The sequence below is a fragment of the Pseudomonas sp. HS-18 genome (assembly GCF_020401845.1).
Classification (GTDB): Bacteria; Pseudomonadota; Gammaproteobacteria; order Pseudomonadales; family Pseudomonadaceae; genus Pseudomonas; species Pseudomonas nitroreducens.
The window spans coordinates 505,472-561,819 of record NZ_CP084413.1 but is presented as its reverse complement, the minus strand read 5'-3'; the positions used below and the strand labels follow the sequence as shown (position 1 = coordinate 561,819).

Here is a 56,348-nt window from a genome sequence, read left to right as displayed (position 1 = left end):
TCCCTGCCTCATATCAACCCCCGCGACGACGCGCCGCGCTCCAATAGCAGCCAGAGTCCCGCTCATGCCGGGCGGGACCCCGGCCACCCGGAGCTCCCACCATGCGCCGCCCGTTACTGCTTCTCGCCCTCCTGTTCCTGCCCTTTGCCAGCCACGCCGGCCCCGACGTGCTGCGTGTTGGCGCCAGTACCGAGCTGATGCCGATACTGGAGCCGCTGGTGGACCAGTACCAGATCCAAACCCGCAACAAGGTCCTGCTGATCGGCGGCAACGAGGATGAACTCGCCGAACAGGCCCGCCAGGGCACCCCCTACGACCTGCTGCTGACGCCGCTGCACAACACGGCCAAGCCGTCCCAAGCAGTCACGTGCAAAGCCCGTTCGATGCAGAAACTCACCCTGGTGAAAGGCGAGCGCCGTGCACTGGCTACGGACTTCGTCGACTACCTGAGCAAGCACTGCGCCGACCACTGAGGCGACTTCCCACCCATTGACGGTGGACTGGGTACACTAGGCAGCTTTACCACTGCCGGATCGTCGCCATGTCTCATCCTTTTTCCGACCTCACGCCCGATCTGGTACTGGATGCCGTGGAAAGCATCGGTTTTCTCAGCGACGCCCGTGTTCTTGCGCTCAACAGCTACGAGAACCGCGTCTACCAGGTGGGCATCGAGGACAGCGAGCCGCTGATCGCCAAGTTCTACCGCCCCGGGCGCTGGACCAGCGAAGCGATCCTCGAGGAGCACACCTTCTCCGCCGAACTGGCCGAGTGCGAAGTCCCGGTAGTGGCGCCGCTGGTGCATGAAGGGCAGACCCTTTTCGAGCACGCCGGCTTCCGCTTCACCCTGTTCCCCCGCCGTGGCGGCCGCGCGCCGGAGCCGGGCAACCTCGATCAGCTCTATCGCCTCGGCCAACTGCTCGGTCGCCTGCACGCCGTAGGTGCCAATCGCCCCTTCGAGCACCGCGAGGCACTCACGCCGCGGAACTTCGGGCACGAGTCCCTGGCCACCCTGCTGGACGGCAACTTCATCCCGAAAAGCCTGCTGCCGGCCTATGAATCCGTGGCCCGCGACCTGCTGAAAAAAGTCGATGACCTGTACGCCCGCGTGAAATACACCCCCATCCGCATGCACGGGGATTGCCACCCCGGCAACCTGCTGTGCCGCGACGACACCTTCCACGTCGTCGACCTCGACGACTGCCGCATGGGCCCGGCCGTGCAGGACCTGTGGATGATGCTCGCCGGCGAGCGCCACGAGCGCCTGGGGCAACTTTCCGAACTGGTCGACGGCTACCAGGAATTCCACGATTTCGACCCGCGCGAGCTGCCGCTGATCGAAGGCCTGCGCTCCCTGCGCCTGATGCACTACAGCGCGTGGCTGGCGCGCCGCTGGGACGACCCGGCGTTCCCGCCGAGCTTCCCCTGGTTCGGCAGCGAGCGTTACTGGGGCGAGCAGGTACTGGTGCTGCGCGAGCAATTGGCAGCGCTGGATGAGGAGCCGTTGTGGTTGTTCTGACTCTTACCGGCCCGGCGGCCGGATCGCGCACAGAGTCCCCTGCTACGCGGCGTCAGGCTTCGTATGAGCGGACTCCGTCCGCGATGGCTTCCCTTCGCACACATCCTCCCCGTAAAACCAACGTTACGCACAATCATCGGCGCCCTCGCCACTTCCACCGCAGCGGCACAGACAAGCCCCGTGGCACGCCCTAGAATTGTGCAGCCACTCATTAGCTGCCTAACCAAGGATGTTCCATGGCCACCGCCAATCCCCGCCGGGGCTACGCCCTGGGCTTGACTGCCTATGTCATCTGGGGGCTCTTCCCGATCTACTTCAAGCTGCTCGAACGCATTCCCGCCCTGGAGATCATTACCCATCGTGCCATCTGGTCGGCGGTGTTCGGCGCGCTACTCCTGCTGGTGTGGAAGCATCCCGGCTGGTGGCGCGAACTGCGCGAGAATCCCAAGCGCATCGCCGTGCTCACCGCCAGCGGGCTGCTCATTGCCAGCAACTGGCTGGTCTACGTCTGGGCGGTGAACAACGGCCACATGATCGAGGCCAGCCTGGGTTACTACATCAACCCGCTGATCAACGTACTGCTGGGCCTGGTTATCCTGCGCGAACGCCTGCGCCCGCTGCAGTGGATCGCGGTCGGCCTCGCCGCGCTGGGTGTGGCCCAACAGCTGTGGCAGCTGGGCAGCCTGCCCTGGGTATCACTCGCGCTGGCGCTGACCTTCGGCTTCTACGGGCTGATCCGCAAGCAGGCGCCGGTGGCCGCGCTGCCGGGGCTGGTGGTGGAGACCTGGATCCTGCTGCCGCTGGCGATCGGCTACCTCGTGCTGTTCGCCGAGGGCCCCAGTGCGCATCTCGATTTCTGGACCACCAAGGACGCCTTCTGGCTCGCCGCCGCCGGCCCGATCACCCTGGTGCCACTGGTGTGCTTCAACGCCGCCGCACGCCACCTGCCCTACGCCACCCTTGGCTTCCTGCAGTACCTGGCGCCGACCCTGGTGCTGCTGCAGGCGATCCTGCTGTTCGGCGAGCACCTGGACACGACGCGCCTGATTTCCTTGTGCTGCATCTGGGCGGGGCTGGTCGTGTACAGCGTGGACATCTGGTATCGCCTCTCCCGCGGTGACTGATCATTAATTGATCCACCGCCTGCAAGCCACACCAGCTGTGGCTTGCAGGAAGTCACCCGCAGATTGTCCACAGCTCTATCCCGCGATTGCGGGGATAACGCTCGTTTCCTCCACAACCTTCCCCGGCCCGCTCCTCTCACTGCCTATTTCCGCGGCAGCAGAATGCCGACCGATCAATATCTGATCAACCCCCTAGAATCCCCGCGTCGTCTGGCCTGCAAGAACATTCCACCGGCTTTTCCACAGGCTGATCCCCGCTTCGTGTGGATGAGCGAACGCCGCCCGATCAGAAAGTGGACAACTCTCTGGACGTCAGAAGCGGCGCTATCTGCAGCGTTCCATGAACGGCTTCTCCACAGACTCTTCCAGTGGATTTGTGCACAGTGTCTGGAAGGTTCGAAGCGCTGCTTCCCCTGAGACGCTGCTGTACAAAAAGCAAGCAGCACCATCAACCCCCCGAAAACAGTGCACCGCAGACAGTTATCAACAGAATGCCCACGGCGCAATCCCCGCGATCTGTGCACAGCTCCAAGGCAGGAAGTGGATAAACAGATTGGCGCCAGGCCCAAATAAAATGGGCCCTCTGTCAATTCATCAACAGAGAGCCCACAGGTTTTTCCACAAGACGGAGGATCGGAGCAGAGCTGTTACTCCCCGCTGTGGAAATTCAGCTCCACCATCAGGTCGTCCGCCAGTTCTTCCAGCTTTCCTTGCAAGGTTTCCAGCGGCAAGGTCAGCGGCACGGCCAGCAAGGCCTCGGCGTGAAACAGCGGTTCGCTGCTCATGGGCGCCGGTAGCACCTCCGTGGTCAGGCTCTCCAGGTTCACGCCGTGTTCGGCCAGCAACTGGGTGATGTCGCGGACGATGCCGGGGCGGTCATTGCCCACCAGGTCGAGGTGGATCGGTTTCCAGTTGCAGGCTGGCTCGATACCGCTCTCCGCCAGCAGCACGCGGATACCGTGCTCGCTGAGCTCCTGCAGGCCTTCGACCAGCTCGTCATAACCCTCGGCGGGCACCGCCACGCGAAGGATTCCGGCGAACTGCCCAGCCATGCGCGACATGCGGCTTTCCAGCCAGTTGCCGCCGTGGGCAGCGATGCATTTGGCCACGCGCTCCACCAGGCCGGGCTGGTCCTGGGCGATGACGGTCAATACGAGGTGGTCCATGAGCAGTCTCCGCGAAGGGCTAGGCCGTGAGGTCCAGCCAATAGGTGTAGAACTTGTCGTCCCGCTTGTAGCCCAGGCGCTCATACAACGACTGGCCCGCGTGGTTGGTCTTCGCCGTCTCCAGCATCAGGCCGCAGGCACCGGTGCTCTCGCCGTGGGCACGGGCGGCGTTCATCAGCGCTTCGCCATAACCGTCGCGACGCGCGGCAGGCAGCACGTAGAGGTCGCTGACCAGCCAGGATGCCTGCAACGCCAGGGAAGCGAAGAAGGGGTACAGCTGCACGAAGCCGACCGCCAGCCCATCGATGCTGCGCGCGATGAAGACCGTGGACTGCCCGCTGCCGATGCGCGCCTCGAGAAACTCGCGAATCTTTGCGTGGGGCGCAGGCACCTCGTAGAAATCGAGGTAGCCGGAAAACAGCAGAACCAGGTCATCCAGATCGGAGGGGGTGGCAAGCGTCACGGACATGCGGGATTCTCCAGAAGGGAAAAAGCAGTATAGGCTCGGCGAGGTTAGCCGGCTGCGACGGGCTGCCACAGGTACCCGAAGATGTTATGCGTGTACAGTTTTAAGATTTATCTGGAACAATCCAGAAGATTTTTGCGAACATATGACCTGCTACGTGACTGATATGCGTACTTTGGTCTAACCGCGACGCTAGCCCACTGATTTTTCCCACGGCATCATGTAGTATTCCGCGGCTCGGACTACAAGGCGTTTTGCCTGTGTCCAGAGCTGGTCCTGAGCAGAGTGAGGCAAGCAATGACTGAACGCGTTCAAGTCGGTGGCCTGCAGGTCGCCAAAGTCCTGTTCGACTTCGTAAACAACGAAGCCATTCCCGGCACCGGCATCGACGCCGGCAAGTTCTGGGCAGGTGTCGAAACCGTAATCAACGACCTGGCCCCCAAGAACAAGGCTCTGCTCGCCAAGCGCGACGAGATCCAGGCGAAGGTCGATGGCTGGCACCAGGCCCGCGCCGGCCAGCCGCATGACGCGGCCGCCTACAAGGCCTTCCTGCAGGAAATCGGTTACCTGCTGCCCGAGCCGGCCGACTTCCAGGCCAGCACCCAGAACGTCGACGAAGAAATCGCCCGCATGGCCGGCCCGCAGCTGGTCGTGCCGGTGATGAACGCGCGCTTCGCCCTGAACGCCGCGAACGCCCGCTGGGGCTCGCTGTACGATGCACTCTACGGCACCGACGCAATCAGCGAAGAGAACGGCGCCGAGAAGGGCAAGGGCTACAACAAGGTCCGTGGTGACAAGGTCATCGCCTTCGCCCGCGCCTTCCTCGACGAAGCCGCCGCGCTGGAATCCGGCTCCCACGTCGACGCCACCGCCTATGTCGTGAAGAACGGCGCACTGGCCGTGACCCTGAAGAATGGCAGCGAGACCGGCCTGAAGAACGCCGCTCAGTTCCTCGCCTTCCAGGGCGAAGCCGCCAAGCCGAAAGCCGTGCTGCTCAAGCACAACGGCCTGCACTTCGAAATCCAGATCGACCCGACCAGCCCGATCGGCCAGACCGATGCCGCTGGCGTGAAGGACGTCCTGATGGAGTCCGCGCTGACCACCATCATGGACTGCGAAGACTCCGTGGCCGCCGTCGATGCCGACGACAAGGTCGTGGTCTACCGCAACTGGCTGGGCCTGATGAAAGGCGACCTCGCCGAGCAGGTCTCCAAGGGCGGCAGCACCTTCACCCGCACCATGAACCCGGACCGCGTCTACACCAAGGCCGATGGTTCCGAGCTGAGCCTGCATGGCCGCTCCCTGCTGTTCGTGCGTAACGTTGGCCACCTGATGACCAACCCGGCGATCCTCGACGCCCAGGGCAACGAAGTGCCCGAAGGCATCCAGGACGGCCTGTTCACCAGCCTGATCGCCATTCACAACCTGAACGGCAGCGCCACCCGCAAGAACAGCCGCACCGGCAGCGTCTACATCGTCAAGCCGAAGATGCATGGCCCGGAAGAAGTCGCCTTCGCCGCCGAGATCTTCAGCCGCGTCGAGGACCTGCTGGGCCTGCCGCGCAACACGCTGAAAGTCGGCATCATGGACGAAGAGCGCCGCACCACCGTCAACCTCAAGGCCTGCATCAAGGCCGCCGCCGAGCGCGTGGTGTTCATCAACACCGGCTTCCTCGATCGCACCGGTGACGAGATCCACACCTCCATGGAAGCCGGCGCCATGGTGCGCAAGGGCGCCATGAAGACCGAAAAGTGGATCGGCTCCTACGAAAACAACAACGTCGACGTCGGCCTGGCTACCGGCCTGCAGGGCAAGGCCCAGATCGGCAAGGGCATGTGGGCCATGCCCGACCTGATGGCCGCCATGCTCGAGCAGAAGATCGCTCACCCGCTGGCTGGCGCCAACACCGCCTGGGTTCCGTCGCCGACCGCCGCCACCCTGCACGCGCTGCACTACCACAAGGTCGACGTGTTCGCCCGTCAGGCCGAGCTGGCCAAGCGCGCACCGGCTTCGGTGGACGACATCCTGACCATTCCGCTCGCCCCGAACACCAACTGGAGCGCGGAAGAGATCAAGAACGAGCTGGACAACAACTCCCAGGGCATCCTCGGCTATGTAGTGCGCTGGATCGACCAGGGCGTTGGCTGCTCCAAAGTGCCGGACATCAACGACGTCGGCCTGATGGAAGACCGCGCCACCCTGCGCATCTCCAGCCAGCTGCTGGCCAACTGGCTGCGCCACGGCGTAGTGACCGAAGAGCAGGTGCTGGAAAGCCTCAAGCGCATGGCCTCGGTAGTGGATCGCCAGAACGCCGGTGACGCCCAGTACCGCCCGATGGCGCCGAACTTCGACGACAACGTGGCCTTCCAGGCCGCACTGGAACTGGTCATCGAAGGCACCCAGCAGCCCAACGGCTACACCGAGCCGGTCCTGCATCGCCGTCGTCGTGAATTCAAAGCGAAGAACGGTCTGTAAGCGCTTCGCCTAGCGTTGAAAGAACCGCCCTCCGGGGCGGTTTTTTTATGGCTATCGGTTGGGATTGGCGCCGCTCCTACCCGATCGCAGACAGCACCCGCTCCTACGCACACGGATAGCTTCCGTGCAGGAGCGGACTCTTTCCGCGACTGTCCCAGGGCCACTTGGGAGCCCATAAGTAACGTCTGTGCACAATTTTTGTGTACAAAATCCCCAATCCACTTGTTTTCCACACAGGCAAGAGCTGACTCTCAAGTCAATGATTGCTATGGAAAATTATTTCACGCCCCCCTGGATACCTGGCAAAGCCGCACCAAACAAGGGCTCTGCTCGATTCGAAAGGAAGTGGAAAATCCACCGGAACTGCAAGGAGAACCGGGCTGGCACGGAATTGGCTTTTGCACACAAACCATAAAAAGCCGTGCATACAAAGCCGAGTAGCCCATGACCCGCAGTCCTACCCACCTGTCCGGCGTTACCCCCCTCCAATCTGTCGATAGCGCGGCCGCCGCCCGGCCGGCCGCGCCAACCCTGAGCCCGCGCCTGTACAGCGCCGACCTGGCACCGACCAAGGCCACCGGCCGCAGCTGGGGGCGCTACAGCCTGTTCGCGCTATGGACCAACGATGTGCACAACATCGCCAACTACTCGTTCGCCATCGGCCTGTTCGCGCTGGGCATGAGCGGCGCGCAGATCCTCGCTGCCTTCGCCCTCGGCGCGCTGGTCATCTACGGGCTGATGAACCTCTCCGGCTACATGGGCCAGAAGACTGGCCTGCCCTACCCGGTGATGTGCCGCATCAGTTTCGGCATCCACGGCGCCCAGGTGCCGGCACTGATCCGCGCAGTGATTGCCATCGCCTGGTTCGGCATCCAGACCTACCTCGCCTCGGTCGTGCTACGGGTGCTGCTCACCGCCATTGCACCGAGTCTTACGGCCTACGACCAGGACTCGATCCTCGGCCTGTCGAGCCTCGGCTGGATCACCTTCCTCGGCATCTGGTGCGTGCAACTGGTGATCTTCGCCTACGGCATGGAGATGGTGCGCCGCTACGAATCCTTCGCCGGCCCGATCATCCTCGTCGCCTTCGCCAGCCTCGCCGGCTGGATGTACTGGCGCGCCGGGCTATCGATTGCCTGGTCCAGCGGCAACCCGCCGACCGGCTCGACCATGTGGCTGAAGGTGTTGGGCGCCGCCGCACTGTGGGTCTCGCTGTACGGCACCATGATCCTCAACTTCTGCGACTTCACCCGCAATTGCCCGGACCGCCGCAGCATCAGCGTCGGCAACTTCTGGGGCCTGCCGGTGAACATGCTGGGCTTCGCGCTGATCGCCGTGGTGCTGGCCGGCGCGCAGTTCAGCATCGACGGCAAGCTGGTGCAGAACCCCACCGAGATCGTCGCCGCCATCCCCAACACCTTCGGCCTCGTGCTGGCCTGCCTGGCCTTCCTGATCGTCACCGTGGCGGTGAACATCATGGCCAACTTCGTCGCCCCCGCGTACGTGCTGACCAACCTCGCGCCGAACCTGCTGAACTTCCGCCGCGCCGGCCTGCTCAGCGCCACCATCGCCGTACTGATCCTGCCGTGGCACCTGTACAACAGCCCGGCAGTGATCGTGTATTTCCTCGGCGGCCTGGGCGCTTTGCTCGGCCCGCTATACGGGATCATGGTCACCGACTACTACCTGGTGCGCCGTGGCCGGGTGAACCTGCCGGAGCTCTACAGCGAAAGCCGCGAGGCGGCCTATCACTTCAGCGGCGGGGTCAACCTGCGCGCAGTGGCGGCCTTCGTCCCCGCTGCGCTGATCGCCATCGTCCTCGCGCTGGTGCCGGCGTTCGAAACGCTGTCGCATTTCTCCTGGTTCTTCGGCGCCGGGCTCGGCGCGCTGATCCACTTCGCCCTCGCCGATCGCAAGCGCAGCCATGTGGACGTCTGCGGCGAATCCATCGCGGTGGACGCTGCGCATCATTGAGGTTGTGGATAAACGACAAGGCCGCCTCCGGGCGGCCTTGTTCATTCAGCGAGCCTGCAGGAAGTCCAGCACCGCGCCTTCGAACTCACGGGGAAACTCGATGTTCGACAAATGCACGGCCGGCAGCCTGAGCAGACGAGCGCCGGGGATCGCTTCGGCGATCAGCTCGCTGTGGCTGGCGGCGGTGACGGTGTCGAACTGGCCAGCGATCACCAGTGTGGGCAGGCGGACGTCCCGCAAGGCGGTGCGCAGATCGGTTTCCTGCACGGCGGCGAAGGAACCGGCCAGCCCGTGTCGGTTGGTCGCCAGCAGCGTCGCGCGGAACGGTTCCACCTCCGGGCGCTCTTGCGCCAACCAGGTCGCCGGGAACCAGTTGCCGAGGAAGGTCGCGGCGGTGCCCCGCATATCGTTCGCCTCCAACACTTCGGCAATGCGCGCATCCCACTGGTCCCGCGGCCCCAGCCAGGCAGAGGTATTCGCCAGCAGCAGTCGCTCGATACGCTGCGGCGCATTCAGCGCCAGCCATTGCCCGACGAAGCCACCGAGCGACAAGCCGAGAAAATGCGCACGTTGCACGCCCAGTGCATCCAGCAATTCGATGACGTCTTCGCCCAGCCGCGCCAGCGAGTACGGCCCCGGCGGCACGCTGGAAGCGCCATGGCCGCGAGCGTCGTAACGCAGCACGCGGAAGTGCTCGCTCAGCGCGGCAATCTGGCCGTCCCACATGTGCAGGTCGGTGCCGATGGAGTTGGACAGAACCAGCAGCGGCAGGCCATCGGCGCCATCCAGGCGGTAGGCGATACGCGCGTTGTCGCGGGTCGTCAGGTAATGCAGCGGACTCATGGGAGCGTCTCCGTCGGTAAAGGTGCAGACGAAGGTAGTTGCCGCGGCATTCCGAAGAAATTACAAAGAGCTGACCAAGACTGTCAGGAAAGCTGACATGCACGATTTCACCCTGCACGACCTGCAATGCTTCGATGCCGTAGCCACGGCGGGCGGCTTCCAGGCGGCAGCACAGCACCTGCACCGCTCGCACCCGGCGGTGTTCGCCGCCGTCGCCCGGCTGGAGCGGCAGCTCGGTCTAACGCTGCTGGATCGCAGCGGCTACCGCGTCACCCTGACCGTCTCCGGCCAATCCTTCCATCGCCGCGCCCAGGGCTTGCTGCGCGAGCTGGGCAGCCTGCGCGACCACGCCACGCACCTGGCCGCCGGAGAGGAAAGCGAACTGCGCGTGGTGCTCGGCGACTTCTGCCCGCGCCCTGCCCTGCTGGAGCGATTGGCGCGTTTCTTCGCCGGTGAACCGCAGACGCGCCTGCAGCTGTACTTCGAAAGCGTCAGCGGCCCGCTGGAGCGGCTACTGGATGATGAAGCGGACCTGATCCTGCACCGCGTCGACAAGGCCGATCCGCGCCTGGAATGGCTGGACCTGGGCGCCGTGGATTTCATCCCGGTCATCGCCCCGGCGCTCCTGCCGGAAATGGCGAGCCCTGGCCCGGAACACCTGCGCCCGCTCACCCAGTGCGTCATGCGCGACAGCGCCCGGCACTCGCCACCAGTGGAGTTCTTCACACTGGATGGCGCGCCGCAATGCAGCGTGCCGGACCAGGCGATGAAGAAAGAGCTGGTGCTGTACGGCCTGGCCTGGGGGCACCTGCCGCGTCACCTGATAGAAGAGGAGCTAGCCGACGGCCGCCTGCGCGATCTCAGCGGAGCACAGTTGCCCGGCCGCCGCGAGGAACTGGTCGCCGCGCGCCGCCGCGACCGTGCCCACGGCCCGGTCGCGCAACGGCTCTGGAGCTTCCTGCAGGCGAGCTGATCAGCTGCGACTCATCGGCCCGCGCACTGGCTGCTCGCGCAGGTGGCTGACCTCGCTGATCGGCGCGCCCGCTGCGATCAATGCCTCGCGCTGTTGCAGGATCGGCGTGCGGGCAATGGCGCGCTCGAACGGATGGAGCTTTTCGAATGCCGGCAGGGCGAAGGCCGCTTCCAGCATGGCCGCCAGTTTGGGCCAGCACTGGGCGTCGAGCTGATAGCGAGCGAACTGCGCGTTGCGCATGAAGCAGGCAACGCTGATGTCAGCGATGGACAGCTCGCCGAACAGCCAGCCGGTCGCCGGCAACTGTGCTTCCAGGTAGTCGAAGATCGACGGCAGATCCTGCTGAAAGGTCTTTTCCAACACCGCCGCGTCCGGTTCGCGGCCCCAGACGCCACGGCCGATCACCAGTTGGTCGAACAGCTGCCAGATCACCACCTGGCCCATTCGGCTGTCGGCGAACTCCTCGATCCAGCGCGCGCGGGCGCGATCGGCGATATCCGCCGGATACAGCGCGGGCTGTGGATAACGTTCTTCGAGGTACTGGCAGATCACCGAGGAGTCGTTGAGCACCAGCTCGCCATCCACCAGCACCGGCACCTGGCGCAGCGGGCTGAGGCGCTCGAACTCGGCGTTGCCGTAAAAGGGCACGACGGAATCGATGCGGTAGTCCACGCCCTTCATCTCCAGCAGGACCAGCGCTTTGCGCACATAGGGGGACAGGTAGGAGCCGATGATGAGTACGGGGTCGGACATGGCTGTTTTTCTTATAGGAATGGGCGCCCGATTGTAGATGGTGCCGCGAACGGCAGACAAAAGCCGACGGGCGCCAATTGCGCGCGTGACTGCACTTTGCGATCATTTGCGAATAGTTATCGTTTTTGAACTTGATCCCATTCGGGATCATTGGGAGAGTAGCTTGTCGGCCATCCAGATGGGTAGCGGCGAACTCGTTGGCGCCTTGTATCGCGCTCACCGCGACTGGCTGACTGCCTGGCTGAACCGCAGCCTGGGCTGTCCGCAGCGCGCCGAAGACCTGAGCCAGGATACCTTCGTCCGCGTGCTTGGCCGTCGCGAGCTGCCTTCCCTGCGCGAACCGCGCGCCTTCCTGGTCACCGTCGCCAAGGGCCTGCTGGTGGATCACTGGCGCCGCGTGGCGCTGGAACAGGCCTACCTCGAAGAGCTGAAGTTCCTGCCAGAAGCCGTGCAGCCGTCGGCCGAGGAACACTGCCTGATCCTCGCCGACCTGCGCGAGATCGACCGTCTGCTGGGCAAGCTGTCCACCCGCGCGCGCAGCGCCTTCCTGCTCAACCGCCTGGATGGCCTGGGCCACGCCGAGATCGCCGAGCAGTTGGGCGTTTCCGTGCCGCGGGTACGCCAGTACATCGCCCAAGGCCTGCGCCAGTGCTACATCGCCCTGTACGGCGAGCCGACGTGAAGGGACCGGTTTCCCTGCAGGTGCTGGACGAGGCGATCAGCTGGCAGCTGCGCCTGGGCTCCGGTGAATCGCGCCCGGACGATGAGGCCGCCTTCGCTCGCTGGCACTCCGCCCACAGCGAACATGCCCGCGCCTGGAGCCAGTTGGGCATGCTCGACCGCAGCCTTGCCGGCGCCGCCCCCAAGGCCGCACGCAATGCCTTGCTGCGCTCGCCCGGCGAGTCGCGGCGCAAGGCCCGCCGGCTGGCCGGCACCGGGCTGTCGCTGCTGCTGGTCGGCGCGCTCGCGCTGGGCGTCGGCAATCGCTATACGCCGGTACGCTACGTCTTCTCCGACCTGGTAACCGCCACCGGCGAGCAGCGCGAACTGCGCCTGCCAGACAACACCCTGCTCAAGCTCAACAGCCGCACCGCCGTCGACGTGCGCTTCGACGCCCAGCAGCGCCGCATCGTGCTGCTCAGCGGCGAGATCCTGGTAGAGACCGCCCACGGCGACAGCCGCCCCTTCATCGTCGAAACCGACGAGGGCCGCCTGCGTGCCCTCGGCACGCGCTTCCTGGTGGAGCGCGACGAAGGCGACAGCACCTTGCTCAGCGTCCTGCAATCCGCCGTGGCCGCGCGCCCCGAACAACTGCCGGACGAGCGCGTGATCAACCAGGGCCAGCAGGTGCGCTTGCGCGCCGATGGCTTCGGCAGCGTGGAGGCCAACAGCGCCACCGCCGATGCCTGGACCCACGGCATGTTGGTGGTGGACAACGTGCGCCTGGGCGAGCTGATCGACCAACTGGCTCGCTACAGCCCCGGCTACCTGGCGGTGGACCCGGCGCTGGCGGACCTGCGCATCACCGGCAGCTTCCCGCTGAAGAACATCGACCTGGCGCTCGGCTCGCTGGAGCCGACGCTGCCGGTGCGTATCGAGAAGCACGGCCCCTGGTGGTCGCGCGTGGTACCGCGCGGCTGAAGGTTCTTGTGCAGGAGCGGGCTTGCTCGCGAACGGATTCCCCCCGGTTACCACGGCATCAAGGGGTTCGCGAGCAAGCTCGCTCCTGCGAAAAGCCATCCGGAAAAATATTTTTCACCCAGACCTATCACTTTTTGATTCTCGTCCGGCAAGGAGGCATCGAGAAACGTTTTCATTCAGGAGTCGTTTTCAATGCGCCGCCCGTTCGAGCTTTCGCTTCGCCCCTGCCTGCTGGCCACCGCCATTCTGCTGGCTACCTCCTCGGCCCTCGCTGCCGACGCCGTGCGTGATTACCAACTGCCCGCCGGCCCGCTGGCCAGCACCCTCAACCGCATCGCCGCAGAAGGCGGCCTGAGCCTGAGCCTCGACCCGGCGCTGGCCCAGGGCCGCAGCGCGCATGCCGTGCAGGGCCGCTTCGATGCCGCCAGCGCACTGCGCCAGGCGCTGCAGGGCACCGGCCTGGAGCTGGTGGAAAGCGAATCGGGCAGCTACAGCCTGCGCCCGGCGCCGAGCGACACCCTGTCGATGTCCGCCACCACCGTCAGCGGCAACCAGGAAGACCCGGACGGCCCGGCCGTGGGCTACCTGGCCACCCGCACCCGCGCCGGCACCAAGACCGACACCCCGCTGCTGGAAGCCCCGCGCTCCATCTCCGTCGCCACCCGCGAGCAGATGCAGGACCGCAACGTGCAGAGCCTGGATGACGCGGTGCGCTACATGCCCGGCGTGATCGCCAGCAGCTACGGCAACGACACCCGCGCCGAATGGCTGAAGGTACGCGGCTTCGAGCCGACCCAGTTCCTCGACGGCCTGCCGCTGCCCAAGGGCTCCTACGTGATGCCCAAGCTGGAAACCTGGGACCTGGAACGCGTCGCACTGCTACGCGGCCCGGCTTCCTCGCTGTACGGCCAGACCCCGCCCGGCGGCCTGCTGGACATGACCAGCCGCCGTCCGGAAGCTGAAAGCAGCCATGAAGTGCAGTTGCAGGTCGGCAGCTATGAGCACAAGCAGATTTCCTTCGACAGCACCGGCAAGGTCGACGACGCCGGCAACCTGCTGTACCGCGTCAGCGGTGTCGTGCGCGACAGCAACACGCAGATCGAGCACGTCGACAACAAGCGCTACAACATCGCGCCGAGCCTGACCTGGAACTTCGACGAAGACACCAAGCTGACCTTCCTCTCGCAGTTCAACCGCGACGATACCGGCATCACCAGCCAGTTCCTGCCGCTGCAGGGCACCAAGCTGTCCACCCCGGCGGGCGAGGTGAAGTACCACAAGAACCTGGGCGACCCCGAGTGGGAGTTCTACGACAAGACCTACTACGCCCTGGGTTATGCGTTCGAGCACCGCATCAACGACGTCTGGCAGTTCCGCCAGAACCTGCGCTACACCAAGAGCGACCTGTCGTTCCAGGGCATCACCGCTGGCGGCAGCGCAACCTCGGTCAGCGACGACGGCACCCTGGCCCGTGGCGCCAACGTGGTGGATGAAGACATCAGCCAGTTCGCCATCGACAACAACCTGCAGGCGGACTTCTCCACCGGCCCGCTCAAGCACACCCTGCTGCTGGGCCTAGATCACCAGCGCGCCAACACCAACTACAAATGGCTGTATGGCGCGGCGCCGACCAGCAACATCACCAAGCCGATCTATGGCCAGGACTTCAGCAACGTCGCCTTCACCGCGTACAACGATTACAACCAGAAGATGCGCGACACCGGCCTCTACGCGCAGGACCAGATCGCCCTCGACAACTGGCGCCTGACCCTCGGTGGTCGTCAGGACTGGGCCCACACCGGCTCGAAGTTCTACAACGCCGGCGGCGCCACCGATACCCGTCGCGACAGCCAGTTCAGCGGCAACGCGGCGCTCAGCTACGTGTTCGAGAATGGCGTGGCGCCCTACGTGTCCTATGCCGAGTCGTTCCAGACCGAAGCAGGCGGCGCCGCTGGCGCGGCCTTCGAGCCGAGCACCGGCAAGCAGTACGAGCTGGGCGTGAAGTACCAGCCGGTGGGCACCGACCTGATGCTCAGCGCGGCCGTCTACGACCTGACCCGCAAGAACATCGTCCTTACCGGCAGCGACTTCATCAGCCGCCCGGTGGGCGAAGCGCAGGTCCGTGGCTTCGAGCTGGAGGCCGTAGGCAACGTCACCGAGAACCTCAAGGTGACCGCCGCCTACACCTACGCCAACAGCAAGATGACCAAGGTCGCCAACCCGCTGGACAAGAACCGCCCGCTACCGCTCACCCCGGAAAACCAGGCCTCGCTGTGGGCCGACTACACCTGGCATGACGGCCTGCTCGATGGCTTCGGCCTGGGCTTCGGCACCCGCTACGTCGGCGAGACCCATAACATCGCCATCGGCAGCATGGGCTACGTGCGCGACAAGTCGGATGGCGACACTGGTTCCTACACTGTCTACGACGCCGCGGTGCACTACGACCTCGGCCGCCTGGACAACAGCCTCAACGGCCTGAACGTCGCGCTGAATGCCAACAACGTATTCGACAAGGAATACATCTCCACCTGCGACGGCTTCTACTGCTACTACGGCGACCGCCGCAACGTGGTGGCCAGCGTCAACTACAAGTTCTGACGCCTCCACGAAGCCGCGGGCACTCGTAGGGCGCATAACACGCAGCGCTATTTGCCGGGCAAAAGCCGGCGGATAACCTGTTCCAGGTTACTCGCCCTAGGATCCTGCGCACTGAAAGCCCCGCTCCGAAAGAGCGGGGCTTTTTGCTTTCTACGCAATGCCATCCTCGGAATTGTCGGGGCCTCAGCCGCGCACAACTCCCCACACCACACTCGCATCGTCGTGGATCTTCAGGCGTGGATAGTCCAGCGCTTGGCCATCGGCGCTTTCCAGCGCGCGCAATTCGTCGATCAGCACTTCGACGCCACGTTCAGGCAGCGCCGCGAACAGCGAATCCAGGTCGTAGCGACGGAAATCCAGTAACCGGTCGAATCCATCGGTCACCAGCATGAACGCCTTCAATCCTGAAGGATCGAGCACCCGGCGCTGCACATGCGCAATCCAGCGCTCGCTCGGATCGAGACACCAATACCCCTGCGGAGTGTTCGCCAGCGCCCGGTTGCGCCGCACCCACTCGCGGCTGGCCTGCCACAACTGTGCGTGGGACCAATCCGGATTTGCCTCGCGCAGCGCCAGCAGGCGCTGCACCGACTGGCGGTCGATCTCTTCCAGCGGCGTGTCGCCGAAACTCTCGACGTGGCCATCATCCCAGGCCAGGTGAATGCAGGTGTCGCAGAGGTTGAGCAGCTCCAGCGAGCCATCGCCCAGCACCCGCAGCAGGCTCAGGCAAGCGGTGGGCAGGTTCAGATCAAGGCTCACGGCCACGCCGGAATCGCGCTGGAAATCCGCAGCGATGCCCGCCTGCAATTGTGCCAGCAGGTCTTGAGTCGGCCTGTACGGCTGCTCCTCCAGCAGGCGCTGAAGATGAGCATTGGCGCTCTGCGCCAGCCAGCGCGCGTCGCTCTCGCCGCCGACCAGCCCCTGTCCGAGGCTGGTCGCGCCATCCAGCACCCAGGCCGCCTGCGCGGTGTAGCCGATGGCATCGTCGTTCACCGGCGAGCCCTGGCGGCACGCCGCCCCCAATACGGAAATCGTCGTCACAACCGCTCTCCTTCGTTTCGTCGGCCACACTGACCGGCGTACAGTCTCATCACCATCCGGACTCTGCCAAGGAGAGCCCCATGCTTCGCGTTCTGCCGCTGATTCTCGCCGGCCTGTTGCTGGCCAGCGGCGCCCACGCCACGCAAGTGAAGTACTTCGACCTGCCCAAGGGTTCCGGCCCGCACGACGTGGCACCCACCGAGGACGGCAAGGTCTGGTACACCGCGCAGAAGCTCGGCGTGCTCGGCCGGCTCGATCCGCAGACCGGGCAGAGCGAGCAGATCAGCCTCGGCAAGGGCTCCAGCCCCCACGGCGTGATCGCCGACGCCAACGGCGACGCCTGGATCACCGACAGTGGCCTCAACGCCATCGTCCACGTGGACGCACAGCGTCTGGGCGTGGAAGTCATCCCGCTGCCCAAGGAAGCGGCCGACGCCAATCTCAACACTGCGGTATTCGATGACGACGGCGTGCTGTGGTTCACCGGGCAGAATGGCTTCTACGGTCGGCTCGACCCGGACAGCCGCGACCTGAAGGTCTGGCCGGCGCCGCGCGGCAAGGGCCCCTACGGCATCGCCGTGACTCCGGATGGAGGCGTCTGGTACGCGTCCCTCGCGGGCAACTACATCGGCCAGGTCGACGATATCGCCGATAACGCCACCACCTTCGACGCCCCCGGCAACGACAGCGGCCCGCGTCGCCTGTGGGCCGACTCCGTGGGGCGGCTGTGGATCAGCCAGTGGAGCGCCGGAAGCCTGGCGCGCTTCGACCCCAGCGACAACCAGTGGAAAACCTGGAAGCTGCCGGGCGATCATCCGCAGCCCTATGCGGTCTACGTCGATGCCATGGACCAGGTCTGGCTGAGCGATTTCGCCGCCAATGCCCTGCTGCGCTTCGATCCGCAAAGCGAGAAATTCACGGCCTACCCGAGCGACCACGAACACGCCAACGTGCGCCAGCTGCTCGGCCGGCCCGGCGAGGTGTGGGGCGCCGAATCCGGCACCGATCGCCTGGTCGTCCTGCAAGATTGAACCCACCGAGGAGTCGTTGATGAGTACCCGTCCCGTCCTGTTCCACGCCGCCGCTTCGCCCTTCGTGCGCAAGGTCATGGTCCTGCTGCACGAGACCGGCCAGGCCGACTCCGTGGAGCTGTACGCCGCCGCCCACACACCCATCGCGCCGGACGCCGGCGTGCTGCAGGACAATCCCGCCGGGAAGATTCCCGCCCTGCGCCTGGCCGACGGCCAGACCCTGCATGACAGCCGGGTGATCCTCGAATACCTCGACCAGCAGCACGCCGGCGAGCCGCTGATTCCCCGCGACGGCGCGGCACGCTGGCGCCGCCTGACCCTCGCCTCATTGGCCGACGCGGTACTGGATGCCGCCGTGCTGATTCGCTACGAAACCGCCATGCGCCCCCAGGAGAAACACTGGGACAAATGGCTCGACAACCAACAGCTGAAGATCGTCCGCACCCTCGCCTATTTCGACGGCCCGGCCCACCCCGAGCTGGCCGAGCGCTTCGACATTGCCGCGATCGGCGTCGCCTGCGCGCTGGGCTACCTGGACTTCCGCCAGCCGCACTGGGACTGGCGCGCGGCCTATCCGCAATTGGCGACGTGGTTCGCCGAGGTCAGCCAGCGGCCGTCGATGCAGGCGACCGTGCCGGCCTGACTGACGATGGGCATCGCTGCACGCCCCCCATCCTAGGGTGCGCAGCTCAGAGAGCGGGCCGGCATGCTCCAGACCTGCCAGCCCGCACCGCCCAGCCCCCTCTCCCCTCGGGAGAGGGTCGGGGTGAGGGGAAGCCGGCTGCGCCAGGCCTTCATCATCGGCTGGCTGTGCCGCACCACCCGCCGCTGAAAACGCTCATCACGCATCGCCCTCCGCCCCATCCCCTGCTCGAACAACCCGGCGATACGCCGCGCCAGCCGTCGCCCCACCTCGTGCTCCTCGCGCAGCCCGGCCCACGCACTCATGACGGCTGCTCCTGGCGGCCGAAGCGATAGATCGGCAGCGCCAGCAGCAGGCCGAGCTGGGCGACTCCCACACACATCTCCAGGAAGGAGCGCACATGGGGATTGTTCGCCGCATCCTCGACGCCGGTGAGCAACTCCCACCAATCGCCCGGCAGCAGCAGGGCAATGTGGGCCAGCGGTTTGCCGCTGGCCACCAGCAGGGCGATCCAGTCGAAGCGGCCGATGAGCATCAGCACTGGCAGGCACAGACCACTGATCAGCAGGCCGGCGAACAGGCACAGGGAAAAGCGCATCACGTTGGTCATCACGACTCTCCTCAGCGCTGTACGCGCACATCGTCCAGGGAAAATTCCAGGTCATCGCCACGGGGCTTGCCGATGCCATACCAGTCCAGCCGGCGAGTCAGCACCATCACGCCACCGAGCACACCGAACAGCAGCAGCGAGCCCATCAGCAAGGCGTAGTCTTCGGCGCTGAGCAGCGCGTAGAGCATCCCGTAGAGCCCGGCGAGCCCCAGGCTGAAACCGGCGCCGCGCCACAGGCTGTGCAACACGTGGCAGAGGTAGAAACCGATCAGCCCGACACAGGCGCCAGCGGACAACAGGTAGGCCAGCTCGAAGCCGAGATGCTCGGAGAGCGACAGCAGGAGCAGGTAGAACAGCGCCAGCGCCATGCCCACCAGCGCGTACTGGATCGGGTGCACCGACAGGCGCTTGAGTACTTCGAAGAGGAAGAAGCCGGCGAAGGTGAGGACGATGAACAGCAGCGCGTACTTCACCGCGCGGTCGGTCTTCAGGTACTGGTCCACCGGGTCCACCAGCGCCACGCCGAAGCGATGCTCACCGAACTGACTGCACTCGGCGGTGCTGGCGCGGGAGATATCCGGATCGTCCGCACCGACCGCCCGAGCCACGTCGACCTGGGCCGGCGCGGTGCATGCACGCAGTTGATCCTCCAGGTTGGTGGCGAAGAAACTGGTGCGCCAGCGTGCGCTGAAACCCTGGTTGCTGACGCTGCGCTCGGTGGGCAGGAACTCGCCGCCGAAGCTGGGATGCGGCCAGTCCGAGACCAGCTTGACCTGGCTGTCGCGGCCCACCGGGGTGATGTCCAGGCGGCTGCTGCCCAGCAGCGACAGCTCGAAGGAATAGTCGAAGCGCTGCTCGCGGTCGCTGGCCTTGAACGGCAGCACGGCATGCACGCCGTTGCCGAGGAACTGGCTCTGGGTGCCGGGCTGGAAGTCGCGCAGCTCGTCGCCGACCTTCAGCTTCGGCGCGTTCTCGATGCCGCGCACATCGCTGATGCCCACCGCCAGCAACGGGTCGTCGAAACGGTAACTGCCCAGGTCGCTGCTGATGCCGTAGTTGGCCGGCAGGACGAAGCTGCCGCTGACCTGGCTGTCGGCATGGAACAGGCGCGCCTCGTAGATGCCACGATGGCGCAGTTCGGTGCGCATCTGCCCATCGAGGTTGAAGACTTCCGGCAGGAAGTACAGCCGCCCGCGCACCTCGCGCTCCTGCAATACGCGCTGCTGGCTGGCCTTGTCCAGGCGCCAGGCGCGAATGGTGCGGGTGTAGGGCACGACCACCAGCGGGCCGGTGAGCTGCTGGCTGTAGCTGGCGCTGCGGGCGATGTCCTGCAGGACCTCGTCGCGGTAGTTCTGACGCTCGTCGACCAGGCCGTCGATCATCAGCAGGGGTATCAGCAGGAGGACGATCAACAGCGCGATGGCGCCGAGCTTGATGCCGAGTTGGCGGTTCATCGAAGGCTTTCTCCGTGGGTGGACGACGGAGTGAGCTTGGGGTTCGCGCGTGGTGGCGCTCGGGGCGGAATGTGGAGAGTCTGTGGGGATTGTGTGGCTATGGCTTTTCGTAGGAGCGAGCTTGCTCGCGAACCTGCCCCCCACAGCGGAGCATGTTCGCGAGCCAGGACTGGGCGTCCCCCTCAGTCCTACAAGGGCAGGAACAGAGTCGCGCGGACGCCGCCGTCGACGTTCTCCACGCTCAACTCACCGCCATGCAAGGTCGCCACTTCCGCGACGAAGTTGAGCCCCAGCCCGGTGCTCTTGCGGCCACTCGCCGGGCGCGGCAGGGAGTAGAAGCGCTCGGTCAGGCGCGGCAGGGCGAACTCCGGAATGGCTTCGCCCTGGTTGAACAGTTCGACGCGCCAGCCCTCGCCATCGGGCTGCGCATCGAAACGAATGACACCACCCGCCGGCGTGAAATCCAGTGCGTTGTCCAGCAGGTTGCCCAATGCCTGGCGCAGCAGGAAGCGCTCGCCGAGTACCGTCGCCTGCGGCGGGATGGCGTTCTCCAACTGCACGCCCTGCACCCGCGCCATGCGCTCATCGACCAGCTCGCTGGCCAGTTCATGCAAGGCCACCGGCACGCACTCCTCCAGTCCCTGGCGCTGCTCCACCTGGGCCAGATTCAGCAAGCGTTCGATCAGCTGCTGCAGGCGCTCGCTTTCTCCCGCGATGTTGCCGACGAAGCGCGCACGCTGCTCGGCGGGCATCTCGCCTTCGAGCAACTCTGCGGCGCCACGGATCGCCGCCAGCGGGCTCTTCAGTTCATGGGTCAGGGTGTGCACGTAGCGCTCGACGTAATCCTTGCCCTCCAGTTGCACACGCATGCGCTCCACGGCGCCGGCCAGCTGCGCCATCTCGCCCCCGCGATAGCGCGGCAGTTCCGCGCGGCGCCCTTCGCTCACCGCCTGGGCGTAGCGGGTCAGGCGATCCAGCGAGCGGCTCAGCCACCAGGACAGCCCCGCGCCGACCAGCAGGCCGAGCACGATCAGCCCCGCACCGAGCCACGCGAGGCGCCGTTGCGAACGGTCGATATAGGGCTGCAACGTGCGGTTGGGTTTGGAGACCGAAACCACGCCGATGATCTTCTCGCCATCGCGGATCGGCGCGGCGACATACATCACCGAGGATTCCGGGTCGTCCGCCGACTCGCGGCTGGAGCGCGCGCCGTACTGGCCGCGCAGGGTCAGGTAGACGTCGTTCCAGCGCGAGTAGTCCTGGCCCACGGCCTGGCCGAGGGAATCCAGCAGGACGATGCCGCGCGCGTCGGTCACGTAGATGCGGTGGTTCACCGCGGTCTTGTTCACGCCCCAGATGTCCGCCTGCGGGCTGCGCGCGCCATAGGCGCGAAGCATCTCGGGCAGGCGGCTCTGGTCGAGGGTGCCGCGCTTCACGTCGGCCTGCAGAATCTCGGCCAGCAGGTTGGCGGTATCCACCAGGGTCTCTTCGCTGGACTGGCGCACGCCGGGGCGAATCTCGTCCATCACCGTGCGCAATACGAACCAGCCGGTCAGCCCGACGAAGAAGAAGTAGACCAGGAAGATCCGCAGCGACAGGCGCATCAGCTCTTGTCCGGCGCGTAGCTGTAGCCCAGGCCGCGGTGGGTCTGGATCGGTTCGGCGGCGGGGGCGACCTGGCGCAGCTTGGCGCGCAGGCTCTTGATGTGGCTGTCGACGTTGCGCTCGTAGCCGGCGTCGGCAGCGACGCCCAGGGCATCGAGCAACTGTTCGCGGCTGAACACCCGCTCGGGGCGCGCCAGCAGCGTCTGCAGCAGGCGGAATTCGTGGCGGGTCAGGCTCAGCGGCTGGCCGCGGTAGCGGATCTGGAAACGCTCCTCGTCCACCTCGAACGGGCCATTGCCGATCACCGCGGGGGCAGGCGCTTCACGCGGTGCGGTGCGCTTGAGGATGGCCTTCACCCGCGCGGCGACTTCGCGCGGGCTGAAGGGTTTGACGACGTAGTCGTCGGCACCGATTTCCAGGCCGACCACACGGTCGATCTCGGCGTTGCGCGCGGTGAGGAAGATCACCGGCACCTCGGAGAAGCGACGCAGTTGCTTGCAGGCTTCGAAGCCGCTGATATCCGGCAGCCCGACGTCGAGGATGACCAGGTCGAAGGCCTCGCGCTGCAGGCGCTCGAGGGCGGGGCCGGCGAGGTTCAGCCAGGTCGTTTCGAAACCTTCGGCCTGCAGGGCATAGAGCAGCGTGTCGGCGATGGCGGCTTCATCTTCGACGATGAGGATGTGGGGCATGGGATTCCGATTCCCGGGAAGGTCCCGGAAGGGTCCACCAAGCCCCGCGCCGCGTCAATCGAGGATCAGGAGCAGTCCGGCTTGCCGGCGACGAAGCGCTCGCCCGCGTCCACCGCGACGTGGAACTTGCGCAGGCCCTTGGCGCCCATCAGGAAGGGGTAGTTGAAGTGGCTGCGGTCGGTGAGGTTGACCTCGATGGTGCGCTGGTCGCCGCCCAGGCACACCGGCAGTTCGATCACCGGGCGCTGGCTGAGGCCGGGGCTGGACTCTTCCTCTTCATCCTCGCCGGCGCCGTCCGAGCGGTTCTTGATCTTGGAGATGCGCGCCAGCTTGTGTTCGTACACCGAGTCGCCGCCATCCTTGGTGGCCAGTTTGAAGCGCACCCAGTCCTCGCCGTCGCGCTGGAAGATCTGGATATCCTTGGCCGACAGCGAGGAGGTGTAGGCGCCGGTGTCCATCTTGGCCTGCAGGGTCTGATCGAGCTCAGGCAGGCTGACCCACTCGTAGCGGCCGTAGAGTTTGGTCTCGGCGGCCAGGGCGAGGCCGGGCAAGGCAAAAAGGGATAGCAGGGCGAGGGCGCGTTTCACGCGGGAACTCCGGGTTGGGCGGGTGTAGCGCATAGGACTATCACGCCCGCCATAGGTTCGCCAGCACACCCGCTTCACGCGTCGAACAACGAGCCGCGCCGGCGGTCCAGCCCACTCCACAGCGCCTCCAGGTTGCGGAAGCCCCATTTGTCCGGCGACTCGCGGCTGACAATGCGCTCGCGGCCCTTGCACCGCGACAGGTCGAGCACCTCGAAGGGAATCGCCGCACGGGTGCGCGTCGAGTAGAAGACCTTCACCACCGGCAGCAGCAGTTCCGCGCCCTGTTCCACCACCACTGCCAGGCGCTCGCTTTCCAGGCGCACCAGCGCGCCGATGGGGTAGATGCCCAGGCACCGGACGAAGGCGCGGAATACCTGCTGGTCGAGGTGCCCACCGCACCATTGCGACATGCGTTGCAGTGATTCGGCCGGGTCCCAGCCGGCCTTGTAGGGGCGGTCGGAGGTGATCGCATCGTAGATGTCGCAGACCGCGCCCATGCGCGCGAACAGGCTGATCTGCTCGCCGGCGAGGCGGTGCGGGTAGCCGGTGCCGTCGAGTTTCTCGTGGTGGTGCAGGCACACATCCAGCACCAGCGCGCTGACATGGCGGCCCTCGCGGAGAATCTCGCCACCGCGCCAGGGGTGCTCGCGCACACTGGCGAACTCGCTCTCGTCGAGGCGACCAGGCTTGTTCAGCACCGCCATCGGCACCGTCATCTTGCCGATGTCGTGGAGCAGCCCGGCAAGGCCGGCTTCACGCACCAGGTTTTCATCCAGGCCGAGCTCCCGCGCCAGGGCGATCATCAAGGCACAAACGGCGACCGAATGCAGGTAGGTGTACTCGTCGGCGGTTTTCAGCCTTGCAAGGCTGATGACTGCGTCGGGATGTCGTTGCATGGAAGCGGCGATGTCACCCACCAACTGGTGCGCGCCCTCGGCATCGACCACGCGCCCCATGCGGGCATCCTGGAACATGGCCAGGACCATTTCCTTGGAGCGGATGCACAGTTGGCGGGCGACTTGCAGCTCGTCCTCCAGGCTGCGCCGGGCAATCGGCGGGGCGAGGGGCGCGGCCGCTTCCCGCGTCTGCTCGGCGGCTGCCGCGCCAGTCTGCGCAGATGTCGGTGACACCGGCAGACAACCGCGGCGGGGGTCGATCAGCACCTCGCGCACCGCACTGTGCTTCAGGCGTCGCAAATCTTCGGGATCTTCCAGCAGGAAGCGCGCGCGCCAGAACGGATGGTTCACCCACGATCCGCACAGCTCGTGCACATACATCCCTAAAGTGACGGCTTCGACGGGAATGCGCAGGTACGGCGAGTCGGACATGGCAGGCCTCGGAGTATGACCCCCAGAGCATAGTCTTCCGGCCACTGCAGCGGGAGGGGCGCTTGGGAACCCTACGTCGGCTGCGTATCATGCTCCAGCCACCGTCGCAAAAGGAAAGGACCCCATGCAGGCACTGACCGGCGTCTTCGCCAGCCTCCTGTTGCTGCTCAATACCCTGATCCTGATCGGCCCGATGCTGCTGATCGCCCTGCTCAAGCTCATCGTTCCCGGACAAGCAGCGAAGGATGCCTGCTCGCGCGGGGTGATGTGGATCGCCGAGACCTGGGCGGAGATCGACAAGGCCATCTTCGCCCTGCTGACCCCGACCGTGTGGGACATCCGTGGCTCCGCCCAGTTGCGCGGCGACACGTCCTACCTGGTGATCAGCAACCACCAGTCCTGGGTCGACATCCCGGCGCTGGTGCAGGCCTTCAACCGCAAGACGCCCTACTTCAAGTTCTTCCTCAAGAAGGAACTGATCTGGGTGCCCTTCCTCGGCCTGGCCTTCTGGGCGCTCGACTATCCCTTCATGAAGCGCTACAGCAAGGCCTTCCTGGAAAAGCACCCGGAGCTCAAGGGCAAGGACCTGGAGATCACCAAGGCCGCCTGCGAGAAGTTCAAGCGCATGCCGGTGACCGTGGTGAACTACCTCGAAGGCACGCGCTTCACCCCGGCCAAGCAGGCCCAGCAACAATCGCCCTACCAGAACCTGCTGAAGCCCAAAGCCGGCGGCGTGGCCTTCGTGCTGGCAGCCCTGGGCGAGCAGCTCGATACGCTGCTGGACGTCACCCTGGTCTACCCGAAGGGCCCGCGACCGGGCTTCTGGGATCTGCTATGCGGCCGCGTGCCGCGTGTCATCGTCGACATCCAGGCACGCGAGATCGACCCCGCGCTGTGGCAGGGCGATTACGAGAACGATGCGCAATTCCGCCAGTACGTGCAGAACTGGGTGTCGCAGTTGTGGGAACAGAAGGACCAGCGCATCGAGCAGTTGCGCGAGGAGTTCTGAGGCTCCCTACGCACCCCGCCCGGCGACCGGCGTAGCCGGCGTCAGCGGAGTGCCCCAGAGTCCGCCGAGCGTACCGAGCAGTTGGCTGCTGAGGCCCTGTTCGGTGAAGTAGTCGAGGATCACCCCGGCGAAGCGGCCGATCATGGACTGGTCCATGCCCAGCACGCCGAATATCTGGTCGACATCCTGCAGGTTGTTGATTCCACCCAGCAGCGCCGCGGCGTTGCCCAACCCGCCGAAACCACTCAGCGCCCCACCCAGGTCACCCAGCGAACTGTTGCCGGCGAGCTGGTCGAGGTTCGGCAGGGATTTCTGCAATTGCGCCGTGTCGGTTTCCTTCAGGCTGTTCATCGCCAGCCCCAGCAGGGCACCCGTGCCACCAATGGCCTGCTGCTCGCTGACGCCCAGTTGCCGGGTAAGGTTGCCCAGCAGTGCATTGGCGGCCGGCGGCACGCCCTGGGTTTCAGCGGCGGGCTCGCTGGTGTCGGTGAAGGTAGCGGCGAACACAGGGGACGCGACCAGCCAGGCGGCGGCCAGGAAGACGGCGGAACGGGTGGGCATCGACGGCTCCGGAGAACGGCTGTCCGACCCCAGGTCGGGGCCGGATCGTCGATAGGACCGGTGCCCGGCGCGGCGGTTCCGCGCCGGCCGGCGGATATCAGGCGCCGGTGCCCCAGAGACTGCCCAGGGTGCCGAGCAGGTTGCTGTTGGCGCCCTGCTTGCCAAGGTAATCCAGCAGCACGCTGGAGAATTTGCCAGTCATGTCCTGGTCCATGCCCAGCGCACCGAAGGCCTTGCTCACATCGCCCATGCTGCTGACGTTGCCCAACAGGCCGCTGGAAGCGCCGCCGCCAAGATTGCCGAGCTGCCCGCCCAGGCCACCCAGGGCGTTGCTGCCGGTGAGTTTGTCGAGGCCGGGGACGGTCTTCGCCAGCTGCGAATAGTCGGCGGTGCTGAGCTTGTTCTTCGCCAGGCCCAGCAGGGCGCCGGTACCGCCGAGGGCCTGTTCGTCGCTGACGCCGAGCTGGCCGGTCAGGGCGTTGAGCAGGCCGCTGGTCTGCGGGGTGGAGGCGACCCGCGAGGTATCGGCGCCGGTCGCGCCGGATACCGCCTTGGCGGCATCGCCCAGGTTGAAGGCAAATGCCGAGGAAGCCGCCAGCAGGGCGGCCAGTGCGAGGGTAACGCGGGGTTTGACGGACATTGCTGACTCCAAGGGAATACCGGACGCCATATCGACCGGGCGCCGCGGCCGTTGTTCCACCCCGGCCAGCGCGGTCGGGCAATGGCACGGCTCGCTCACAACTTCGCCGACCGCTGCGATTGCAGAGCTGTGGCCGGGAACTTTTTCGCTGTTCACCGATGTCCACGGGCGGCCATTCGTACAATCACTGCGGAGCGATCCGCGCGAACATGGTTGTACCCAGCTCGCGGCAATTTCCCCCGCGACCGCCAAAGATTCCCTAAGCTAGAGCCATTCCCGCCTGACGGACCGACCATGAGCGACCCCTTCATTCTCACGCCCCGCGTGGCTCGCCTGCTGCCCTGGCTGGTGGCCATCGCCTTCTTCATGCAGGCCCTGGACGGCACCATCCTCAACACCGCGCTGCCGAGCATGGCCCGCTCGCTGGACGAGGACCCGCTGCGCATGCAGGGCGTGGTGATCGCCTACCTGCTCACCGTGGCGCTGCTGATCCCCTCTTCCGGCTGGATCTCCGACCGTTTCGGCACCCGTCGGGTGTTCCTCTTCGCGATCTTCCTGTTCAGCTTCGGCTCGCTGCTCTGCGCGCTCTCGCCCAGCCTCGGCACCCTGGTCGGCGCCCGCGTGGTGCAGGGTATCGGCGGCGCGCTGATGATGCCGGTAGGGCGCCTGGTGATCCTGCGCGTGTACCCGCGCACGGAGCTGGTGCGCATCCTCAGCTTCGTCACCATTCCCGGCCTGCTCGGGCCGCTGGCCGGCCCCACGCTGGGTGGCTGGCTGGTGGAGTACGCCAGCTGGCACTGGATCTTCCTGATCAACCTGCCGGTCGGGCTGGTGGGCTTCATCGTCGCCCTGCGCCTGATGCCCGACCTGCACGGTGTTCGCGCGACGCGTTTCGACTCGATCGGTTTCCTGCTGTTCGGTGGCGCCATGGTGCTGATCACCATCGCTCTCGAAGGCCTGGGCGAACTGCACATGCCCCACGTGCGCGTGGTCCTGTTGCTGGTGGGCGGGCTGGTACTGCTGGCGGCTTACTGGCTGCGTGCGCTGCGCATCGAAGCACCGCTGTTCCCACCGTCGCTGTTCGCCACGCGCACCTTCGCCGTGGGCGTACTGGGCAACCTGTTCGCGCGCCTGGGCAGCGGCTCCCTGCCCTTCCTCACCCCGCTGCTGCTGCAGATCGGCCTGGGCTTCTCGCCATCGCGGGCGGGCATGACCATGATCCCGATGGCCCTGGCGGCCATGGTCATCAAGTCGCTGGCGCGACCGCTGCTGGACCTGTTCGGCTATCGCAAATTGCTGGTCAGCAACACGTTGCTGCTGGGCGCGATGATCGCCAGCCTCGGCCTGGTCGACCAGGACACCCCTTACGCGCTGCTGCTGGTGCAGTTGGCAGTGCTGGGCGGGATCAACTCGCTGCAGTTCACTGCGATGAACACCCTGACCCTGATCGATCTGCGCGACGACAACGCCAGCGCCGGCAACAGCCTGCTCTCGGTGGTCATGCAGCTATCCATCGGCATGGGCATCGCCTGTGCGGCAGCGCTGCTGGGCGGGTTCACGGGCGATCAGGAAAGCGTGCAGGGCGATGTGCTGTCGGCCTTCCACGCGACCTACTTCAGCGTCGGCATCCTCTCGATGCTGGCGGCCGCAATCTTCTTCCAGCTCAACGCCGAAGACGGCCGCACCACACCACGCCGGGTCGAACCCGAGCATGGTGTCGACGAGCATTGATCAGGGCTTGCAGGTCGGCGCGGCGGTTTGCGTCTTCGAGGCGTCCACCGGCCCCAGGTGTTCCAGGGTGCGACGCCCCAGCAGCACCGGGTAATCCAGGGTCTGGCGGTCGCGCAGGGTGAACTGCTCACGGTAGACCTTGCCGCCCAGGCAGACGTCCATCAGCACCACCGGAGCGCGCTCGACGCCGCTGGCGGTCTTGAACTTGAGCACGCGCTCGACACGCCGCTCGAAAGGCAGGCGCTCTTCCTTGCCGGTCGCCGGGTCAGTCAGCATCACGTCGTACTGTACCCAGCGCTCGTCGTTCTTCTTGATGCGCGTGATGTTGCGCGCGTCCATCACCGAGGTCTGCGCGCCGGTATCCAGCTTCGCCTTGAGGGGGGCCTGTTCGGGCATCAGCATGAGCGTCTCCACCCACCCCCAGGTGGGCTGGGCGGGCGCGTCGGCGGCAAGGGCGCCGCCCGAAACGAGCAGGCCGGCGAGCAGCAGGCGGAAGGCGGGCGATGGCATGGATGGCAGCTCCGGAAAATCGATGGCAGCACTATAGGCGACAAGGACATAGGCAATAAAAAACCCCGGATGTTTCCACCCGGGGTTCTTTTTCGGCTGACGCCAGGGGATCTTAGATCACCTGCACGCGCTCGGCCTGCATGCCTTTCTGGCCCTGCACGACTTCGAAGCTGACCTTCTGGCCTTCGGCCAGAGTCTTGAAGCCGTTACCTTCGATAGCGCGGAAGTGTACGAACACGTCCGGGCCGCTTTCCGGGGTAATGAAGCCGTAGCCTTTGGTCTCGTTGAACCACTTGACGGTGCCGTTCTGACGATTCGACATGGTGTTCTCCTTGGAACGTATTTTTGAAATTAGCCACGAATGGCCAGGAACTGAGTTGCAAGGAGTTACAAGGAGTCGAGCAGGACGGGGTGGAATAACCGACCGCATCAGGTCACGATCGACGGCGACCCATGCAAACACAGTCCGGAAACTCTACGATAAAAATCTGCGGAAAGCGAATCTCTTGAAAAAACCGTTCATCGCTACTTGGAGAAATTCTGACGAGTGGCCTCAAACCCTTGCCATACAGGCTTCTCAGCCCTTTTGAGGGGCTCTCCTGCTACACTGCGCGGCCATATGGATTCACCCGGGCTCCCTTCGTGACCACCTCTGCATTTTCCACCCTCGCGCTGTCGGCCGACCTGCTGGCCAACCTCGATTCTCTCGGTTATCGCGAGATGACGCCGATCCAGGCCGCCGCCCTGCCGGCGATCCTCAAGGGCCGCGACCTGATCGCCCAGGCCAAGACCGGTAGCGGCAAGACCGCCGCCTTCGGCATCGGCCTGCTCAGCCCGCTGAATCCGCGTTATTTCGGCTGCCAGGCACTGGTGCTGTGCCCGACTCGCGAGCTGGCCGACCAGGTCGCCAAGGAGATCCGCCGCCTCGCCCGCGCCGCCGACAACATCAAGGTGCTGACCCTCTGCGGCGGTACGCCCTTCGGCCCGCAGATCGGATCGCTGGAGCACGGCGCCCACGTGGTGGTCGGTACGCCGGGGCGCATTCAGGAACACCTGCGCCGCGGCACCCTCAAGCTCGACGGCCTGAACACCCTGGTACTGGACGAAGCTGACCGCATGCTCGACATGGGCTTCTACGACAGCATCGCCGACATCATCGACCAGGCTCCGGCGCGCCGGCAGACCCTGCTGTTCTCCGCTACCTACCCCGACGGCATCGGCCAACTGGCGGCGAAGTTCCTGAAGAACCCCGAGCGCGTGGAAGTGGAAGCACTGCACGACGACAGCCAGATCGAACAGCACTTCTACGAGATCGATCCCAAGCAGCGCCTCGATGCCGTCGTGCGCCTGCTCCAGCATTTCCGCCCGCAATCCTGTGTCGCCTTCTGCCATACCCGCCAGCAGTGCATGGAAGTGGTGGAGCAGCTCAACGCACGCAAGATCTCCGCCCTGGCCCTGCACGGTGACCTCGAGCAGCGCGAGCGCGACCAGGTGCTGACCATGTTCGCCAACCGCAGCTGCAGCGTGCTGGTGGCCACCGACGTGGCCGCCCGCGGGCTGGACATCGCCGCGCTGGAAGCGGTGATCAACGTCGAGCTGTCGCGCGATGCGCAGGTCCATGTGCACCGCATCGGGCGCAGCGGCCGCGCCGGCGAGAAGGGCCTGGCGCTGTCGCTGGTGACGCCGGCCGAAGCCAGCCGCGCCCAGGCCATCGAAGACCTGCAGGGTGCGCCACTGAACTGGGAGCGCATCGACTTCCTCAAGGCCAACGACGCCCCGCTGCTGCCGCCGATGACCACCCTGGCCATCGCCGGCGGGCGCAAGGACAAGCTGCGCCCCGGCGATATCCTCGGCGGGCTGACCGGCGACGCGGGACTCAAGGGCACGCAGGTCGGCAAGATCGCCATCTTCGACTTCCAGGCGTTCGTCGCCGTGGAACGTGACGTCGCCAGGCAGGCGCTGAAGCACTTCAACGAAGGCAAGATCAAGGGCCGTTCGTTCAAGGCGCGGATTCTCTAGCTCTGCCTGCTTTCTGTAGGAGCGAGCTTGCTCGCGAACCGTACGGTATCGCCGGCAAACCATTGTTCGCGAGCAAGCTCGCTCCTGCAAAGAGCATCGCGCCACGGTTGGTAAGCAGGCGCAGCAGCGTGTCGCGCTCGCGATAGCAGCGCGGCAGACGTTCCGCTAGTCTGAGCAGCAGACATTCGGAAGTCCGCACGCGCATGCTCTCCTCTCCACTGCTCCAGTCTCTGCAGCGCCTCTGGGCGCTGGACAAGTTCGCCTACAGCCTGCGGGTATTCGTTGCCCTCAGCGGAGTCATGCTCACGTGCTGGCTGCAGGGCCGACCGGAGCTGGTGATCCCGCTGTTCCTCGGGGTCATCGCCAGCGCCCTGGCGGAAACCGACGATCACTGGCTCGGCCGCCTGCAGGCGCTGCTGGTGACGCTGGCCTGTTTCAGCATCGCCTCGCTGGCGGTGGAACTGCTGTTCCCCTACCCGCCCCTTTTTGTCGCCGGGCTGGCGCTCTCGACCTTCGCGATGACGCTGCTCGGAGCCCTGGGCGAGCGCTACGCGGCCATCGCCTCGGCGACCCTGATCCTGTCGATCTACACCATGATCGGCGTCGACCAGCGCGGCGGCACGCCCGCCGACTTCTGGCGCGAGCCCCTGCTGCTGGTGGCCGGCGCCGGCTGGTACGGGCTGCTCTCGGTACTGTGGAACGCGCTGTTCGCCAATCAACCGGTGCAACAGAGCCTGGCGAAGCTGTTCCTCGAACTGGGCGAGTACCTGAAGATAAAGTCGACCCTGCTGGAGCCGCTGCGCCACCTGGATGTCGAGGCCCAGCGCCTGGCCCTGGCGCGGCAGAACGGCCGCGTGGTGGTGGCGCTGAACCAGGCCAAGGAAACCATCCTGGCGCGCCTCTCCCACGGCAGGCCGAGCCCGAAGATCAGCCGCTACCTGAAGCTCTACTTCATCGCCCAGGACGTCCACGAGCGCGCCAGTTCCTCGCACTATCCGTACAACCAGTTGGCCGAGGCGTTCTTCCATAGCGATGTGCTGTTCCGTTGCCAGCGTCTGCTCAACCAGCAGGGCAAGGCGTGCAAGGCACTGGCGAAGGCGATCCAGCTGCGCCAGCCGTTCGACTACAACGACAGCGAACTGGCCCTGGCCGACCTCAACGCCTCGCTGGAACACCTGCGCCAGCAGGGTAACCCGGCCTGGCGCGGCCTGCTGCGCTCCCTCGGCGCCCTGGCGGCCAACCTCACCACGCTGGACCGCAAGCTCAGCGGCGCGAGCAATCCCGATGCGCTGGACGACGAACAGGACAGCACCCTGCTGGACCGCTCGCCGCGCTCGTTCAAGGATGCCCTGGAGCGCATCCGCCTGCAGATTTCGCCGACCTCGCTGCTGTTCCGCCACGCCCTGCGCCTGTCACTGGCGCTGGCTGCCGGCTACGGCGTGCTGCACCTGATCCACCCGACCCAGGGTTACTGGATCATGCTCACCACGGTGTTCGTCTGCCAGCCGAACTACGGCGCCACGCGCATCCGCCTGGTGCAGCGGATACTCGGCACGCTGGTCGGCCTGGTCGCCGGCTGGGCGCTGATCGACCTGTTCCCCAACCCACTGATCCAGTCGCTGCTGGCGGTAGTGGCCGGGGTCGCCTTCTTCGCCACGCGGAGTACCCGCTACACCCTGGCGACGGCGGCGATCACCCTGCTGGTGCTGTTCTGCTTCAACCAGGTGGGTGACGGCTACGGGCTGATCCTGCCGCGCCTGTTCGATACCCTGCTCGGCGCGCTGATCGCCGGCATCGCGGTGTTCCTGGTGCTGCCCGACTGGCACGGGCGCAGCCTGCACCGGCTGGTCGGCGGCACCCTGGCGTGCAACAGCCGCTACCTGCGGGAAATCATGCAGCAGTACGCCAACGGCAAGCGCGACGACCTCGCCTACCGTACTGCCCGGCGCAACGCGCACAACGCCGACGCGACGCTCTCCACCACACTGTCGAACATGCTGCTCGAGCCCGGCCACTTCCGGAAGGACGCGGAAATCGGCTTCCGCTTCCTGGTGCTGTCCCACACCCTGCTCAGCTACCTTTCCGCCCTCGGCGCGCACCGCAACCAGCTGCCGCCGGACGTCAACGACGACCTCATCGCCGAGGCCGCCGAGCGCCTCACCGCCAGCCTCGACGACATCGCCGCGCGCCTCAACGAGCGGCGCCCGGTGGCCATCTACAGCGACGAGGAAGACACGCTGGCCAAGCGCCTGGAAGAGCTGCCCGATGAACAGGATGACGCCCACCGCCTGGTGCAGACCCAACTGGCGCTCATCTGCCGACAGCTCACGCCATTGCGCACTCTGGCGGCGCACCTGCTGAAGAAAGACATCGGCGCGGAGCAGACCGAAGCCGCCTGACGCTTTTGTAGGAGCGAGGGGGACGCCCAGTTCTTGCTCGCGAACGCATTGCACCGGATGGTCAGGCGTGAAACGGGGCTCGTGAGCAAGCTCGCTCCTATAGAGAGCCCCAAGCCCTGTCAGAGACCGTACTCGCGCATCAGTTGGTCGTAGCTGCCATCCGCACGCATCTCGCGGATCGCCTTGTTGAAGGCCTCGATTATCTCGGCATGGTGCGGGTTATGCCGGCCGACAAGAATGTGCAGGCCGTTCTCGGCCAGCGGCACCGGGAGGAACTCCAGCTGCCCCTTGAGTTCGGCGAGGTCGCCGTTGAAATGCACGCGCGCGGTGATCTCGTCTTCCAGCGTCAGGTCCACCCGCCCGGCCTGCAGCATCAGCGCCGCGTTGACGAAGCTGAACACCGGCACCCGCTGCAGTTTCGGGTCGTTGTCGAAGGCCTCGGAGTACGCGTAGCCACGCACCATGGCGATGCGGTACGGATACAGGTCGGCCAGCTTGCCATAGGCAATCGGCGAACCCTGGCGCTTGATCAGGCGCACGCGGTTGACCAGGTAGGGCTCGGAATACACGCCGAAGGACTCCCGCTCCGGCGTATACCAGGCGTCCGCCACCAGGTCGTACTCGCCGTTCGCCACACCGTGCAGCACGCGCGGCCAGGGCACTTCGATGTATTCACTGGCATAGCCGGCGCGCTTGAGCGCCGCCTGTACCAGATGCACCGCCACGCCATTGCCGGGCAACTGGCGGTCCGCATAGGGCGGCCAGCGATCCGCTGCGATGCGCAGCACTTCGTCGGCTTGCGCCGCGCAGGAAACGCACAGGAACAGCAGGGTCAGCAACAGGCGCAGCGGCATCGGGGACGTCGTCCAGGGAGAAGCTCCGGCAAGACTAGACGCTGCCCAGCGCGGCGCGCCAACCTCAGAACAGCATCGCCGCGCGCAGGCTCATGCCACCGCCGGTTTCCGGCACCACCGCCACGTTGTAGCGCTGACTTTCCGGCCCTTCGAGGAACAGGTTGTAGGTGAAGTTGGCGAAGAAGTTGCCCACCGCCATCCCGACCAGAACGTCGGTGGGGTAATGCTTGTCTCCCTCCACACGCGACAGCGCGGTCAGCCCGTCGAGGGTGTAGAGCCCGGCCTTGGCGGTGTAGCGCCAGGTCGGATTCATGTCGATGTAGTCCAGGTTGCGGCGGGTGAAGCTGTTGTGCACGGCCGTCACGGCGGTGTGCTTGGACGGGAAGGAGTCGTCGGGGATTCCGTCCGGCCGCTCGCGCCCGGACCATTCCTTGGCCTCCTCGACGAAACCGGTCACCGCGTAGCGGTCCGCCGCCAGCAAGGTCAGGTTGCGCCCGCGCCAGCTCCATTTCTCCTCGGTACTCACGTCCTTGGGCGACGCCACCAAAGCAGTGACGACGCTCAGGCCGGTGGCGAGGTTGAGCATGCGGTCGGCGGCCTGGTTGGCGTCGCCGCCGAAGAACCAGTCGTGGTTGCTCGCCGATTTCTGCCACTTGTGGTCCCAATTGCCTGCGGCGATCACCGCCGCGCCAGCCACCGGCGCCCAGACGTCGGCGCTGGTGACTGCACGCTGCGCCGAATCCCCCACCCGGTCCCAGCTCATCTGCGGTGCCCCTGCGCAACCGATGAGCGCGGCGCTGGCCGCCAGGGTGGCGACTGCCAGCAAAGTCCGATTCATGATGTTCCCCCATGCGCCCGGCCCGCTCCAGGGCAGCGGACGCGTCAATGCATGAGCAGGGAAGGATAGTCGGGATGATCCTGAAGGCCCCTGCCTTCAGTCATTAATGGGTAACTCTTCGTTTCACTCATCGGAAAAAGAAAAACCCCGCCGAGGCGGGGTTCTCCAGGTCAGACGGAATCAGCCTTTGAAGACGTCTTCCACCGACTGCAGCGGGTAGTGCTTCGGATACGGCAGGGTCGCCACGCCGGTCTCGATGGCGGCCTTGGCCACGGCATCGGAAACGATGGTGATCAGGCGCTTGTCCATCGGCTTCGGAATGATGTACTCGCGGCCGAATTCCAGGGCGGTCACGCCGTAGGCGTCGCACACGTCCTTGGGTACCGGCAGCTTGGCCAGGTCACGCAGGGCCAGGGCAGCAGCGATCTTCATTTCTTCGTTGATGCGAGTGGCGCGCACGTCCAGGGCACCGCGGAAGATGAAGGGGAAGCCGAGCACATTGTTGACCTGGTTCGGATAGTCCGAACGGCCGGTGGCCATGATCACGTCGTTGCGGGTGGCGTGGGCCAGTTCCGGTTTGATCTCCGGGTCCGGGTTCGAGCAGGCGAAGACGATCGGGTTCGGCGCCATGCGCTGGAGGTCTTCGGCGCTGAGCAGGTTGGCGCCGGACAGGCCAACGAACACGTCGGCGCCTTCCAGGGCGTCGGACAGGGTGCGTTTGTCGGTCTCGGTGGCGAACACCGCCTTGTACTGGTTCAGGTCGTTACGGCCGGCGTGGATCACGCCCTGGCGGTCGATCATGTAGATGTTCTCGACCTTGGCGCCCATGCTCACCAGCAGCTTCATGCAGGAGATGGCGGCAGCGCCGGCACCGAGGCAGACGATCTTCGCGGTTTCCAGCTTCTTGCCGGCGATTTCCAGGGCGTTGAGCATGCCGGCGGCGGTCACGATGGCGGTGCCGTGCTGGTCATCGTGGAACACCGGGATGTCGCACTGTTCGATCAGGGCGCGCTCGATCTCGAAGCACTCGGGTGCCTTGATGTCTTCCAGGTTGATGCCGCCGAAGGTGATGGAGATGCGCTTGACGGTATCGATGAAGGCCTGCGGGCTCTCGGCGTCGACTTCGATGTCGAATACGTCGACACCGGCGAAGCGCTTGAACAGGACGCCCTTGCCTTCCATGACCGGCTTGGAGGCCAGCGGGCCGAGGTTGCCCAGGCCGAGGATGGCGGTGCCGTCGGAAATGACCGCGACCAGGTTGCCCTTGCCGGTGTACTTGAAGGCAAGCTCGGGGTCACGCGCGATTTCGCGGACCGGCTCGGCGACACCCGGGCTGTACGCCAGCGACAGGTCGCGGGCGGTCACGGTCGGCTTGGTCAGCTCGACGCTCAGTTTTCCGGGGCGGGGTTGGGCGTGATATTCGAGGGCAGCGGTCTTGAGATCAGACATTTGGGCACTTCCGCTTTTGTTGCTTGTTGGACAGACGGGGGACCGAGCATACGCAGAAAGGCCGCACCTGCCAAGGTAGCCCAGGCCCCAGCTGTCAAGACCTCTAGCGTACGACTTTCAGCCAGTCGCCCGGTTTTGGCTGACCAGTTGGATACAAGTCATTCAATAAACGTATACGATTTATCGAGTCAGATTCCGGACCGGATTCTGCCTTCGCGAACTGCTCGACAGTCTGCCCGGATTTGACCTGAACGACGGCGATCCGGCGCGGTTGCGCGAGTTTCTGCTCGTCGGCACGCATGGGTCGGAAGCTGCGGATGACCTGCATGAAGTGATCGTCCTCGCTCTCCAGCGAGGCGCGACCTTTGACCACACCGATGAACAGGTAGGCGTGGTCCTTCTGGTAGACCACGGCCGCGCGACGGGCCGGATTGCCGGGAACCACGCCAGTGGCAACGTCGAGGCCGTTCTGCTGGAAGCTTTCTTCGTTCGATAACCGCCCGCCAGCCCCCTTGCGCAGGTATTCCGCCGGAGTCAGCTGGCCATCGCGCGGTACCAGCTTCATGCCGATGTAGGCCTGCTGGTCGGCGGTGTAGCCCACCAGCGCGGTCGGCTGGTTGAGGATGCCCCAGCCGGCCGGGTAGGTCAGGGTGAAGTCCAGTTCCGAGTGGTAGAAGCTCTGCCCGCGGCGCACGCCGCTGGCGGCGGAATCGCCGAAGGGCATGCCGTCGATGGCTTTCAGGTAGCGCTCGGCAGCGACTTCGCGCTGGCCACTGCCGGCCAGGGCCTGGGCCGGGCCGAGGACCTGCTTGAGGCGCTCATCGTTGTCCGGGTGGGTGTCGAACAGCCCGTGGTAGCCGACCGGCTGGGCCGCCTGGCCCTTGCGCGCCGCCTCATCGCGGGCGAAGTCTTCCTGGTTCTTCAGCACCCGCACCACCTGGATCATGGCGGTCGGGTCGTAGCCGGCGCGGGCCAGGTACTTGGCGCCCAGGCCGTCGGCCTCCAGCTCCATGTCGCGGCCATAGCCGCGCACGAAGGCGGTGCCGAGCACGTTGGTGAGGTCGGCGGCAGCGCCGACACCGGTGCCAAGGGCCACGGCCTGGCCGAGGATGCTCCAGGCGCTCGACTGGCTCTGCTGCTTGACGCTATGCCGCGCGGTCACGTGGCCGACCTCGTGGCCGAGCACGGCGGCCAGCTCCGCCTCCGAGCCCAGATATGCCATCAGCCCGCGGTGGATATAGATGTAGCCGCCGGGCAGGGCGAAGGCGTTGATGTCGGGGGTGTCGATGACCGTGAAGTGATACTGCAGCTGCGGCCGGTCGCCGGCGCGGGCGACCCGCTCGCCAACCTGCTGGACGTAGGCCTGCAGCTTGGCATCCTCATAGCGCGGGTACTGCTTGGCGATTTCCTGGCTGTACTTCTGGCCCATCTCCAGCTCGCTCTGCTCGCTCATCATCACGAAGTCAGACTTGCCGGTGGCCGGGTTGGTGGCGCAACCGCCGAGGACGCTCAGCAGCGCCAGCAACACCAGGATTCCGAACGAGCGCACGCTCATGGCAATACCTCCATCATCGCCGGGTCGGTTACAGGCAGCATCCAGCGCGCCTGTCCGGTTTTCACTCCACCGCGCTCGGCACGGTCGATGACCCAGCCGCGCGCTTCTATTTGTCGACCCTTCAGCTCACGCAGGGTTGCATCGTCGAACTGCCTCAGGAGTCGGGGCTCAATGCGTAGCACCAACGGGCCGTCGAGATCGATCCACAGACCACCGCGATTGCGTTGTACCTGTTCCACCCGTCCACGCACCACCGCAAAGCCGCTTTCGTGAAGCTGTTCCGCCACCTGCACCGGAGATTTTCTCCACAACCCCCGCTGGGCGCTGCGCGCCTCGCGCTCGGCGGCGCGCTGGCAGGCGGTGAGATCCGTATTGGGGGCGATAGCTACAAGGTAGCCCAGGCCTTCGGCGAGCAGGCGGGATTCGAGGTTGTTGCCGCGGGCGTCATAGGCGTGGGCCAGCGTGCGGCCATACTTGTCCTTGCCCTGCTGGCCGGTAACCAGGCCGACCTCGCCATCATTGGCCGCCACCAGCTCCTGCAGGCGACGCTGGGCGGCAACGGCAAAGGGTTCTTCGGAGCGGCCGTGATGGGCCAGTTCCGGGGCGTTCACACCGATCAGGCGGACGCTGCGGCCGTCGGCCAGCTTCAGCGTGTCACCGTCCACCACCCGTGCCACGCGTACCGTTTCCGCTGACGAAGGCTTCGGGCAGGCGGCGGCGCTGGCGTCCAGGGAAAAAAGGACAGCCATAAAAAAGGCGCCCACGAGGGACGCCTTTTTCGAGATGCCGTAAAAAACCATGAAGGTTCTTTCCGGAAATCGATCTTACTTCTTGCCGCCGAACATGGCGAAGCGCTGGTTGAAGCGATCGATACGGCCGCCGGTGTCCAGGACTTTCTGCTTGCCAGTGTAGAACGGGTGGCATTCGGAGCAGACGTCCAGGTGGATGCCTTTGCACAGGGTCGAACGAGTTTTGATCACGTTGCCGCAGCTGCAGGTGGCTTCGATGTCTTCGTACGCGGGATGGATTTCCGGTTTCATGGTCTCTTCCTCTCAGTGGTGTGCCGCCACCCAGTCTCTGGCAGAAGCCGAGCCACGGTCATCAAGGACCGCGGGCGGGATCTTTTACCGGGCACCGCACGGAAATTAAGGGCGTGGATCATACCAGAGAACGCTTTCAACGCAAGATCAGGCATGACCGACCGTCGCATTGCCCATGCTACCATCCAGCGCTCCCAGCCGCCCCGGAATCCGTCGCGTGCCCACACCCGCCATCCTGCGTCTCGCCCTGCCCTCGCCGCTGCGCCGCCTGTTCGACTACCTGCCTCCGCGCGGGGTCGACGTGACGCGCCTGCAGCCGGGCGTGCGCCTGCGCGTGCCGTTCGGCCGGCGGGAGATGGTCGGTGTGCTGGTGGAGCAGGTGGAAACCTCCGACGTGCCGGCGGACAAGCTGCGCCCGGCCCTGGCGGTGCTCGACCGCGAGCCGCCGATGCCGGCGCACCTGCTGGAGTTGTGCCGCTGGACGGCGCAGTACTACCAGCACAGCCTGGGCGACACCTTCTCCTGGGCGCTGCCCAACCTGCTGCGCCAGGGCGACCCGGCCGAGGCGCGCCAGCAGCGCTTCTGGCACGCCGAACCCGGTGCCCGCGAGGAAGACCCGCGCCTGGCCCGCGCGCCGCGCCAGCGCGAGACGCTGAAGATCCTCAAGCAGCACCCCCATGGTGTCGCCCACGACCTGCTCAGCCAGTTGCAGATCAACAAGGACAGCCTCGACCTGCTGCAGGAAAAAGGCCTGGTCACCCTGGAAGTGCGCGAGCACAGCGTGCCACCGCACCATGGCCCGTGGCTGGCGCAGGCGGAACTGCCACTCAACGCCGAGCAACGTGCCGCCTTCGAAGCCGTGCGCGCCGGCTTCGGCAGCTTCCACAGCTTCCTCCTGGCAGGCGTCACCGGCAGCGGCAAGACCGAGGTCTACCTGCAACTGATCCGCGAAACCCTGGAGGCCGGCAAACAGGCACTGGTGCTGATCCCCGAGATCAACCTCGGCCCGCAGACCCTGAGCCGCTTCGAGCGCCGCTTCAACGCGCGAATCGCCCTGCTGCATTCGGCGCTGACCGACCGGGAGCGGCTGGACGCCTGGCTGGCGGCTCGCGACGGCGAGGCGGACATCATCATCGGCACCCGCTCGGCACTGTTCACCCCGCTGAAGAATCCGGGGCTGATCATCATCGACGAGGAACACGACGCTTCCTATAAACAGCAGGAAGGCCTGCGCTACCACGCCCGCGACCTCGCCGTGGTGCGCGCGCGTCTGGAGAACGTGCCGATACTGCTGGGCTCCGCCACGCCGGCGCTGGAAAGCCTGCACAACGCCCAGAGCGGCCGCTACGGCCTGCTACGCCTGACCCAGCGGGCCGGCGGCGCGCACCAGCCGAAGTTCCACCGCCTGGACGTGAAGAGCCTGCCGCTGGATTCCGGCATCTCCATGCCGTTGCAGCGCTCGATCAAGGAAACCCTGGCCGCCGGCCAGCAGGTGCTGGTCTACCTGAACCGCCGCGGCTTCGCCCCAACCCTGCTGTGCCACGACTGCGGCTGGATCAGCCAGTGCCCGCGCTGCGATGCGCGGATGACCGTGCACCAGGGCAGTGGCGAACTGCGCTGCCACCACTGCGACCACCGCGAGCGGCCGCCGCGCAACTGCCCGAAATGCGGCACCGTGGACCTGCGCCCGGTCGGCGCCGGCACCGAGCGCGCCGAAGAGCGCCTGCGCATTCTCTTCCCGGACTACCCGGTGCTGCGCATCGACCGCGACAGCACCTCGCGCAAGCACGCCATGCGCGACCTGTTCGCCACCATCAACAAGGGCGAGCCGTGCATCCTGGTCGGCACGCAGATGCTCGCCAAGGGGCACCACTTCCCGCGGGTCACCCTGGTGGCGATCCTCGATGCCGATGGCGGGCTGTTCTCCGCCGACTTCCGCGCCAGCGAGCGCATGGCCCAGCAGATCGTCCAGGTCGCCGGCCGCGCCGGGCGCGCCGAGGAGCCGGGCCGCGTGCTGATCCAGACCCATCTGGCCGACCACCCGCTGCTGGTACAACTCACCGAGCAGGGTTACTTCGCCTTCGCCGAGCAGGCCCTCACCGAGCGCCGCTCCGCCGGCCTGCCGCCCTTCTCGCACCTGGCGCTGCTACGCGCCGAGGCGCACAAGCCAGGGCAGGCCGAAGGTTTCCTCGACGAGGCCTGCGCCGAGGCCGAGCGTCTGCAGGCCACCCTGGGCCACGACGTGGAACTCCTCGGCCCGGTGCCGGCGCCCATGGAGCGTCGCGCCGGCCGCTATCGCGCGCAGTTGCTGCTGATGAGCACGGCCCGAGCACCGCTGCACCGTCTTCTCACCCCCTGGCTGCAGACGCTAGAGGGCATGCCCAGCGGGCGCCAGGTACGCTGGTCGCTGGATGTCGACCCGATCGATCTGTTCTGACGGCCCTCTTTTATTCCCAAGAACCCGTCCGCCGTGCCGGAACCGTCCTACATTGACTTCCATCAGCCGCGACGGATGGCACAGCGGCGAGACTGAACTCGGAGCGCTCCGCGGTTGGCAAGCCATGCCCAGCCACGGATAATGCGCGGTTCTGAGCCCGATAACCGGTCGCGCGCGCCGGATGCACGCGAGCACGGAGAAAACCATGAAAGACACGATTCGCCACCTGATCCAGCAAGCCCTTGTCAGCCTCACCGAAGACGGCACCCTGCCGGCCGGCCTGACGCCCGACATCCAGGTGGAGAACACCAAGGACCGAACCCACGGTGACTTCGCCAGCAACATCGCCATGATGCTGGCCAAGCCCGCCGGCATGAAGCCGCGCGACCTGGCCACCAAGCTGGTCGAGGCGCTGCCGCAGAGCCCGGAAGTGGCCAAGGTCGAGATCGCCGGCCCCGGCTTCCTGAACTTCTTCCAGGACCAGGCCTGGCTCGCCGCCAGCCTCGACAAGGCCCTGGCCGACGAACGCATCGGTGTGCGCAAGGCCGGCCCCGCGCAGCGCGTGGTGGTGGACCTGTCCTCGCCGAACCTGGCGAAGGAAATGCACGTCGGCCACCTGCGCTCGACCATCATCGGCGACGGCGTCAGCCGCGTGCTGGAGTTCCTTGGCGACACCGTGATCCGCCAGAACCACGTGGGCGACTGGGGCACCCAGTTCGGCATGCTGCTGGCCTACCTGGAAGAACAACCGGTGGACGCCCAGGCCGAACTGCACGACCTGGAGGTGTTCTACCGCGCGGCCAAGCAACGCTTCGACGAGTCCCCCGAGTTCGCCAACCGCGCCCGCGAGCTGGTGGTGAAACTGCAGGCCAACGATCCCAAATGCATGGCCCTGTGGACCCGCTTCAACGACATTTCCCTGTCGCACTGCCAGAAGGTCTACGACCTGCTGGGCGTGAAGCTGACCATGGCCGACGTGAAGGGCGAAAGCGCCTACAACGACGACCTCGCGCAAGTGGTCGCCGACCTGACCGCCAAGGGCCTGCTGGTCGAGAGCGACGGCGCCCTGTGCGTGTTCCTCGACGAGTTCAAGAACGCCGAAGGCGAGCCGCTGCCGGTGATCGTGCAGAAGGCCGGCGGCGGCTACCTCTATGCCACCACCGACCTCGCCGCCATGCGCTACCGCCACAAGGTGCTGCACGCCGACCGCGTGCTGTACTTCGTCGACCAGCGCCAGGCCCTGCACTTCCAGCAGGTGTTCGAAGTCGCCCGCCGCGCCGGCTTCGTCCCGGCCAGCATGGACCTGGAGCACATGGGTTTCGGTACCATGAACGGCGCCGACGGCAAGCCGTTCAAGACCCGCGACGGCGGCACCGTGAAGCTGATCGACCTGCTGATCGAAGCCGAGGAGCGCGCCTACACCCTGGTTAAGGCCAAGAACCCCGACTTCAGCGAGCAGGACCTGCGCCAGATCGCCCACGCCGTTGGCATCGGCGCGGTGAAATACGCCGACCTGTCCAAGCACCGCACCAGCGACTACAGCTTCAACTTCGACCTGATGCTGAGCTTCGAAGGCAACACCGCGCCGTACCTGCTGTATGCGTACACCCGCGTGGCGAGCATCTTCCGCAAGCTGGGCAAGGGTTATGACGAAGTCGGCGGCAAGATCGTCCTGCAACAACCGCAGGAAATCGCCCTGGCCGCTCAGCTGGCGCAATTCACCGACCTGCTCAACAACGTGGCGATCAAGGGTGTGCCGCACATCCTCTGCGCCTACCTGTACGAGCTGGCCGGCCTGTTCTCCAGCTTCTACGAGCACTGCCCGATCCTCACCGCCGAAGACCCGGCGCAACAGGAAAGCCGCCTGCGCCTTGCCGCGCTGACCGGCCGTACCCTCAAGCAGGGCCTGGAGTTGCTGGGCCTGGAAACCCTGGAGCGCATGTAAGCACCCATGGCGAAGAAGAAACCCGCTCCCAAGCGCGGCGCCAGCCGCTACCAGGCCCCGGCCAAGAAGAGTTCGGTCCCCGGCTGGGTTTGGCTGGTGGCTGGCCTGGCCATCGGCGGCTTCATCATGTTCCTGATGAAGCTGGAGCCGGGTCGCAACGACGTCAAACGCGAGAAGGCGGAGGCGCCCAAGGCCGTAGTCGGCTCCAACAAGCCCTCCGGCACCGTGCAGCCGCAACAGCCGGCCGCGCCCACCGGGGTGAAGCCCAAGTACGACTTCTACACCCTGCTGCCGGGCTCGGAAGTCGCCGTGCCGCCGGAGGCCGTACCGCCGCCCACCCAGCCTGCAAAACCGCAGACGCCGCCGACCGTGGTCGCCACCAAGGAAGAAGCCGAGAAGATCGACACCCAGCGCGCCCTGACCGCCCTGAGCGGCCAGACTCCGCCACCGCCCGCAGTGGTCAAGCCGGCAACGCCCACCACGCCGCCAGCGACCCAGGTCGCGACCGCGCAGAAGCAGGCGCTGCCGCAGGCTCCGGCCAGCGATACCACGCCAGCCAAGCCGACACCGCCGCCGGCCGTAGCGGCCACGCAGTACTACCTGCAGGCCGGCTCGTTCCGTAAGCAGACCGACGCCGACCACCTGCGCGCGCAGATCATCATGATGGGCCAGAACGCCCGCGTGGAGTCCGGCACGGTGCGCGACGAAACCTGGTACCGCGTCATGGTCGGCCCCTACGGCGACCGCGCCAAGGCCTCCGCCGCGCAGAAGCAACTGGCCGGCAACGGCTTCAGCAACCTGCTGTTACAGCAGCGCCAGACCCGCTGATTCCAAGGCCCGCACCGACGAGTGGCGCGTGAAATGCGCACTGCTCGTCCGGTGCAGGACTTGAACCCCGCCGACCGAGTCCCCATCTGACTCTGCATTCGGGCACATCGCCCCGCTAGTGTGGAGTAAGACCCTTGACCACCATCGTATCTGTCCGCCGCAATGGCAAAGTCGTCATGGGCGGCGACGGCCAGGTTTCCCTGGGCAACACCGTGATGAAAGGCAACGCGAAGAAAGTCCGCCGCCTGTACCACGGTGAAGTACTGGCCGGCTTCGCCGGCGCCACCGCCGATGCCTTCACCCTCTTCGAACGCTTCGAGCAACAGCTGGAAAAACACCAGGGCCACCTGGTGCGCGCTGCCGTCGAGCTGGCCAAGGACTGGCGTACCGACCGTTCCCTGAGCCGCCTGGAGGCCATGCTGGCGGTGGCCAACAAGGATGCCTCGCTGATCATCACCGGCAACGGCGACGTGGTCGAACCCGAGCACGGCCTGATCGCCATGGGTTCGGGCGGTGGCTTCGCCCAGGCGGCCGCCATGGCGCTGCTGCAGAAAGCCAACGACGAGATGAGCGCCCGCGAAATCGCCGAGACCGCGCTGAGCATCGCCGGCTCGATCTGCGTGTTCACCAACCAGAACCTGACCATCGAGGAGCTCGACAGCGCCCTCTGAGGCGTTGTCGCTCCGGAGTAACCCGTCAAATGTCCATGACTCCCCGCGAGATCGTCCACGAACTCAACCGCCACATCATCGGCCAGGACGACGCCAAGCGCGCCGTCGCCATCGCCCTGCGCAACCGCTGGCGGCGCATGCAGCTGCCGACCGAACTGCGCGCCGAGGTGACGCCGAAGAACATCCTGATGATCGGCCCGACCGGCGTCGGCAAGACCGAGATCGCCCGTCGCCTGGCCAAGCTGGCCAACGCGCCGTTCATCAAGGTGGAAGCGACCAAGTTCACCGAGGTCGGCTACGTCGGCCGTGACGTCGAGTCGATCATCCGCGACCTCGCCGATGCCGCGATCAAGATGCTCCGCGAGCAGGAAGTGCAGAAGGTCAAGTACCGCGCCGAAGACGCCGCCGAAGAGCGCATCCTCGACGCCCTGCTGCCGCCGGCGCGTACCGCCGGTTTCGGTGACGAGCCGGCCCGCGAGGACTCCAACACCCGCCAGCTGTTCCGCAAGCGCCTGCGCGAAGGCCAGCTGGACGACAAGGAAATCGACATCGAGGTCGCCGACATTCCTTCGGGCGTGGAAATCATGGCCCCGCCCGGCATGGAGGAGATGACCAACCAGCTGCAGAGCCTGTTCTCCAACATGGGCAAGGGCAAGCGCAAGAGCCGCAAGCTGAAGGTCGCCGAGGCCATGAAGCTGATCCGCGACGAGGAAGCGCAGCGCCTGGTCAATGAAGAAGACCTCAAGGCCCGCGCCCTGGAAGCGGTGGAGCAGAACGGCATCGTCTTCATCGACGAGATCGACAAGATCGCCAAGCGCGGCAATGTCGGCGGCGCCGACGTGTCCCGCGAGGGCGTGCAGCGTGACCTGCTGCCGCTGATCGAGGGTTGCACCGTGAACACCAAGCTGGGCATGGTGAAGACCGACCACATCCTGTTCATCGCCTCGGGCGCCTTCCACCTGTCCAAGCCTAGCGACCTGGTGCCGGAACTGCAGGGCCGCCTGCCGATCCGCGTCGAGCTCAAAGCCCTGAGCCCGAGCGACTTCGAGCGTATCCTCAGCGAGCCGCATGCGTCGCTGACCGAGCAGTACACCGCGCTGCTGAAGACCGAAGGGCTGGACATCGAGTTCGCCGCCGACGGCATCAAACGCCTCGCGGAGATCGCCTTCCAGGTCAACGAGAAGACCGAGAATATCGGTGCCCGGCGCCTGCACACCCTGCTCGAGCGCCTGCTCGAAGAGGTGTCGTTCGACGCCGCGGACCTGGCCAGCGAGCACAGCGGCAAGGCCATCGTGATCGACGCGGCCTACGTCAACGGCCACCTGGGCGAACTGGCCCAGGACGAGGACCTGTCGCGCTACATCCTGTAAGCGGATCGACGCCACAGCGACGGGGCGCCTCAGGGCGCCCCGTTTATTTTCAGCCGGCGCTACAATGCCGGGATCGCCGTTCAGGAGCCGTCCATGCGCATTCCTTCCGCCATCAAGCTGCACAAGGCCTCGAAGAAGCTTTCGCTGACCTATGGCGACCAGTCCTACGATCTGCCCGCCGAGTTCCTGCGCGTGCATTCGCCATCGGCGGAAGTCCAGGGCCACGGCAACCCGGTGCTGCAGGTGGGCAAGCTGAATGTCGGCCTGAGCAACCTGGAGCCGGCCGGTCAGTACGCGCTCAAGCTGACTTTCGACGACGGCCACGACAGCGGACTGTTCACCTGGGACTACCTCTATGAGCTGTGCGTGCGCCACGACGAGATGTGGGCCGACTACCTCGCGCAGCTGGAGAAAGCCGGCAAGTCGCGAGACCCGTCGGAGTCCGTGGTCAAGCTGATGCTCTGAGCCTCCCCGCGCCACTGCTCTTCTGCAGGAAGGGGAACGCCCAGTCCTCGTTCGCGAATAGCCCCGCTGCTGAATCGGTTCGCGAGCAAGCTCGCTCCGATAGGTCGTTCGCCCCGCTCCCACTCCATTCTTCGCACCAACCTTCGTCGGGCAATCGCCCAGGGCACGCCATTTGCAACATTCCTCCGGCAGACTGCTGTTCGCGTGGCCGCCGTCAGGGAGTTGGCGAGATGCCCCCGCTCTAGGGCGCGTTTTCTAACTTTTCCCGACATACTCCGAGGAGAAGGCCCACGCTGCACCAGCTTGCGCGGCGAAGGAAACTCGGGTAACCAAGGCAGTGCAATGTACGGAGTTACAGTGCACAGAGCGTGGTCTCCTGAACTTCCAGTGATGCCGCCAAGTAGATGAATCGCGTGGAGCTGTCTCCACGTTCCGCAACCCCGAGCAGTACTTGGCCTCATGTCACGAAGGTGAGCCCCGCCAGTATGCGTCTCAGGACAATGGAGCGTCGCCGATGACCCAGAAGAACAACAGCGATCTACCCCAGCAAGCCGCGGAAAACACACTTGCCCTGAACCCGGTGATCGGGATTCGCGGCAAGGATCTGCTCACCTCTGCCCGCATGGTGCTGCTGCAAGCGATCAAGCAGCCCTTCCACAGCGCCAAGCATGTGACCCACTTCGGCCTCGAGCTGAAGAACGTGCTGCTCGGCAAGTCCGAACTGAAGCCGTCGGACGACGACCGCCGTTTCAACGACCCGGCCTGGAGCCAGAACCCGCTCTATCGCCGCTACCTGCAGACCTACCTGGCCTGGCGCAAGGAGCTGCACACCTGGATGGGCGAGAGCGACCTGTCGCCCCAGGACATCAGCCGCGGCCAGTTCGTCATCAATCTGATGACCGAGGCCATGGCACCGACCAACACGCTGTCCAACCCGGCAGCGGTCAAGCGCTTCTTCGAGACTGGCGGCAAGAGCCTGCTCGACGGTCTCACCCACCTGGCCAAGGACCTGGTGAACAATGGCGGCATGCCCAGCCAGGTGAACATGGACGCCTTCGAGGTCGGCAAGAACCTGGCCGTGACCGAAGGCGCCGTGGTGTTCCGCAACGACGTGCTGGAGCTGATCCAGTACAAGCCGATCACCGAGAGCGTGCACGAGCGCCCCCTGCTGGTAGTGCCGCCGCAGATCAACAAGTTCTACGTCTTCGACCTGTCGCCGGAGAAGAGCCTGGCGCGCTTCAGCCTGCGCAACCAGATCCAGACCTTCATCGTCAGCTGGCGCAACCCGACCAAGGCGCAGCGCGAGTGGGGCCTGACCACCTACATCGAGGCGCTCAAGGAAGCCATCGACGTGGTCCTGAAGATCACCGGCAGCAAGGACCTGAACATGCTCGGGGCCTGCTCCGGCGGCATCACCACCGTCACCCTGCTGGGCCACTACGCGGCGCTGGGCGAGAACAAGGTGCACGCCTTTACCCAGATGGTCAGCGTGCTCGACTTCGAACTGGACACCCAGGTCGCCCTGTTCGCCGACGAGAAGACCCTGGAAGCCGCCAAGCGCCGCTCGTACCAGTCCGGCGTGCTGGAAGGCAAGGACATGGCCAAGGTGTTCGCCTGGATGCGTCCCAACGACCTGATCTGGAACTACTGGGTCAACAACTACCTGCTGGGCAACGAGCCGCCGGCCTTCGACATCCTGTTCTGGAACAACGACACCACGCGCCTGCCGGCCGCGCTGCACGGCGAGCTGGTGGAGATGTTCAAGACCAACCCGCTGACCCGCCCCGGCGCGCTGGAAGTCTCCGGCACGCCGATCGACCTCAAGCAGGTCACCTGCGATTTCTACTGCGTGGCCGGCCTGTCCGACCACATCACGCCGTGGGAAGCCTGCTACCGCTCCGCCCGCCTGCTGGGCGGCAAGTGCGAATTCATCCTGTCCAACAGCGGGCACATCCAGAGCATCCTCAACCCGCCGGGCAACCCCAAGGCACGCTTCATGACCGGCCCCGACCTCTCCGTCGACTCCAAGACCTGGCAGGAAAACTCCAGCAAGCACGCCGACTCCTGGTGGCTGCACTGGCAACAATGGCTGGCCGAGCGCGCAGGCAAGCTGAAAAAGGCACCGACCGTCCTGGGCAACAAGGCCCACCCGGCTGGCGAAGCCTCCCCCGGAACCTACGTACACGAACGATGAAAACAGAACTCCTCCCGCAAGCCGGCGCCGTGGACGACGCCAACTCCCCAGAATCGTCGACGGCCGTGGAAGTGGCCGCGCCGACGAGCCGGCGCGCACGCAGCAAACGCAGCGGCGAGGAGATCCTGCCGAGCAAGGCGCCGGCGGCGCAACCCTTCGAGTTCCGCACCATCGAACTCGACGGGCAGACCATCCGCACCGCCGTGCGCCCGGGCAAGAAGCACATGACGCCGCTGCTGATCTTCAACGGCATCGGCGCCAACCTCGAACTGGTGTTCCCCTTCGTCGCCGCGCTCGACCCGGACCTGGAGGTGATCGCCTTCGACGTTCCCGGCGTCGGCGGCTCGTCCACACCCAGCACGCCGTACCGCTTCCCCGGCCTGGCCAAGCTGGCCGCGCGGATGCTCGATTACCTGGACTACGGCCAGGTGACCGCCATCGGCGTGTCCTGGGGCGGTGCCCTGGCGCAGCAGTTCGCCCATGACTATCCCGAGCGCTGCAAGAAGCTGATCCTCGCCGCCACTGCCGCTGGCGCGGTGATGGTGCCGGGCAAGCCCAAGGTGCTCTGGCGCATGGCCAGCCCGCGGCGCTACATCCAGCCGTCCTACGGTGTGCACATCGCGCCGGACATCTACGGCGGCGCCTTCCGCCGCGATCCCAAGCTGGCCATGGCATTCGCCAGCAAGGTCCGCTCGTCCGGCAAGATGGGCTACTACTGGCAGCTGTTCGCCGGCCTCGGCTGGACCAGCATCCACTGGCTGCACAAGATCCGTCAGCCGACGCTGATCCTCGCCGGCGACGACGACCCGATCATCCCGTTGATCAACATGCGCATGCTGGCCTGGCGCATCCCCAACGCCGAGCTCCACGTGATCGACGACGGCCACCTGTTCCTGGTGACCCGTGCCGAAACCGTGGCGCCGATCATCATGAAGTTCCTCCAGGAGGAACGGCAGCGCGCTGTCATCCACCCCCGGCCATTCACTCCCAAGGCCAGCTGACGGATCACGGCTTCGTCACAGTTCGAGGTCATCCTGCCTTGACCGATCGCTGCGCAGGCACTTTTTTTAAAGAGCCGAACAACAAACAGGCGTGTTCACGGGTATCGACACGTAGCGCCTGAATCGGGACAGCGCTGCGGCCACCCTCACCGGTGTCCGCAGGGCAACCCGGCTGCTGATCCGCTGCCCTGTTTTCGGGCAGTTTCCTCTCGCGTCGATACCCGTGCACATCCCTCGAACCGGCGACAAGCGTCTGGAACGGGCTCCTCGCGAGTCCGGTACAGCCCTTGCTTCGCCTTTGGCAGGTCGGACCCTTTACGGAGTGCTGTTCATGCGAGAGAAAGCTGAGCCTGGTAGCGTCCCCGTTCCCACCCAATACATGAATGCGCAGAGTGCGATAGTCGGCCTGCGCGGCAAGGACATGCTGTCCACCCTGCGCATGCTGGCGCTGCAGGGCGTGCGCCAGCCGATGCATTCGGCGAAGCACCTGGCGGCGTTCGGCAAGCAGGTGGGCAAGGTGCTGATCGGCGACTCGCCGCTGCAACCCAACCCGCAGGACGCGCGCTTCCAGGACCCGTCCTGGCGGCTGAACCCGCTGTACCGGCGTACCGTGCAGGCCTACCTGGCCTGGCAGAAGCAGTTGCTGGCGTGGGTCGACGAGAGCGATCTGAAGCCCGACGACCGCGCCCGCGCGCGGTTCCTGCTGTCGATCCTCTCCGACGCCGCCTCGCCGTCCAACACGCTGCTCAACCCCCTGGCGGTGAAAGAGCTGTTCAATACCGGCGGACAGAGCGTCCTCAAGGGCGTGCAGCATCTGCTCGACGACCTGATGCACAACGGCGGCATGCCCAGCCAGGTCAACCGCAGCGCCTTCGAGATCGGCCAGAACCTGGCCACCACGCACGGTGCCGTGGTGTTCCGCAACGAGGTACTGGAGCTGATCCAGTACAAGCCGATGGGCGAACACCTGCATGCCAAGCCGCTGCTGATCGTCCCGCCGCAGATCAACAAGTTCTACATCTTCGACCTGTCGCCGGAGAAGAGCTTCGTCCAGTACGCCCTGAAGAATAACCTGCAGGTATTCATGGTCAGCTGGCGCAACCCCGACGCGCGTCATCGCGAATGGGGGCTGTCGACCTACGTCACGGCGCTGGATGAAGCCATCGAGGCGTGCCGCTCCATCAGCGGCAGCCGCAGCGTCAACCTGATGGGCGCCTGCTCCGGCGGGCTGACCATCGCAGCCCTGCAGGGCCACCTGCAGGCGCGCCGGCAGCTGCGCAAGATCGCCAGCGCGACCTACCTGGTCAGCCTGCTGGACAGCCAGGTGGAAACTCCCGCCGCGCTGTTCGCCGACGAGCAGACCCTGGAGAGCAGCAAGCGCCGCTCCTACCAGCACGGCGTTCTCGACGGCCGTGACATGGCCAAGGTGTTCGCCTGGATGCGCCCCAACGACCTGATCTGGAACTACTGGGTCAACAACTACCTGCTGGGCAAGCAGCCGCCTGCCTTCGACATCCTCTACTGGAACAACGACAACACCCGCCTGCCCGCCGCGCTGCACGGCGACTTCCTCGACTTCTTCAAGCACAACCCGCTGGCCCGCCCCGGCGCCATGGAGGTCAACGGCAGCGCCATCGACCTGAAGAAGGTGGCCGTGGACAACTTCCACGTCGCCGGCATCACCGACCACATCACCCCGTGGGACGCGGTGTATCGCTCGGCTCAACTGCTGGGTGGCGACAGCCGTTTCGTGCTGTCCAACAGCGGGCATATCCAGAGCATCCTCAACCCGCCGGGCAACCCCAAGGCCTGCTATTTCGAGAACGGCAAGATTAGCTCCGACCCGCGCGCCTGGTATTACGACACCAAACGCCAGGAAGGCAGCTGGTGGCCGCTGTGGCTGGAGTGGATCCAGCAGCGCTCGGGCGAGCGCCGCCCGGTGAGCTTCGAGCTGGGCAACGCCGAGCATCCACCGAAAGAGGCCGCGCCGGGAACGTACGTGCACGTGCGCTGAGCGCGGCAACCCGATACGGGTTGCCCGCCCCACCTCCACAGCTGGCACCGTAAAGGCTCTTGCAGGATGGGGGGACGCAGCGCAAAGAACGCTCCGTGCAGAAGTTTGCCGCGCAGCCATTGGCAGCCACCCTCCCCACGGCTATCGTCGGCTCCACCGCGGCTGGAACAAGAACACGGATGAAAACGCGCGACCGGATTCTCGAATGCGCCCTGCAGCTGTTCAACGAGCAGGGCGAGCCCAACGTTTCAACCCTGGAGATCGCCACCGAACTGGGCATCAGCCCGGGCAATCTCTATTACCACTTCCACGGCAAGGAGCCGCTGGTGCTCGCGCTGTTCGAGCGCTTCCAGGACGAACTCGCGCCACTGCTCGACCCGCCCGAGGACGTGCGGCTGGGCGCCGAAGACTACTGGCTGTTCCTGCACCTGATCGTCGAGCGCCTGGCGCACTACCGCTTCCTCTTCCAGGACCTCTCCAACCTCTCCGGAAAGCTGCCCAAACTGGCCCGCGGCATGCGCGCCTGGCTCAACCAGCTCAAGCGCACGCTGGCCACCCTGCTGGCGCAACTCAAGGCGCAGGACGAACTGCTCAGCGATACCGAGGCCCTCGGCCAACTGGTCGAGCAGATCACCCTGACCCTGCTGTTCTCGCTGGATTACCAGCGCATCCTCGGCCACGAGGGCGACGTCCGCCACGTGGTGTTCCAGGTGATGATGCTGGTGGCGCCGCACCTGCGCCCCGACTCGCAGCTGATCGCCGAGCGCCTCGCCAAGCGCTACCTCGCCCCCTGACTTTTCCCCGCAAGCTTTTCCCTTGGGAGAATGAAAACGCCCGGCACGAGGCCGGGCGTGGGTGTTGCAACAGACCGGTCAGGCCTGGGACGACGGCGTTGCCGGAGCGGCAGCGGACGGCGTCACGGCCGGCGCGGCGGCAGGGGCCGACGGTGCCGGGGTGGCGGCCGGAGCGGTTGCCGGCTTCGGAGCAGCCGGCTTGGCGGCGGCCTTGGGTGCAGCGGGTTTCTTCACGGCGGGCTTCTTCGCCGCGGCCGGCTTGGCTGCAGGTTTCGCAGCGGCAGGCTTGGCGGCAGCAGCCGGTTTCGCCGCAGGCTTGGCTGCCGGCTTCGCAGCGGCTTTCGCAGCAGCGGGCTTGGCGGCCGGTTTGGCAGCAGGCTTGGCCGCGGCCTTGGCAGCCGGTTTCGCGGCAGGCTTGGCAGCAGGTTTCGCAGCAGCCTTGGCAGCCGGCTTCGCAGCGGTTTTCGCGGCGGGCTTGGCAGCCGGTTTGGCAGCAGGCTTCGCAGCGGTCTTGGCCGCCGGCTTGGACGCTGCGGTCTTCACAGCGGGTTTCGCGGCTGCTTTCGCTGCGGGTTTGGCGGCGGCCTTGGCGGCCGGTTTGGCGGTCTTGACGCTGACGCCGGTGAGTTTCTCGATCTGCTTGGTGAGGCTGTCGACCTTGCTGTGCAGATCCTTCACTTCACGGCTGCTCGGTACGCCCAGGCGCGAAATCGCGCTGTTCAGGCGCTTGTCGAAGGCCTCTTCCAGCTCGCCCCACTTGCCGATCGCGGCGCCCTTGACGGCATCGACGCGCGCCTTCGCGGAACGGGTGGAAGTCTTCACCGCACCCTCGACTTCGGTCTTGGCCAGTTTCTCAGCCTTCTCGCCGTCCTTGACCAGGGTCTCGAACACCTTGCTGCCGTCCTTGCTGACCTTCGAGTAGGCCCCCAAGCCAGCCAGCCAGATCTGCCGCGAGTATTTCTCGATCTCGCCGATCCAACTGGACTCTTTTTTATCGGTAGTTTTTTTGCCAGCCATCCTGCTCTCCTTATTGGGTTCTCGCGACACGCTCGAGCACTGCGCTCAGCTCATCCAGCTTAGCAGAGAGCGCCTCCACATCACGCCTGGAGGGAATTCCGATTCGATTGAGGGCGGAGGCGACACGCGCATCGAACGCTTCCTCGATCCTGTCGAAGTTGAGCTTGGCTTTGACGCTGTGCAGGCGACCCTTGACGCTGTCGTTGGCGGCGTCGATCTGGGTGTTCACCAGGTCACGGCCTTTCTTCTCCACGGACTCGCCCGACTTGACCAGTTCCTTGAAGTACTCGCTGCCTTCCTGGCCCACCTTGGCGTAGGTGCCCAGGCCCGCGAGCCAGATCTGCCGCGCGTAGTGCTTGGCATCGGAGTAGAGGGAGGATTCGAGTTCTACGACTTTCTTCTTGCTGACAGCCTTGGCCATGGTGGCACCTCACAGGGTTCTGATTCGATGATGTCGAACAGCTGCCCGCGAAAGGCGGGACTGTGGGCCAAGGTATCGGGGAAAATTAGAAAACACATACCAGGCTTTGTAGGAAAGCCGGCGCCGCCCGAAAGCGGCCTGGCCCCGCAGGGAGCGGGGCCGCAAGGTATCAGGCCAGCGCCTTGTCCAGCGCGCGCTCGATCTCGCCCTTGAGCAGGCCGCCCATGGCCGAGAGCATCAGGCCCAGCTTCACGTCGACCGCGACCTTGTCCGCGCCCACTTCGATGCGCCCGTCCACGCCACTGCGCTTGAACAGCAGGGTGTCGCCCTGCCACTCGCTGCTCACGCCGTGCTCGCGGCCGAGCTTGTCGGCGAGCTTCTCCGCCTTGGCGCGGGCGGCTTCGAGGCCGAGGGAGTGGGAACGTTCGACGTGGATACGGGACATGCTGGAACTCCGCGAGTGACTGACTATCCAGATGATACGCGCCGCGCCGTATCGCCGCACCCCGGCATCCCTCTTGCGGCGGCGAGCGGGGCGGCGTTTTCTTCGCATCCTGTTAGAATGCCCGCCACTGACTTCCAGGGTAGAAACGCCATGAGCGAACCGCGCAAGCCCCAAGCCGGCCAGGACAGCGCCGATCCCACCACGCACTTCGGCTACAAGACCGTGCGCGAGAGCGAGAAGGCCGAGAAGGTCGCCGAGGTGTTCCACTCGGTCGCCGCCAAGTACGACCTGATGAACGACCTGATGTCCGGCGGCGTCCACCGTCTGTGGAAGCGCTTCACCATCGAGCTGTCCGGCGTGCGCGCCGGCAACCGGGTGCTGGACATCGCCGGCGGCACCGGCGACCTGACCCGCCAGTTCTCCCGCCTGGTCGGCCCGACCGGCGAAGTAGTGCTGGCCGACATCAACGCCTCGATGCTCAAGGTCGGCCGCGACAAGCTGCTCGACAGCGGCGTCGCCGGCAACGTCAGCTTCGTTCAGGCCGACGCCGAGAAGCTGCCGTTCCCCGACAATTATTTCGACGCGGTAACCATCGCCTTCGGCCTGCGCAACGTCACCCACAAGGACGAAGCCATCCGCTCCATGCTGCGGGTGCTCAAGCCCGGCGGCCGCCTGCTCGTGCTGGAGTTCTCCAAGCCCACCAGCAGCCTGCTGTCCAAGGCGTACGACGCGTACTCCTTCACCCTGCTGCCGCTGATGGGCAAGCTGGTGACCAACGATGCCGAGAGCTACCGCTACCTGGCCGAATCGATCCGCATGCACCCCGACCAGGAAACGCTGAAGTCGATGATGGTGGAGGCCGGCTTCGACCGCGTCACCTACCACAACATGACCGGCGGCGTGGTCGCCCTGCACCGCGGCATCAAGCCCTGATGACCCTGCTCCTGCAGGCCGCCCTGGCCAGCGCCGAAGCCACCGTCAACCGCGTGCTGCGGCTCGATGGCGTGGCGCTGAAGCGCCTTGGCCGGCTCGCCGGCAAGGTGCTGGAAGTGGACTGCCAGGCGCCCGCGCTCAGGCTGTTCATCCTGCCCGACGCCGACGGCCTGCACCTCGCCGCGCACCACGAGGCGCAGGCCGACTGCACCCTCGTCGCGCCGGCCGGCAGCCTGCTGCAACTGGCGCTGGCCAAGGACAAGACCCGTGTCCTGCACAGCCCTGAAGTGGCCATGGGCGGCGACAGCGCGATGCTGCTGGAGCTGGCCGATATCCTCCAGAGCCTGGAGCTGGACTGGGAGTATGAAGTCTCCCGCTGGCTCGGCCCGGTGCCCGCGCACCTGCTCGGCGCGCGCCTGCGCGGCGGCATGGCCTGGGCCGGCGACAGCCTGGAAAGCCTGCGCCTGAGCCTCGCCGACTACCTCGCCGAGGAGAGCCGCAGCCTGGTCGGCCAGCACGAAGCCGAAGCACGCTTCGCCGAGCTGGACCAGTTGAAGATGTCCCTCGACCGCCTCGACGCGCGGATCACCCGCCTGACCCAGAAGATCAAACCCGACGCATGAAGCTGCTCGCCTTCCGCCGCCTGCTGCGCATCCAGCGCGTAGCCATCCGCTACCGCCTGGACGACA

53 protein-coding genes (1 of these 53 cut by a window edge) are annotated in these 56,348 nt (G+C 65.8%); 28 read left to right on the top strand and 25 right to left on the bottom strand.

Annotated elements, in window-relative coordinates; all coding sequences use genetic code 11:
- The first annotated feature begins 101 nt into the window (after window positions 1-101).
- The 3 genes from LDJ84_RS02625 (at window position 102) to rarD (ending at window position 2,640) form a co-directional block, all read left to right on the top strand.
- Complete coding sequence (locus LDJ84_RS02625; RefSeq protein ID WP_065085681.1) at window positions 102-473, top strand: substrate-binding domain-containing protein; 372 nt, start codon at window positions 102-104, stop codon at window positions 471-473.
- Window positions 474-541: 68 nt separating this feature from the next.
- Window positions 542-1,516, top strand: coding sequence for a serine/threonine protein kinase (locus tag LDJ84_RS02620; RefSeq protein ID WP_226045866.1), 975 nt, complete (start codon window positions 542-544; stop codon window positions 1,514-1,516).
- Between the two features lie 236 nt (window positions 1,517-1,752).
- Complete coding sequence (gene rarD / locus LDJ84_RS02615; protein WP_226045865.1) at window positions 1,753-2,640, top strand: EamA family transporter RarD; 888 nt, start codon at window positions 1,753-1,755, stop codon at window positions 2,638-2,640.
- A gap of 647 nt (window positions 2,641-3,287) precedes the next feature.
- Here rarD and LDJ84_RS02610 read toward each other — a convergent pair.
- On the bottom strand, window positions 3,288-3,806 hold the full coding sequence (locus LDJ84_RS02610; RefSeq protein WP_024763639.1) for a glycine cleavage system protein R: 519 nt from the start codon (window positions 3,804-3,806) through the stop codon (window positions 3,288-3,290).
- 19 nt (window positions 3,807-3,825) lie between these two features.
- A complete protein-coding gene (locus tag LDJ84_RS02605) occupies window positions 3,826-4,275 on the bottom strand; it encodes a GNAT family N-acetyltransferase (RefSeq protein ID WP_038803503.1) in 450 nt (149 codons plus the stop codon).
- A 294-nt stretch (window positions 4,276-4,569) separates the two neighbouring features.
- Between LDJ84_RS02605 and LDJ84_RS02600 the strand changes: the two genes are divergently transcribed.
- Together LDJ84_RS02600 and LDJ84_RS02595 are read left to right on the top strand one after the other, a co-directional pair.
- On the top strand, window positions 4,570-6,747 hold the full coding sequence (locus LDJ84_RS02600; protein ID WP_037015769.1) for a malate synthase G: 2,178 nt from the start codon (window positions 4,570-4,572) through the stop codon (window positions 6,745-6,747).
- Between the two features lie 444 nt (window positions 6,748-7,191).
- A complete protein-coding gene (locus tag LDJ84_RS02595; protein WP_226045864.1) occupies window positions 7,192-8,721 on the top strand; it encodes an NCS1 family nucleobase:cation symporter-1 in 1,530 nt (509 codons plus the stop codon).
- A gap of 45 nt (window positions 8,722-8,766) precedes the next feature.
- Here the strand turns inward: LDJ84_RS02595 and pcaD are convergent, their stop codons facing one another.
- Window positions 8,767-9,564: a 3-oxoadipate enol-lactonase gene (pcaD, locus tag LDJ84_RS02590; RefSeq protein WP_024763642.1), complete on the bottom strand. Its 798-nt coding sequence runs from the start codon at window positions 9,562-9,564 to the stop codon at window positions 8,767-8,769.
- A gap of 97 nt (window positions 9,565-9,661) precedes the next feature.
- Between pcaD and LDJ84_RS02585 the strand changes: the two genes are divergently transcribed.
- A complete protein-coding gene (locus LDJ84_RS02585; protein WP_226045863.1) occupies window positions 9,662-10,537 on the top strand; it encodes a LysR family transcriptional regulator in 876 nt (291 codons plus the stop codon).
- On the opposite strand, the gene LDJ84_RS02580 is transcribed toward LDJ84_RS02585, so the two are convergent.
- Window positions 10,538-11,290, bottom strand: a complete 753-nt coding sequence (locus tag LDJ84_RS02580) for a glutathione S-transferase family protein (protein WP_226045862.1) — start codon at window positions 11,288-11,290, stop codon at window positions 10,538-10,540.
- 178 nt (window positions 11,291-11,468) lie between these two features.
- Here LDJ84_RS02580 and LDJ84_RS02575 point away from each other — a divergent pair, with 178 nt between their 5' ends.
- The 3 genes from LDJ84_RS02575 (at window position 11,469) to LDJ84_RS02565 (ending at window position 15,532) form a co-directional block, all read left to right on the top strand.
- Window positions 11,469-11,972: an RNA polymerase sigma factor gene (locus LDJ84_RS02575; RefSeq protein WP_376784844.1), complete on the top strand. Its 504-nt coding sequence runs from the start codon at window positions 11,469-11,471 to the stop codon at window positions 11,970-11,972.
- Window positions 11,969-12,931, top strand: a complete 963-nt coding sequence (locus tag LDJ84_RS02570) for a FecR domain-containing protein (protein ID WP_170857981.1) — start codon at window positions 11,969-11,971, stop codon at window positions 12,929-12,931. Before LDJ84_RS02575 ends, LDJ84_RS02570 begins: the two co-directional genes overlap by 4 nt.
- A gap of 192 nt (window positions 12,932-13,123) precedes the next feature.
- Window positions 13,124-15,532, top strand: a complete 2,409-nt coding sequence (locus LDJ84_RS02565) for a TonB-dependent siderophore receptor (protein ID WP_226045861.1) — start codon at window positions 13,124-13,126, stop codon at window positions 15,530-15,532.
- 183 nt (window positions 15,533-15,715) lie between these two features.
- Here the strand turns inward: LDJ84_RS02565 and LDJ84_RS02560 are convergent, their stop codons facing one another.
- The gene (locus LDJ84_RS02560; protein ID WP_169889993.1) at window positions 15,716-16,573 is read right to left on the bottom strand and encodes a protein phosphatase 2C domain-containing protein; all 858 of its coding nucleotides are present in this window, start codon (window positions 16,571-16,573) and stop codon (window positions 15,716-15,718) included.
- Between the two features lie 80 nt (window positions 16,574-16,653).
- Here LDJ84_RS02560 and LDJ84_RS02555 point away from each other — a divergent pair, with 80 nt between their 5' ends.
- Window positions 16,654-17,604, top strand: coding sequence for an SMP-30/gluconolactonase/LRE family protein (locus LDJ84_RS02555; protein ID WP_226045860.1), 951 nt, complete (start codon window positions 16,654-16,656; stop codon window positions 17,602-17,604).
- Between the two features lie 19 nt (window positions 17,605-17,623).
- Window positions 17,624-18,247, top strand: a complete 624-nt coding sequence (locus tag LDJ84_RS02550; RefSeq protein ID WP_226045859.1) for a glutathione S-transferase — start codon at window positions 17,624-17,626, stop codon at window positions 18,245-18,247.
- A 32-nt stretch (window positions 18,248-18,279) separates the two neighbouring features.
- Here LDJ84_RS02550 and LDJ84_RS02545 read toward each other — a convergent pair whose 3' ends face one another.
- The 7 genes from LDJ84_RS02545 to LDJ84_RS02515 all read right to left on the bottom strand — a co-directional run bounded on the left by LDJ84_RS02545 (window position 18,280) and on the right by LDJ84_RS02515 (window position 24,519).
- A complete protein-coding gene (locus LDJ84_RS02545; RefSeq protein WP_226045858.1) occupies window positions 18,280-18,552 on the bottom strand; it encodes an ABC transporter substrate-binding protein in 273 nt (90 codons plus the stop codon).
- Window positions 18,549-18,857, bottom strand: a complete 309-nt coding sequence (locus LDJ84_RS02540) for a hypothetical protein (protein ID WP_024766526.1) — start codon at window positions 18,855-18,857, stop codon at window positions 18,549-18,551. Before LDJ84_RS02540 ends, LDJ84_RS02545 begins: the two co-directional genes overlap by 4 nt.
- 11 nt (window positions 18,858-18,868) lie before the next feature.
- Complete coding sequence (creD, locus tag LDJ84_RS02535; protein WP_226045857.1) at window positions 18,869-20,311, bottom strand: cell envelope integrity protein CreD; 1,443 nt, start codon at window positions 20,309-20,311, stop codon at window positions 18,869-18,871.
- 188 nt (window positions 20,312-20,499) lie between these two features.
- Entirely contained in the window at window positions 20,500-21,915 is a 1,416-nt protein-coding gene (gene creC, locus LDJ84_RS02530) for a two-component system sensor histidine kinase CreC (protein WP_226045856.1), read from the bottom strand.
- Window positions 21,915-22,604 (bottom strand): two-component system response regulator CreB, encoded by a 690-nt coding sequence (gene creB / locus LDJ84_RS02525; protein ID WP_024766524.1) that lies wholly within the window; start codon window positions 22,602-22,604, stop codon window positions 21,915-21,917. The genes creC and creB overlap by 1 nt, the downstream gene beginning before the upstream one ends.
- Window positions 22,605-22,669: 65 nt before the next feature.
- The gene (locus LDJ84_RS02520; RefSeq protein WP_054907977.1) at window positions 22,670-23,191 is read right to left on the bottom strand and encodes an ATP-dependent zinc protease; all 522 of its coding nucleotides are present in this window, start codon (window positions 23,189-23,191) and stop codon (window positions 22,670-22,672) included.
- 74 nt (window positions 23,192-23,265) lie between these two features.
- Entirely contained in the window at window positions 23,266-24,519 is a 1,254-nt protein-coding gene (locus LDJ84_RS02515) for an HD-GYP domain-containing protein (protein ID WP_024766522.1), read from the bottom strand.
- 124 nt (window positions 24,520-24,643) lie between these two features.
- Here LDJ84_RS02515 and LDJ84_RS02510 point away from each other — a divergent pair, with 124 nt between their 5' ends.
- Window positions 24,644-25,528, top strand: coding sequence for an acyltransferase (locus LDJ84_RS02510; RefSeq protein ID WP_024766521.1), 885 nt, complete (start codon window positions 24,644-24,646; stop codon window positions 25,526-25,528).
- Window positions 25,529-25,534: 6 nt separating this feature from the next.
- Here LDJ84_RS02510 and LDJ84_RS02505 read toward each other — a convergent pair whose 3' ends face one another.
- Both LDJ84_RS02505 and LDJ84_RS02500 read right to left on the bottom strand, forming a co-directional pair.
- The gene (locus LDJ84_RS02505) at window positions 25,535-26,089 is read right to left on the bottom strand and encodes a DUF2780 domain-containing protein (RefSeq protein WP_024766520.1); all 555 of its coding nucleotides are present in this window, start codon (window positions 26,087-26,089) and stop codon (window positions 25,535-25,537) included.
- Between the two features lie 97 nt (window positions 26,090-26,186).
- Window positions 26,187-26,729 (bottom strand): DUF2780 domain-containing protein, encoded by a 543-nt coding sequence (locus tag LDJ84_RS02500; RefSeq protein WP_024766519.1) that lies wholly within the window; start codon window positions 26,727-26,729, stop codon window positions 26,187-26,189.
- A 294-nt stretch (window positions 26,730-27,023) separates the two neighbouring features.
- Here LDJ84_RS02500 and mdtD point away from each other — a divergent pair, with 294 nt between their 5' ends.
- Window positions 27,024-28,460: a multidrug transporter subunit MdtD gene (gene mdtD / locus LDJ84_RS02495; protein WP_024766518.1), complete on the top strand. Its 1,437-nt coding sequence runs from the start codon at window positions 27,024-27,026 to the stop codon at window positions 28,458-28,460.
- Here mdtD and LDJ84_RS02490 read toward each other — a convergent pair whose 3' ends face one another.
- On the bottom strand, window positions 28,461-28,970 hold the full coding sequence (locus LDJ84_RS02490; protein WP_024766517.1) for an ATP-dependent zinc protease: 510 nt from the start codon (window positions 28,968-28,970) through the stop codon (window positions 28,461-28,463). It lies immediately after the preceding gene.
- A 112-nt stretch (window positions 28,971-29,082) separates the two neighbouring features.
- Window positions 29,083-29,292, bottom strand: a complete 210-nt coding sequence (locus LDJ84_RS02485) for a cold-shock protein (protein WP_017520182.1) — start codon at window positions 29,290-29,292, stop codon at window positions 29,083-29,085.
- Window positions 29,293-29,612: 320 nt separating this feature from the next.
- On the opposite strand from LDJ84_RS02485, the gene dbpA reads away from it, so the two are divergent.
- A complete protein-coding gene (gene dbpA / locus LDJ84_RS02480) occupies window positions 29,613-30,989 on the top strand; it encodes an ATP-dependent RNA helicase DbpA (protein ID WP_024766516.1) in 1,377 nt (458 codons plus the stop codon).
- 203 nt (window positions 30,990-31,192) lie between these two features.
- Window positions 31,193-33,388, top strand: a complete 2,196-nt coding sequence (yccS, locus tag LDJ84_RS02475; RefSeq protein WP_084359330.1) for a YccS family putative transporter — start codon at window positions 31,193-31,195, stop codon at window positions 33,386-33,388.
- Window positions 33,389-33,507: 119 nt separating this feature from the next.
- Here yccS and LDJ84_RS02470 read toward each other — a convergent pair whose 3' ends face one another.
- The 6 genes from LDJ84_RS02470 to rpmE all read right to left on the bottom strand — a co-directional run bounded on the left by LDJ84_RS02470 (window position 33,508) and on the right by rpmE (window position 39,124).
- Window positions 33,508-34,242 (bottom strand): substrate-binding periplasmic protein, encoded by a 735-nt coding sequence (locus LDJ84_RS02470; RefSeq protein WP_024766514.1) that lies wholly within the window; start codon window positions 34,240-34,242, stop codon window positions 33,508-33,510.
- 64 nt (window positions 34,243-34,306) lie between these two features.
- A complete protein-coding gene (locus LDJ84_RS02465) occupies window positions 34,307-35,080 on the bottom strand; it encodes a phosphatase PAP2 family protein (RefSeq protein WP_037007577.1) in 774 nt (257 codons plus the stop codon).
- Window positions 35,081-35,260: 180 nt separating this feature from the next.
- A complete protein-coding gene (locus tag LDJ84_RS02460; RefSeq protein ID WP_024766512.1) occupies window positions 35,261-36,529 on the bottom strand; it encodes a malic enzyme-like NAD(P)-binding protein in 1,269 nt (422 codons plus the stop codon).
- Window positions 36,530-36,632: 103 nt separating this feature from the next.
- Window positions 36,633-38,084, bottom strand: coding sequence for a M48 family metalloprotease (locus LDJ84_RS02455; RefSeq protein WP_065086265.1), 1,452 nt, complete (start codon window positions 38,082-38,084; stop codon window positions 36,633-36,635).
- On the bottom strand, window positions 38,081-38,833 hold the full coding sequence (locus LDJ84_RS02450; protein ID WP_413247441.1) for a thermonuclease family protein: 753 nt from the start codon (window positions 38,831-38,833) through the stop codon (window positions 38,081-38,083). Before LDJ84_RS02450 ends, LDJ84_RS02455 begins: the two co-directional genes overlap by 4 nt.
- A gap of 75 nt (window positions 38,834-38,908) precedes the next feature.
- A complete protein-coding gene (gene rpmE, locus LDJ84_RS02445) occupies window positions 38,909-39,124 on the bottom strand; it encodes a 50S ribosomal protein L31 (RefSeq protein WP_024766509.1) in 216 nt (71 codons plus the stop codon).
- 175 nt (window positions 39,125-39,299) lie between these two features.
- On the opposite strand from rpmE, the gene LDJ84_RS02440 reads away from it, so the two are divergent.
- From LDJ84_RS02440 to LDJ84_RS02395, 10 genes are all read left to right on the top strand, one after another.
- Window positions 39,300-41,561, top strand: a complete 2,262-nt coding sequence (locus tag LDJ84_RS02440) for a primosomal protein N' (RefSeq protein ID WP_141678544.1) — start codon at window positions 39,300-39,302, stop codon at window positions 41,559-41,561.
- A gap of 205 nt (window positions 41,562-41,766) precedes the next feature.
- The gene (argS, locus tag LDJ84_RS02435; RefSeq protein ID WP_037013402.1) at window positions 41,767-43,506 is read left to right on the top strand and encodes an arginine--tRNA ligase; all 1,740 of its coding nucleotides are present in this window, start codon (window positions 41,767-41,769) and stop codon (window positions 43,504-43,506) included.
- A gap of 6 nt (window positions 43,507-43,512) precedes the next feature.
- Entirely contained in the window at window positions 43,513-44,334 is an 822-nt protein-coding gene (locus LDJ84_RS02430; protein ID WP_084359324.1) for an SPOR domain-containing protein, read from the top strand.
- 134 nt (window positions 44,335-44,468) lie between these two features.
- Window positions 44,469-45,005 (top strand): ATP-dependent protease subunit HslV, encoded by a 537-nt coding sequence (gene hslV, locus LDJ84_RS02425; protein ID WP_226045855.1) that lies wholly within the window; start codon window positions 44,469-44,471, stop codon window positions 45,003-45,005.
- A gap of 29 nt (window positions 45,006-45,034) precedes the next feature.
- Entirely contained in the window at window positions 45,035-46,375 is a 1,341-nt protein-coding gene (gene hslU, locus LDJ84_RS02420) for an ATP-dependent protease ATPase subunit HslU (protein WP_024766504.1), read from the top strand.
- 93 nt (window positions 46,376-46,468) lie between these two features.
- A complete protein-coding gene (locus tag LDJ84_RS02415) occupies window positions 46,469-46,840 on the top strand; it encodes a gamma-butyrobetaine hydroxylase-like domain-containing protein (RefSeq protein ID WP_024766503.1) in 372 nt (123 codons plus the stop codon).
- A 514-nt stretch (window positions 46,841-47,354) separates the two neighbouring features.
- Window positions 47,355-49,034 (top strand): class II poly(R)-hydroxyalkanoic acid synthase, encoded by a 1,680-nt coding sequence (gene phaC / locus LDJ84_RS02410; protein WP_065086261.1) that lies wholly within the window; start codon window positions 47,355-47,357, stop codon window positions 49,032-49,034.
- Window positions 49,031-50,035 (top strand): poly(3-hydroxyalkanoate) depolymerase, encoded by a 1,005-nt coding sequence (phaZ, locus tag LDJ84_RS02405; RefSeq protein WP_226045854.1) that lies wholly within the window; start codon window positions 49,031-49,033, stop codon window positions 50,033-50,035. Before phaC (LDJ84_RS02410) ends, phaZ begins: the two co-directional genes overlap by 4 nt.
- 331 nt (window positions 50,036-50,366) lie before the next feature.
- Window positions 50,367-52,049, top strand: a complete 1,683-nt coding sequence (gene phaC / locus LDJ84_RS02400) for a class II poly(R)-hydroxyalkanoic acid synthase (protein ID WP_084358349.1) — start codon at window positions 50,367-50,369, stop codon at window positions 52,047-52,049.
- A 179-nt stretch (window positions 52,050-52,228) separates the two neighbouring features.
- Window positions 52,229-52,843 carry a TetR/AcrR family transcriptional regulator gene (locus LDJ84_RS02395; RefSeq protein WP_024766499.1) on the top strand — a complete coding sequence of 205 codons (615 nt, stop codon included), beginning with the start codon at window positions 52,229-52,231 and terminating at the stop codon, window positions 52,841-52,843.
- Window positions 52,844-52,921: 78 nt separating this feature from the next.
- Here the strand turns inward: LDJ84_RS02395 and LDJ84_RS02390 are convergent, their stop codons facing one another.
- The 3 genes from LDJ84_RS02390 to LDJ84_RS02380 all read right to left on the bottom strand — a co-directional run bounded on the left by LDJ84_RS02390 (window position 52,922) and on the right by LDJ84_RS02380 (window position 54,726).
- Complete coding sequence (locus LDJ84_RS02390; protein ID WP_038803501.1) at window positions 52,922-53,860, bottom strand: phasin family protein; 939 nt, start codon at window positions 53,858-53,860, stop codon at window positions 52,922-52,924.
- A 10-nt stretch (window positions 53,861-53,870) separates the two neighbouring features.
- The gene (locus LDJ84_RS02385; RefSeq protein WP_024767450.1) at window positions 53,871-54,281 is read right to left on the bottom strand and encodes a phasin family protein; all 411 of its coding nucleotides are present in this window, start codon (window positions 54,279-54,281) and stop codon (window positions 53,871-53,873) included.
- A gap of 169 nt (window positions 54,282-54,450) precedes the next feature.
- Window positions 54,451-54,726: a polyhydroxyalkanoic acid system family protein gene (locus tag LDJ84_RS02380; protein WP_024767449.1), complete on the bottom strand. Its 276-nt coding sequence runs from the start codon at window positions 54,724-54,726 to the stop codon at window positions 54,451-54,453.
- Window positions 54,727-54,876: 150 nt separating this feature from the next.
- On the opposite strand from LDJ84_RS02380, the gene ubiE reads away from it, so the two are divergent.
- The 3 genes in view from ubiE to ubiB are tightly spaced (each overlapping or abutting the next) and all read left to right on the top strand, a layout consistent with a single transcriptional unit that may run on beyond the window.
- Window positions 54,877-55,659, top strand: coding sequence for a bifunctional demethylmenaquinone methyltransferase/2-methoxy-6-polyprenyl-1,4-benzoquinol methylase UbiE (ubiE, locus tag LDJ84_RS02375; protein WP_037008118.1), 783 nt, complete (start codon window positions 54,877-54,879; stop codon window positions 55,657-55,659).
- Window positions 55,656-56,282 carry an SCP2 domain-containing protein gene (locus tag LDJ84_RS02370; RefSeq protein ID WP_226046547.1) on the top strand — a complete coding sequence of 209 codons (627 nt, stop codon included), beginning with the start codon at window positions 55,656-55,658 and terminating at the stop codon, window positions 56,280-56,282. The genes ubiE and LDJ84_RS02370 overlap by 4 nt, the downstream gene beginning before the upstream one ends.
- A protein-coding gene (ubiB, locus tag LDJ84_RS02365) for a ubiquinone biosynthesis regulatory protein kinase UbiB (protein ID WP_038803500.1) crosses the window boundary here: on the top strand, window positions 56,279-56,348 show its beginning. It continues 1,541 nt past the right edge of the window; the window shows 70 of its 1,611 coding nt (coding positions 1-70); its start codon is at window positions 56,279-56,281; its stop codon lies off the right edge, out of view. Before LDJ84_RS02370 ends, ubiB begins: the two co-directional genes overlap by 4 nt.

Coding starts and splice junctions, on each gene's coding strand:
- LDJ84_RS02490 (WP_024766517.1), bottom strand. CDS start 28,970: ATGCCATCGCCCGCCTTCCGCCTGCTGCTCGCCGGCCTGCTCGTTTCG.
- creC (WP_226045856.1), bottom strand. CDS start 21,915: ATGCGCCTGTCGCTGCGGATCTTCCTGGTCTACTTCTTCTTCGTCGGG.
- LDJ84_RS02395 (WP_024766499.1), top strand. CDS start 52,229: ATGAAAACGCGCGACCGGATTCTCGAATGCGCCCTGCAGCTGTTCAAC.
- LDJ84_RS02460 (WP_024766512.1), bottom strand. CDS start 36,529: ATGTCTGATCTCAAGACCGCTGCCCTCGAATATCACGCCCAACCCCGC.
- LDJ84_RS02555 (WP_226045860.1), top strand. CDS start 16,654: ATGCTTCGCGTTCTGCCGCTGATTCTCGCCGGCCTGTTGCTGGCCAGC.
- LDJ84_RS02455 (WP_065086265.1), bottom strand. CDS start 38,084: ATGAGCGTGCGCTCGTTCGGAATCCTGGTGTTGCTGGCGCTGCTGAGC.
- ubiE (WP_037008118.1), top strand. CDS start 54,877: ATGAGCGAACCGCGCAAGCCCCAAGCCGGCCAGGACAGCGCCGATCCC.
- LDJ84_RS02510 (WP_024766521.1), top strand. CDS start 24,644: ATGCAGGCACTGACCGGCGTCTTCGCCAGCCTCCTGTTGCTGCTCAAT.
- phaC (WP_084358349.1), top strand. CDS start 50,367: ATGCGAGAGAAAGCTGAGCCTGGTAGCGTCCCCGTTCCCACCCAATAC.
- LDJ84_RS02620 (WP_226045866.1), top strand. CDS start 542: ATGTCTCATCCTTTTTCCGACCTCACGCCCGATCTGGTACTGGATGCC.
- LDJ84_RS02580 (WP_226045862.1), bottom strand. CDS start 11,290: ATGTCCGACCCCGTACTCATCATCGGCTCCTACCTGTCCCCCTATGTG.
- phaZ (WP_226045854.1), top strand. CDS start 49,031: ATGAAAACAGAACTCCTCCCGCAAGCCGGCGCCGTGGACGACGCCAAC.
- LDJ84_RS02500 (WP_024766519.1), bottom strand. CDS start 26,729: ATGTCCGTCAAACCCCGCGTTACCCTCGCACTGGCCGCCCTGCTGGCG.
- LDJ84_RS02505 (WP_024766520.1), bottom strand. CDS start 26,089: ATGCCCACCCGTTCCGCCGTCTTCCTGGCCGCCGCCTGGCTGGTCGCG.
- LDJ84_RS02470 (WP_024766514.1), bottom strand. CDS start 34,242: ATGCCGCTGCGCCTGTTGCTGACCCTGCTGTTCCTGTGCGTTTCCTGC.
- LDJ84_RS02565 (WP_226045861.1), top strand. CDS start 13,124: ATGCGCCGCCCGTTCGAGCTTTCGCTTCGCCCCTGCCTGCTGGCCACC.
- yccS (WP_084359330.1), top strand. CDS start 31,193: ATGCTCTCCTCTCCACTGCTCCAGTCTCTGCAGCGCCTCTGGGCGCTG.
- LDJ84_RS02625 (WP_065085681.1), top strand. CDS start 102: ATGCGCCGCCCGTTACTGCTTCTCGCCCTCCTGTTCCTGCCCTTTGCC.
- LDJ84_RS02450 (WP_413247441.1), bottom strand. CDS start 38,833: ATGGCTGTCCTTTTTTCCCTGGACGCCAGCGCCGCCGCCTGCCCGAAG.
- creD (WP_226045857.1), bottom strand. CDS start 20,311: ATGAACCGCCAACTCGGCATCAAGCTCGGCGCCATCGCGCTGTTGATC.
- LDJ84_RS02390 (WP_038803501.1), bottom strand. CDS start 53,860: ATGGCTGGCAAAAAAACTACCGATAAAAAAGAGTCCAGTTGGATCGGC.
- rarD (WP_226045865.1), top strand. CDS start 1,753: ATGGCCACCGCCAATCCCCGCCGGGGCTACGCCCTGGGCTTGACTGCC.
- LDJ84_RS02605 (WP_038803503.1), bottom strand. CDS start 4,275: ATGTCCGTGACGCTTGCCACCCCCTCCGATCTGGATGACCTGGTTCTG.
- LDJ84_RS02540 (WP_024766526.1), bottom strand. CDS start 18,857: ATGACCAACGTGATGCGCTTTTCCCTGTGCCTGTTCGCCGGCCTGCTG.
- LDJ84_RS02385 (WP_024767450.1), bottom strand. CDS start 54,281: ATGGCCAAGGCTGTCAGCAAGAAGAAAGTCGTAGAACTCGAATCCTCC.
- LDJ84_RS02430 (WP_084359324.1), top strand. CDS start 43,513: ATGGCGAAGAAGAAACCCGCTCCCAAGCGCGGCGCCAGCCGCTACCAG.
- LDJ84_RS02380 (WP_024767449.1), bottom strand. CDS start 54,726: ATGTCCCGTATCCACGTCGAACGTTCCCACTCCCTCGGCCTCGAAGCC.
- rpmE (WP_024766509.1), bottom strand. CDS start 39,124: ATGAAACCGGAAATCCATCCCGCGTACGAAGACATCGAAGCCACCTGC.
- mdtD (WP_024766518.1), top strand. CDS start 27,024: ATGAGCGACCCCTTCATTCTCACGCCCCGCGTGGCTCGCCTGCTGCCC.
- LDJ84_RS02415 (WP_024766503.1), top strand. CDS start 46,469: ATGCGCATTCCTTCCGCCATCAAGCTGCACAAGGCCTCGAAGAAGCTT.
- LDJ84_RS02515 (WP_024766522.1), bottom strand. CDS start 24,519: ATGTCCGACTCGCCGTACCTGCGCATTCCCGTCGAAGCCGTCACTTTA.
- LDJ84_RS02550 (WP_226045859.1), top strand. CDS start 17,624: ATGAGTACCCGTCCCGTCCTGTTCCACGCCGCCGCTTCGCCCTTCGTG.
- argS (WP_037013402.1), top strand. CDS start 41,767: ATGAAAGACACGATTCGCCACCTGATCCAGCAAGCCCTTGTCAGCCTC.
- LDJ84_RS02440 (WP_141678544.1), top strand. CDS start 39,300: ATGCTACCATCCAGCGCTCCCAGCCGCCCCGGAATCCGTCGCGTGCCC.
- LDJ84_RS02485 (WP_017520182.1), bottom strand. CDS start 29,292: ATGTCGAATCGTCAGAACGGCACCGTCAAGTGGTTCAACGAGACCAAA.
- LDJ84_RS02465 (WP_037007577.1), bottom strand. CDS start 35,080: ATGAATCGGACTTTGCTGGCAGTCGCCACCCTGGCGGCCAGCGCCGCG.
- LDJ84_RS02610 (WP_024763639.1), bottom strand. CDS start 3,806: ATGGACCACCTCGTATTGACCGTCATCGCCCAGGACCAGCCCGGCCTG.
- creB (WP_024766524.1), bottom strand. CDS start 22,604: ATGCCCCACATCCTCATCGTCGAAGATGAAGCCGCCATCGCCGACACG.
- LDJ84_RS02595 (WP_226045864.1), top strand. CDS start 7,192: ATGACCCGCAGTCCTACCCACCTGTCCGGCGTTACCCCCCTCCAATCT.
- LDJ84_RS02585 (WP_226045863.1), top strand. CDS start 9,662: ATGCACGATTTCACCCTGCACGACCTGCAATGCTTCGATGCCGTAGCC.
- LDJ84_RS02575 (WP_376784844.1), top strand. CDS start 11,469: ATGGGTAGCGGCGAACTCGTTGGCGCCTTGTATCGCGCTCACCGCGAC.
- LDJ84_RS02545 (WP_226045858.1), bottom strand. CDS start 18,552: ATGAGTGCGTGGGCCGGGCTGCGCGAGGAGCACGAGGTGGGGCGACGG.
- hslU (WP_024766504.1), top strand. CDS start 45,035: ATGTCCATGACTCCCCGCGAGATCGTCCACGAACTCAACCGCCACATC.
- LDJ84_RS02600 (WP_037015769.1), top strand. CDS start 4,570: ATGACTGAACGCGTTCAAGTCGGTGGCCTGCAGGTCGCCAAAGTCCTG.
- pcaD (WP_024763642.1), bottom strand. CDS start 9,564: ATGAGTCCGCTGCATTACCTGACGACCCGCGACAACGCGCGTATCGCC.
- phaC (WP_065086261.1), top strand. CDS start 47,355: ATGACCCAGAAGAACAACAGCGATCTACCCCAGCAAGCCGCGGAAAAC.